The organism is Cronobacter muytjensii ATCC 51329 (genome assembly GCF_001277195.1).
Taxonomy (GTDB): Bacteria; Pseudomonadota; Gammaproteobacteria; order Enterobacterales; family Enterobacteriaceae; genus Cronobacter; species Cronobacter muytjensii.
Genome location: NZ_CP012268.1, coordinates 3601079 through 3658749, shown reverse-complemented (window position 1 = coordinate 3658749; position 57671 = coordinate 3601079). Strand labels below are relative to the sequence as shown.

Genomic DNA, 57671 nt, shown 5'->3' with positions numbered 1-57671 from the left:
CGTGAGGCTTAACCTTACAACGCCAAAGAAGTCTGGCGTGTTGAGAGAGATATTCAGCTTGTGACGGATAAACGTTCATGGCGGTACGCGGTGGACGGACAGAATTTGCCTGGCGGCTGTAGCGCGGTGGTCCCACCTGACCCCATGCCGAACTCAGAAGTGAAACGCCGTAGCGCCGATGGTAGTGTGGGGCCTCCCCATGCGAGAGTAGGGAACTGCCAGGCATCAAATTTAGTGTGCTGATATGGCTCAGTTGGTAGAGCGCACCCTTGGTAAGGGTGAGGTCCCCAGTTCGACTCTGGGTATCAGCACCAGTTTTTCGGTTAAAGTTCGGCATTTAAAATGAATTTGCCTGGCGGCTGTAGCGCGGTGGTCCCACCTGACCCCATGCCGAACTCAGAAGTGAAACGCCGTAGCGCCGATGGTAGTGTGGGGCCTCCCCATGCGAGAGTAGGGAACTGCCAGGCATCAAACAAACGGAAAAGCCTCATGCGAAAGCATGGGGCTTTTTTGTTTTCTCCCGCCAGCACTCCGCATCACTTCCCTCACCGGCGCTTTCTTTCATGCTGCCGCGCCCTGCTTTTCGTACTTAGCTGATTATTAAAAAACCCCGCTCAGACGAGCGGGGTGAATCAGTGAAAGGGTTATCTCAGTGAATAACCTGAGAGAGAAACGCACGGGTACGTTCTGAACGCGGGCTGGAAAAGAACTCCTGCGGCGGCGCCTCTTCCACAATCTCACCGCGATCCATAAAGATAACCCGGTCGGCAACCGTTCGCGCAAACCCCATTTCGTGCGTCACGCACAGCATAGTCATGCCGGATTCTGCCAGGCCAATCATCGTATCCAGCACTTCCTTTACCATCTCAGGATCAAGCGCTGAAGTCGGCTCATCAAACAGCATGATTTTAGGCTTCATACACAGAGAGCGGGCTATGGCTACGCGCTGCTGCTGCCCCCCCGAGATCTGCCCCGGAAATTTATGCGCATGTTCCGCAATGCGCACCCTTTCCAGATAATGCATCGCCAGCGCTTCGGCCTCTTTTTTAGGCAGCTTACGTACCCAGATTGGTGCCAGCGTACAGTTTTGCAACACAGTCAAATGCGGGAACAAATTGAAATGTTGAAATACCATGCCCACTTCAGTACGTACTTTCTCAATATTGCGCAGATCGTCATTAAGCTCAATGCCATCCACGACGATGCGGCCCTGCTGATGCTCTTCCAGATGGTTAATACAGCGGATCGTCGTTGATTTCCCGGAGCCCGATGGTCCGCAAAGTACAATGCGCTCCCCCTGTTTTACCTTCAGATTGATATCTTTCAGCACATGAAACTGGCCGTACCATTTATTGACGTTTTCCAGCGTAATCATCGCGTCGGCAGGCTGCAGTGTTATTTGACTCATGGTTATCCTCAGTGCGGTGTACGCCCGGTGTGAAAGCGCTTTTCCAGATGCTGGCTGTAGCGCGACATGCTAAAGCAGAAGATCCAGTAGATCAGCGCGGCGAAAACGTAGCCTTCCGTCGACATCCCGAGCCAGGCGGGATCGACCGTTGCCTGCTGCACGCTGCTGAACAGATCGAAAAGGCCGATAATAATGACCAGACTGGTGTCCTTAAAAAGGGCAATGATCGTATTCACGAGGCCCGGGATCACCAGTTTTAACGCCTGTGGCAGAATAACCAGCCCCTGCGTTTTCCAGTAACCCAGCGCCAGTGATTCCGCCGCTTCGTATTGCCCTTTAGGCAGCGCCTGTAACCCGCCGCGTACCACTTCCGCCACATAGGCGGACTGGAACAAAATTACCCCGACCAGGGCGCGGATGAGTTTGTCGATGCTGGTTCCTTCCGCCATAAACAGCGGCAGCATTACCGATGACATAAATAGCACCGTGATAAGCGGCACGCCGCGCCAGAACTCAATAAAGATAACCGACAGCACCCGCACGACCGGCATCCGGGAACGCCGCCCCAGCGCCAGCAAAATGCCGAGCGGCAGCGCACCGGCGATCCCCACAGAGGCGATAATCAGCGTCAGCGTCAGGCCGCCCCACTGGCGGGTTTCCACACGCTCAAGCCCAAGAAAACCGCCATACATCAACCACCACACCACTATGGGATACGCCACCGCCCAGCAGGCGATATAACGAGCGCGTCGCGGCAGCGCATTCCAGAACATCGGCACGATGGAAAGCAAACCGATAACCAGCGCGAGATTAATGCGCCAGCGCTCGTCATGCGGATACAGCCCATACATAAACTGGCCGAAGCGGGCGTGGATGAACACCCAACAGGCACCGTCTTTCGTGCAGTCCGCGCGCGTGCTTCCCACCCAGTTAGCCTGAAAAAGCGCCCAGTTAAGCAGCGGCGGAATCAGCTCCCATATCATCCAGAGACAGAACAGCGTCAGCAGGCTGTTTCCCCAACTGGAGAACAGGTTTTTACGCATCCATCCCAGCGCGCCGCGATTGACCGGGCGCGCTATTGCTGGCGATATCGCTTTTGTCGTCATGGTTTAGCGCTCCACCAGGGCTATACGCCGGTTATACAGGTTCATCAGCAGCGAGATCGTCAGACTGATAATGAGGTAAACGGACATGGTGATCGCGATCGTTTCAATAGCCTGGCCGGTCTGGTTCAGTACGGTGCCCGCAAACAGCGACACCATATCCGGGTAACCTATGGCGGCGGCAAGCGACGAGTTTTTCACGATATTCAGGTACTGGCTGGTCAGCGGTGGAATGATGACGCGCATCGCCTGCGGAATAATCACCTGGCGCAGCGTCACCGGGTTCGGCAGGCCCAGGGAACGTGCCGCCTCATGCTGTCCATGTGGGACCGATAAAATCCCGGCGCGAATAATCTCGGCGATAAAGGCCGAGGTGTAAACGGAAAGCGCCAGCGTCAGGGCTGCCAGCTCCGGGATAAGCGCCAGCCCGCCGCGGAAGTTAAATCCGCGCAGCGCAGGCACATCCCAGTGCAGCGCCGGGCCAAATACCAGATGCGCCAGCAACGGCAGCACGACGATAAGCAACAGCAGTGTCGGCCAGGTACGCCGTAGCTGTCCGGTCTTCATCTGGTGCTTTTTATTAAAGCGATAAAGCCCGGTGGAAAGCGCCAGCGCGATGATCACTGCGCCGACAAAGGCCAGCGCACCTTCACCCGCCTGCGGCGAGGGTAGATAGAGCCCGCGGTTGCTCAGAAACGCCAGTTCGAATGCGCTGACGGCCTGCCGTGGGCCTGGCAAATTGCGCAGCACCGCGAAATACCAGAAGAAGATCTGCAACAGTGGCGGAATATTGCGGAACGTTTCGATATAAATCGTGGAAAGCTTACGCAGTAGCCAGTTGTCGGACAGGCGTGCGAGCCCGACAAAAAAGCCGAGAAATGAGGCGAAAACGATACAGAGCGCGGAAACCAGCAGCGTATTCATCAGGCCGACCAGGAAAACGCGGCCATAGGTGTCGCCTTCCTGATAATCGATCAGATGCTGAACGATACCAAACCCGGCGCTGCGCTCGAGAAACGCAAACCCCGATGTGATACCCCGGTTATTCAGATTGGTAATGGTGTTGTGAATTAAATAGGCGGCGATACCAAGAACGACCACAATCGCCACAATCTGGTACAGCCATGCGCGAACCGCAGGGCTGGAAAGGGAGAGAGGTCCTTTCACGCCAGGGCGTCGATGGAACATAAGTAAACCTCAGGCAACCATAACTCTGGGCTGGGCGCCGCCGAAGCGACGCCCGTAACGGCATAATGCTTAACGCACCGGCGGCGCGTACTGGATCCCGCCTTTATTCCAGAGATTGTTCTGGCCGCGTTTGATCTTCAACGGGCTCTCCTGGCCGACGTTACGCTCGAAGATCTCGGCATAGTTGCCAACCTGCTTGATGATGTTATAAGCCCATTTGTTGTCGAGCTTCAGATCCTTGCCGTAGTCGCCTTCTTTACCTAACAGGTGCGCCATATCCGGTGTAGAGGGGTTAGCGGCTTTGGCATCCACATTTTTGGAATCGACGCCCATCTCTTCGGCGTTCAGCATGGCGAACAGCGTCCAGCGCACGATGGAGAACCATTCGTCATCGCCGCGGCGAACGACCGGGCCGAGCGGCTCTTTGGAAATCACTTCAGGCAGGACAATCCACTCTGCCGGATTGCTGAGCTTAATGCGCAGCGCGTAAAGCTGGGACTGGTCGGAAGCGAGGGTATCGCAGCGGCCCGATTCCAGGGCTTTTGCCGATTCATCAGAGCGGTCAAAGGTCACTGGCGTATATTTCATGTTGTTAGCTTTGAAGTAATCCGCCACGTTCAGCTCGGTATCTGTGCCCGCCTGGATGCACACCGTCGCGCCGTCCAGTTCTTTAGCGCTTTTCAGGCCCGCTTTGTTATGGGTCAGGAAACCGATACCGTCGTAATAGGTTACGCCGGTGAAAGACATGCCCATGCCCGCATCGCGTGATGAGGTCCAGGTGGTATTACGGGAAAGAACATCCACCTCCCCGGATTGAAGCGCGGTGAAACGTTCTTTCGCAGTCAGCGGGGTATATTTCACTTTAGACGCATCGCCAAAAACGGCGGCGGCTACGCCGCGACAGACATCAACGTCAATACCGGTAAATTTGCCGCTGGCCTCCGCATAGGAAAAGCCCGGCAAACCGTCACTGATGCCGCACTGTATAAAACCCTTCTTTTTCACACTGTCCAGCGTGGCGCCGGCATGGGCCTGATTAGCAACGGCGAACAGCGCGCCAGCGGCGGCCAGAGTGGCGATCATCATCTTCTTCATAATGCATCCTGTGTGGCGAGAATTATCGTTATAGATATAAGGCGACCGGGAGGCGCCAGTTTGCTGTCTGTGGCATAAGCCATAGGGGGTAAAGCAAAGGGAGTGCCAGGTTTACAACAGGCGCAAAACGCAGTGCGCGGATGTATTAAGCGAAGTGTATACATAAAAGAAAAAAATAAGCGCACTGAAAAAGTGCAAAAAGACAATGCGCGCCACATTTTGGAGCAAAATAAGCCGGGTTTTATTCACAAAGCAGGCGAGTGATTTCCTGCGTTAATATTTCAGCGACAAGCAACGGTAAGCCCTGTGAGATAACTCACAAGGAGAAATAAAACAGAATGGCGCAGGCGTTATAGAAAGGGAGGCGGTCCAGATGACTTTTTTATTATGCGCTAAAGCAATGCCAAAATTTTACCTTATGATGAAAAGCTGCACTATTTTAATGCAGCTTTAGTTTAATGCAGAGTAGTGCAGCGAGGCGGGCGCAGACACGGCCCGCCAGGCAATGCATTATTTGCTCAGCGCGATAATCCCCATCGTCAACCCGGCAAGCGCAGCGGCCCCTCCGGCGACGGCACCTGCGGTTTCCCAGTTATCCTGCGTCGTACCTTTCATACAGGTATTGGTATGCACCAGGCGGCCCTGATCGTCATACACCGGAACGCAGGGAGAATCATGCGCGCAACCAGCCAGTAAGGTACACAACAGCGCGGCGGGAATTAATTTTTTCATCGTTCACCTCTACAGAATAAATCACCTTCCCGAAACGATATGAACTGTTATATAAGTTATCGGGCGCGGACAATAAAAGAAGGTTATCACGTGTAAAGGCAGGCGTTGACTGGGCAATAATTGCAATTCATGTGGAATGTAAAAATGATGGAAGCGCACGCTGTAATTCAGGGGTAATGTGAAGGAATTATGGAGAATGAAGATTATCTACATCATGACAGGATCAAACGATGCGGAATAAGAATCTAATGTCCGTAATGGGTTACGTGAATTGTTATGATTACGACGCATGGCGAATGAGATAAATGCTGTAAAATAAAGGCGCCATAAAGGCGCCTTTTTTATCAGGATTTACGCATTGCCGTCTGGCTTTATAAAGCGTCGCCGGATCACCACGAAAAAGACCGGCACGAAGAAAATGGCGAGCAGCGTGGCACTCAGCATTCCTCCCATAACGCCGGTGCCAACCGCGTTCTGCGCGCCGCTACCCGCGCCGTTATTCAGCACCAGTGGCAGCACGCCGAGAATAAACGCCAGCGACGTCATCAGGATAGGGCGCAGGCGTAAGCGCACCGCCTCAAGCGTCGCTTCCGTCAGGCCCCGTCCTTCTTTTTCCATCAGGTCCTTCGCAAACTCCACAATCAGAATGGCGTTTTTCGCCGACAGGCCAATCGTCGTCAGCAGACCTACCTGGAAATAGACGTCATTGTTCAGTCCGCGCAGCGACGCCGCCAGCAGCGCGCCGATAATCCCCAGCGGCACCACCAGCATGACTGAAAATGGAATTGACCAGCTTTCATAAAGCGCCGCGAGGCACAGGAACACCACAATCAGCGAAATGGCATACAGGGCGGGCGCCTGGTTTCCGGAAAGCCGCTCCTGATAAGAGAGCCCCGTCCAGTCGTAGCCGATGCCCGCAGGCAGCTTACTGGCCAGGCTCTCCATCAGCGCCATCGCTTCACCGGTGCTTCGGCCTGGCGCCGCCTCGCCCAGGATCTCCATTGATGGCATCCCGTTATAGCGCTCCAGACGCGGCGAGCCGTAAATCCAGTGCGATGTCGTGAACGCCGAGAGCGGCACCATATCGCCGCCGCTGCCGCGCACATACAGAGTATTAATATCCGACGGCAGCATACGGAATGGCGCGTCGGCCTGAACGTAGACCTTCTTCACGCGGCCCCGGTCGATAAAATCGTTCACGTACGTGCCGCCCAGCGCCGTCATGATCGTCTGGTTAATATCGGGGATAGCGACGCCCAATGCCTGCGCTTTCTCCTGATCGACATCGAGTTTGAACTGCGGCGTATCCTCAAGGCCATTCGGGCGCACGCGCGTCAGCAGTTCCGGATGCTCGCGGACCATGCCCAGCAGCTGATTACGCGCCTGCGTCAGCGCGTTGTGCCCGAGGTTCGCCTGATCTTTAAGCTCAAAGTCAAAACCCGTCGCGGTGCCCAGCTCAAGAATGGCGGGCAGGTTAAACGGGAACACCAGCCCGTCCTGAATCTTACTGAACGCCTTACCGGAGCGGGCGACAATCGCGCCGACGCTGTTTTCGTGTCCGGGACGGGCCTCCCACGGTTTCAGGCTGATAAACGCAATCCCGGCGTTCTGACCCTGGCCGCTGAAGCTAAAGCCACTGACGGTAAATACCGAGTCGACATTCGCTTTCTCGTCATTGAGATAATAATGACTCACCTGGTCAAGCACCTGCTGCGTGCGCGCCTGCGTCGCGCCGGACGGCAACTGCACCATCGTCATAAACACGCCCTGGTCTTCTTCCGGCAGGAACGAGGTCGGCAGGCGGACAAACAGCACCGTCATTCCGGCAACAATCAGCAGATACAGCAGAAGATAGCGCCCGGTTTTGTGCAGAATGCCGCCCACGCTCTGTGTGTAGTGGTTAACACTCAGATCGAAACGCGCATTAAACCAGACAAAAAATTTCGCTTTTTGGGCATGGTGATCGTCGCTTACCGGCTTCAGTAGCGTAGCGCACAGGGCAGGGGTGAGGATCAGCGCCACCAGCACGGACAGCGCCATTGAGGAGACGATAGTCACGGAAAACTGCCGGTAGATAGCGCCTGTCGAGCCGCCAAAGAATGCCATCGGTACGAAGACCGCGGAAAGTACCATCGCAATCCCCACCAGCGCGCCCTGGATCTGCGACATGGAGAGCTGCGTTGCCTCTTTGGGCGGCAGCTTCTCTTCCACCATGACGCGCTCGACGTTTTCCACCACCACGATCGCGTCGTCCACCAGCAGCCCTATCGCCAGCACCATCCCGAACATCGTCAGGGTATTGATGGAATAGCCGAACGCCGCCAGAACCGCGAAGGTGCCTAACAGCACTACCGGCACGGCGATGGTCGGAATCAGCGTCGCGCGCAGGTTCTGGAGGAACAGGTACATCACCAGGAAAACCAGAATGATGGCCTCAAACAGGGTTTTTACCACCTCGTGAATGGAAATTTTCACAAACGGTGTGGTGTCGTAGGGGTAAACCACCTTCATGCCCTGCGGGAAATAGCGCTGCAAATCGGCGAGCGTGGTTTTGATAGCATTGGCGGTATCCAGCGCATTCGCGCCAGTGGCGAGCTTGATCCCAAGCCCCGTGGCGGGCTGACCGTTGATTTTGGTCAGCATATTGTAGTTTTCACCGCCAAGCTCAATGCGCGCCACATCGCGCAGGCGCACCTGCGAGCCGTCCGGATTCACCTTCAGCATCACACGGCCAAACTCCTGAGGATCTTTAAGGCGCGTCTGGGCAATGATCGAGGCGTTCAACTGCTGTCCAGGCAGGGCGGGCGTGCCGCCAAGCTGGCCCGCGGCTATCTGGTTATTCTGCGCTTTTAGCTGATTGATAACGTCCAGCGGCGTGAGCTGGTAGTTATTCATCGCGTGCGAATCGAGCCAGATACGCATAGCGTATTGCGCGCCAAACAGCTGCACGTCGCCCACGCCGTTGGTGCGGCTGATGGTATCTTTCACATCAGAAGAGACGTAGTCGGCGATATCCTCCTGCGTCAGCAACGGATTATCGCTGATAAAACCGGCGACCAGCAGGAAACTGCTACTGGCTTTCTCAACGCTCACACCCTGTTGCTGTACCTCTTGCGGCAGCAGCGGCATCGCCAGCTGCAGTTTATTCTGCACTTGCACCTGTGCGATATCTGGATCGGTACCGGAGGTAAACGTCAGCGTGACGGTCACGCCGCCCGCTGAATCGCTGGTGGAGGACATATACATCAGGTTATCGATACCGTTCATATTCTGCTCGATAACCTGCGTCACGGTGTCCTGCACCGTCTGAGCGTCAGCGCCTGGATAGGTCGCCGAGACCGCGATAGCGGGCGGCGCGATAGTCGGATACTGCGCGATGGGAAGCTGCAGGATCGCCAGCGCGCCCGCCATCATCATGATTATCGCCAGAACCCAGGCGAAAATAGGACGTTGAATAAAAAAGTTAGCCATGGCGTCACCTTATTTCGCAGGCGCGGTAACGGGCGTGACGACGGCGCCCGGATGCGCTTTCTGCAATCCGCTGACGATAACTTTCTCGCCGGTTTTCAGCCCCTGAGTGACCAGCCAGTTCGTTTTGATGGCCTGGCCGGTAGTGACGCTGCGGTTTTCCACCTGGTTTTTCTCATTCACCACCATCACCATTGCCTCGCCGCGCGGCGTACGCGTGACGCCCTGCTGCGGCACGAGGATCGCGTCAGGCTGCATACCTTCATGAATGCGGGCGCGAACAAACATTCCTGGCAGCAGGAAATGTTGCGGATTAGGGAAAATCGCGCGCAGCGTGATTGAGCCGGTGCTCTCATCCACGGTGACATCGGAGAATTGCAGTTTGCCTTTCAGCGGATAGGTGTCGCCGTTCTCCATCACCAGTTCGACGTTGCCGGCGCCGCTCTCTTTTTCAACCTGCCCTTGCGCCATCGCGTGTTTCAGATGCAGAAAATCGGTGCTGGACTGGGTAACATCCACATAGATAGGATCGAGCTGCTGCACTGTCGCCAGTTCATTCGCCTGGCTGCTGGTGACCAGCGCGCCTTCGGTAACGCTGGATTTTCCGATGCGTCCGCTAATCGGCGAAGTGACTTTCGTCCATGCGAGGTTAATGCGGGCGCTCTCCAGTGCGGCCTTTGCCGCCGCGACGCTCGCGTCGGCCTGATGGGCATTCGCTACCGCTTCGTCATATTCTTGCTTACTGATGTACTGCGTTCCTGTAAGCGCCGCGTAGCGACGCACCGTCAGCCGCGCCATCTCGGCTGCGGCCTGCGCTTTGGCGAGGCTGCCCTGGGCGTTCTGCCACGCAGCCTGGTACATCGCCGGATCTATCTGGTAGAGCGACTCGCCAGCCTGCACGTCTGCGCCCTCGGTGAAGTTTCGCTTAAGGATGATGCCGCTGACTTGCGGGCGCACCTGGGCGATGCGAAAAGCGCGGGTGCGGCCCGGCAGTTCGGTGACCACCTCAACAGACGTAGGCTGCACGACATGTACCGTCACCTGCGGCGCTGAGGCAGCAGGGACATTAGCGGTTTGATTATCACAACCTGTCATCCCTGACGCACAGAGGTACAGGCCAAGGGGCATAAGCAGAAGCCTGGCATAATTGGTCATTGCTGTTCCTTTATTAGCAGTAATACGATATCCACCGTCAGGCCGGTAGCAGGAATAAGGATGAGATGAAAATAACAGAGCGCTATCGTACAAATAATTGAGCGCCTGTGTCAGCAAACCTTATTTATTCGGACATCGTAAAAGCACCAGAAAGCAAAGGAAGGTCTTCTTTTGTTTTTAAATTTATGATTTCTGAAATTAAATTGTTTCTGGTTGCGTAAAAACTTTTCGTTAAGGAAATACATTTCCCGAATCTATTTTATTTATTAAATCATTCCTTGAATCTATATATAAAAATCACAGGCCAACAAAAATAAGCTGTGATAAAAACGCCGGAGAATAATATTAATTGAATCCCGCCAGGAAAAGGCAAGGTGAATTATGGCCCGGAAAACCAAACAGGAGGCGCTGAAAACGCGCCAGCAGTTAATCGACGCCGCTATCTATACATTTGCCGAGCGTGGCGTGGCGCATACCACGCTCTCTGATATCGCGCGCGCCGCGCAAGTGACTCGTGGCGCTGTCTACTGGCATTTCACTAGTAAAGCGGAGCTGTTTAATGAAATCTGGCAGCAGCAATTACCGGTGAGAGATATCATTCGCCCGCAACTGCCGGCGCAGGCGTGGGGCGACCCGTTACTTTTATTACGGGAAACGTTTATCGCCGTGCTGCAATATATCGCCAGCACGCCGCGCCAGCGGGCGCTATTACAGATTCTGTATCGTAAATGCGAATTTGATGAGGAGATGATGTCAGAGGCTGAGATTCGTGAGCGAATTGGATTTAGCCGGCATTATGTGGGGGGGTTACTGCGACAGGGCATCGCGGAAAATGCGATTTCGGGATCGCTTGATGTCGATATTATGTTAACGATTTTACACGGCTGCCTGAGTGGTATTCTTAAAAACTGGTTATTTCAGCCGGAGGCGTGCGATCTTTTCAGATTAGCGCCTGTGCTGGTGGACAATATGCTTCGGATGCTGCCACGCCCGGATAATAACAACCAGTCGGTATTACTGGCGCAATAAACGTGAGTGTCGCCAGCGGCGTGGGAGCGCTGCTGGCGTAACGGTCAGACCGGCTCGCGTTTTTCCGCTACGGGCGTCGTCTGCGGGTGTTCCAGATTATTGCCTTCGCGGGTGATAACGTCCGGTGCCAGCGGTCTGCCAAGCAGATAACCCTGTAGCGTATTGCAGCCCAGTTCGGTCAGGAACTGCTGCTGTTCTACCGTTTCCACGCCTTCGGCGACGACGCGCAGATTAAGGGTTTTCGCCAGCGCGACGATAGCTGATACGATGGTCGCGTCTTCGCCCTCGGCACGTAGTTCATTCACAAACGCGCGGTCGATTTTCAGCTCGCTGGCGGGCAACCGCTTCAGGTAAAGCAGGCTCGAATAACCGGTGCCGAAATCATCAATCGAGGCCTTCACCCCCAGCTCAGTGAGGCGGGTAAGCAGGCGCACGCTCTCATCCGGGTTGCTCATGGCCGTGGTTTCAGTCACTTCCAGAATCAGCTTATCAGGCGCTATCTGGTGGCGTTCGAGACAGCCCATCACCATTTCCACCAGATCCGGCTGTTCGAATTGCATGGTGGAAAGATTCACCGCGACCGACCAGTGGCGATGGCCCGCCTGGTGCCATTCGTTTAACTGGCGGCAGGCTTCGTCCAGCACCCATTCGCCGATGCTGATAATCATCCCGGTTTTTTCCGCGAGCGGCAGGAAGGCGTCAGGGGAAAGCAGCCCGTACTGCGGGTGCTGCCAGCGCAGTAGCGCCTCGAAACCGACCACCGGCCCGGAAGGCGCCTGGAATTTTGGCTGATACATCAGGCGGAGTTCTTTGCGCTCGCGCGCCATCCATAGATCGTTCATCAGCTGAAGCTGGGTCTGCGCCTGGGTATTCATCGACGGCTGGAAAAAGCTGTAGCCGTTACGGCCAATATGCTTGGTGTGGTACATCGCGGCATCAGCATTGAACATCAGCTCGCGACCGTTTTTGCCGTCGTGAGGATAGAAGGCGATCCCGACGCTGAGCGTCACCACCAGTTCATAAGGCTCAATAGCAAACGGGCTGTCGATCGCGCGCACCAGCGCGTTAGCAAGCGCCGCCGCGTCGTTAGGCTGGTCGGTTTCTGCCAGCAGCACGAACTCATCCCCACCGATGCGCGCCAGCGTAAACTGCCCTTTCAGTAGTTCTTTGAGGCGCTCGGTGACGGCAACCAGCAGCCGGTCGCCAGTGTTATGCCCGTAGGCGTCATTCACCGCTTTGAAGCCGTCAAGATCCATAAACATCAGTGCGAAACGGCTCCCTTCGCGATCGGCTTTGTGAATCGCCTGATCGAGACGATCTTCCAGCAAAATGCGGTTTGGCAGGCGGGTCAGGGTATCCTGTAGCGCCAGCTGGGCCAGCTCTTTGTTCGCTTCGGCAAGTGAGGAGGCAAGCAGCGAGGTGCGCGCCTGCAGGCGTGCGTCAAACATCGAGACCAGCAGCGTAATGCCAAGAATGGCGAGCGTCACCAGCGTCACGACCAGCGCCAGCCAGCGGGTATTCACACCCATGTGTGTGGCGTGCGTATGCCCCGGAAAATTCGCCGCCAGCATGCCGGTATAGTGCATACCTGCGATGGCTATCCCCATAATGATGGCGGCGCCGGCGCGCATCAACGCCACGCGCCCGACATCCTGGCGCAGCCGAAAGGTAAGCCACAGCGCAGCGGCGGAGGCCAGCAGGGCAATAATGACCGACAGCGCCACCCATCCCCAGGACCAGACGATACCGGGCTCTACCAGCAGTGCGGCCATACCGGTGTAGTGCATAGCTGCAATCCCGCAGCCCAGCACCAGCGAGCCGGGAATAAGGCGCGAGATGTTTAAATCCGCGCCGCAGACCAGTTGCAGAGCAAACAGCGACGAGCCGATGGCGATTAACAGCGATACCGCTGTGATGAGAGGATCATAGCTCAGCGTCACCGGCAGGCTCATCGCCAGCATGCCGATAAAATGCATGGCCCAGATGCCAATCCCCATTGCGACGCTGCCGCCAACCAGCCAGACGCGCGCCACATAGCCGCTGCTGGTGGTTACGCGACCGGCCATATTCAGCGCGGTGCTTGAAGCCAGAATGGCCACAATAAACGAGGTCACAACAAGGATATTGTCGTAATGACTAACCAGCATGGCGTCTCATCCAAAAAAGGTCGCTGCATCCGCAGGCCTTGCCTGGCGGGCCTGTGGGGAAAAAGGGAGCTGAACATTATCACCGCCGAAAACCAGGCGAAAGTGATTTAAGACCCCTGAATGACAATGGATTTGACAGGTATAACCGTGTTCAGCAATGTCGCTACGGCGCCGATATTTCTGGCACGATACTGTCATTAGTGTAGCGCGAGGGCGCTATTTGTCAGGCCAGGCGGGAGAACAACGGCGGGCTGAAGGCTAAAAACAAAAAAGGCGCTTCCCCATGCCGGTTCGCGCCTTTTTAATCAGCAAATTAACTAAGCGAATTTAGTTCATGCCGTATTTTTTCAGTTTCTTACGCAGCGTACCGCGGTTGATACCCATCATCAGCGCAGCGCGGGTCTGGTTGCCGCGGGTGTATTGCATCACCATGTCCAACAGGGGCTGTTCTACTTCAGCCAGTACCAGCTCATACAGGTCATTCACATCCTGACCGTTCAGTTGAGCAAAATAGTTCTTCAGTGCCTGTTTCACCGAGTCACGCAGGGGCTTTTGAGTCACCTGATCCTGAGAGTTAACGGTAGAAACGGTCAGTACGTCAGAATTTACGCGTTGTTCGAACATAGTTCTGTCAGCTCTTTATTTCTGTTTACGCAAAATTTTCGAAGTATGCCTCCAACGCCTCCAGCTGTTCGCTGGCATCCTCAATGGCGTTGAATGTGCGCCGAAACTGGTCATCTGGAGCATGTTCCTGGAGATACCAGGCCACATGTTTGCGCGCGATTCGGTACCCCTTTGCCTGGCCGTAAAAGTCATGCAATTCCCGAACGTGCGCGCATAGCAAGCGCTTAACCTCTGCCAGAGGCAGAGGAGGCAGCAGCTCCCCAGTGTCCAGATAGTGCTGGATTTCCCGGAAGATCCAGGGTCTTCCCTGAGCCGCGCGACCTATCATCAGAGCATCCGCCCCTGTATAGTCGAGCACAGCTCTGGCTTTATGCGGGGAAGTAATGTCGCCATTCGCAATAACCGGAATGGAGACCTTCTGCTTAACTGTCCGAATGCTGTCGTATTCTGCGTTGCCCTGAAACAAACAGGCGCGGGTGCGGCCATGAATCGTCAGCGCCTGAATACCACATTCTTCAGCCAATTGGGCAATTTCTACACAGTTACGGTTAGCCGGATCCCAGCCGGTGCGAATCTTCAACGTAACGGGAACGTCCACTGCGTTAACAACCGCGGTCAGGATAGACTTCACCAGTTCCGGGTATTGCAGAAGGGCTGAACCTGCCAGCTTGCGATTCACTTTTTTAGCCGGGCACCCCATATTGATATCAATAATCTGGGCGCCGTTTTCCACATTAATACGTGCGGCTTCCGCCATCTCTTCGGGCACGCTGCCGGCGATTTGCACGGTGCGAATACCGGGCTCATCCACATGCACCATCCGCAACCGGGATTTGTCGCTCGCCCAGACTTCCGGGTTAGAGGACATCATCTCAGAAACGGTTAATCCTGCTCCCATCTCGTAGCACAGCGTCCGAAAAGGTCTGTCTGTAATGCCAGCCATCGGTGCTGCGATCAGGCGATTTCTGAGCTGGTAGTGTCCGATACGCATGAGTGAAGAAATGACCATACTGTGCCTGCAAGGCGGCGTATATTACGCATTTTTTGCACGAGATGAAAGGCCAAACTTTGAACAATCCGATGCGACAGATCAATGAATCGGCGCCTGTACGGATTCCCCTAATAAATTAGGCTTAACAATCATTACGTTAAATGAAAGCGATGAAAAATCGCGCATTAAAAAAATCCCGGAAATCGTTCTTTTTTTAACGAAACGACCGGGCGGCAAGCGGGATAAACGGCGATAAAACAGGCAAAATTAGCGATAAAATGCGATCTGGCTCTCGTTATGCGGCCGGGGAATCTCCGGCTGAATGGCGTAAACGCTGGAGAAAAGACGGGCGGAGTTTTCCGCCCGTAGTGGATTATTCTACGACTACGCGCCCGTGGAGAGGCTGTACGGGCCGGTTGTTATCGTGATGCATAAGTTGTTTGAATTTGTTGAGCTGCCCGGCGGAGAGCGTCAGAGGCTGCTTAATGACAAGCCAGGCGATCCCTTCGCTGCACGGCGGCGTGGTCAGCGAACCACTGAAGCGGTAATAGGTTTTGTCCTGCGGCAACAGCTTATTGATATCAATCGCGGTATTGAGCGGCTGGCTGGCATCGGCGTGATCCGGAAGCGCCTGCCAGAGCTTCTCAAGCTCGGCGTTCGCCGCGCCGGTCTTAAACATTACCGCCACCACCGCGATGTCGCCCGCGGCATTTTTATGAACCAGATGCATTTCCAGATCGTAGTGCTTGCCGTGCAGGGTGTTTTCGCTTGGCGCGTGAAAGTGGAACTGTTGCAGACGATACGCAACGCCGTCGATCGTGACGCTATCCTGCGTGTTTTCAGGCAGTGTCGCTTGTACGGTGTGACCATTATTCAGGAGAGAGGACGGGCCATCCACATAGTGGGTTTTCAGCGGAACGACATGGGCTTTTAAAGTATTGTCGATATCAATAGGTGACTGATTCATGCCTTTCTGACACAGGCTGAAATCCGGATCCAGCTCCCCCCAGTGCTCGGGCGAACCTTCGCCTTCATAGCTCCACTGCGAGGCCATCGCCAGAGCAGGGAGCAGGCTCAGCGTGAGCAAAACCGAACGAGCAATTTTCGTAGCCATAAACAAATTCTCTGTGTGAATAATTAACGGTATTCTCATTCGTGAAATGAATTATTTCAAACAGTTATTATACGGTTATGGCGGCGAGTCCAGAAATTAAAAGGCTGTATAAAAAAATAAAAAGCGCGGTCAATTCCGCGCTTTTTTATCATGCTGGCGCTCCCAAAGGAGAAGACGAAGCCTTAACGCTTAACGCCGGTGATACGGCACCACTCTTCTTTTTCCACTACCGGGTCGAGCGTAAATAGCGGGTCATACGCTTCGCACACGCTTTGCGCCTGGCTTGCCAGAATGCCCGACAGCCCCAGCAGGCCACCCTGTACCGGCAGAACGCTAATCAGCGGCGCCAGCTCACGCAGCGGGCCCGCGAGAATATTAGCGACGACCACATCTGCCTGCATATCCGACGGCTGGTTTTCCGGCAGATACAGCTCCAGTCGGTCGGAGACGCCGTTACGCTGCGCGTTATCACGGCTCGCCTGAATCGCCTGCGGGTCGATATCAATACCAATCGCTTTAGCCGCGCCCAGTTTCAGCGCGGCGATGGCGAGGATGCCGGAGCCGCAACCGAAGTCGATTACGGTTTTACCCGCCAGATCCAGGCCATCCAGCCACTGCAGGCAAAGCGAAGTCGTCGGGTGCGTGCCGGTACCGAAGGCGAGGCCCGGATCGAGCATCACGTTAACGGCATTTTCATCCGGCACGTCGCGCCAGCTCGGACAGATCCACAGACGCTCGCCAAAGCGCATCGGGTGGAAATTATCCATCCATTCGCGCTCCCAGTCTTTGTCTTCCAGCTGTTCGATTTTATGGGCGAAGCCCACGCCGAGCCGCGGGGCGTTTTCCAGCATGGCGACCACGTCCTGCATATCAGTTTCCGCATCGAACAGGCCGATAACGTCGGTATCGCCCCACAGGCGGGTTTCGCCTGGCAGCGGCTCGAACACCGGCGTGTCGTGGGTGTCCTGGAAGGTGACGGAGACCGCGCCGCTTTCCATCAGCGCATCGCTAATCTCTTCGGCGTGAGCGCCGGTGGTGTTGATTTTCAGTTGTATCCAGGGCATGGCATTACTCATTCATTAACAGAAGAAACAGGCGCGGCCTGCGCAGCCGGGCGACCGAAACAGTTACCCACTACAAAAGCCAGCAAACTTAACAGCAGGGACGGCACAATCGGATGAAAGCCGAACAGCTGTATTTTAAACGTGGCCAGCAGCGCGTAAAGCACGCCGCCGACAATCATCGAAGAAAGCGCGCCTGCGGCGTTGGCGCGCTCCCAGTACAGCCCCAGCACCAGCGGCCAGAGGAATACGGCTTCCAGCCCGCCGAACGCCAGCAGGTTGAGCCAGATAATCATCTCAGGCGGCCGCCAGGCGGCGAGCAGCAGCAGTACGCTTAAGATTAACGTAATCAGCGACGACATCCGCTTCAGACGTTTTTCGTTGTGGATCTCCGCCGGACGCAGGTTCAACCACAGATCTTTGACGATCGTCGCGGAAGACTGTAACAGTTGCGCGTTAATGGTCGACATAATGGCCGCCATTGGCGCGGCGAGAAAAATTCCGGCGGCGAAAGGCGGCAGTACGGTCACCATTAACGTCGGGATAACCAGATCCGGCACGTGTAAATCTGGCAGCACCGCGCGGCCCAGGGCGCCGGCAAGATGCATGCCGAGCATCAGGATGGCCACCACAACTGTGCCGAGAATAATCCCGCGATGCACCGCTTTGCTGTCTTTATAAGAGATGCAGCGCACCGCCGTATGCGGCAGGCCGATCACGCCAAAACAGACCAGCACCCAGAACGAGGTCATAAAAGATGGCGACAAAATATCTTCCGCGCCCTGCGGCGCGACCAGTTGCGGATCGATATGCTGAAGTTTATCCACCGCGCTGTGCAGCCCGCCCGCGGCGTGCACCACGCCGACCAGCAGCACAATCGTGCCGATCAGCATCACCAGGCCTTGCAGCGTGTCATTAAGCACGCTGGCCCGAAAGCCGCCGAATGCCGTGTAAAGCGCAATGCTGACGCCGAAAATCAGCAGGCCGGTCTCATAAGGGATGCCCGCTGCGGTTTCCAGCAGACGCGCGCCGCCGATAAACTGCACCGTCATGGCGCCGATAAACGCCACCAGCAGGCTCAGGCTCGCGAGCCAGACCAGCAGGCGGCTTTGAAAGCGCGCGTAGAGCATATCGTTGAGCGTGACGGCGTTATAACGTCGCGCCAGGATGGCGAACTTCTTGCCGAGCACGCCGAGCGACAGCCAGACGGCAGGAAGCTGAATCATCGCCAGCAGCACCCAGCCGAGACCATATTTATATGCCGCCCCCGGTCCGCCGATAAATGAACTGGCGCTGATATAGGTGGCGGTTAACGTCATCGCCAGCACCACACCGCCCATCGAGCGGCTGCCGAGGAAATATTCATTCAGGAAATTACCGCTGCCGCGCCGCCGCATCGCGTACAGCGACAGGCCGAACACCACCAGCAGATAGGCTACGAGCGGCAAAATGACATCACGCTGCATCGTTATCCTCCAGAGGAATGTCGCGGAAAATCACGCGCACCATGAGCCAGCAAAGCAGGATAAACAGCAGCGGCACCAGCAGACAGGCCATTTCAAACCAGTGCGGAAGGCCGGTGATGCCTTGCTGCGAATCAGGTAAGTAAGCAGCGACTAACCAGGCTGCGAGATAGAGGAGGGTCAGCCACAGCGCCCATCGCGCTTCTTTATGGGCCTGAACAAAACGTTTGTCCATTGTCATACCCTGTCAGTGAAGAAAGCGGCGATTGTACCCTGGCCTTTCAGGGGAGCCACAAAAAATAAAGGCCAGCGACGCTGGCCTTGAGCAGGGAAACGGGGCTTATTTCTCTTGCAGGCCCAGTTTCTTCTCCAGGTAGTGGATGTTCGTTCCACCATGCTGGAAGTTTTCGTCGTTCATGATGCGGGTCTGCAGATCAACGTTGGTCTTGATGCCGTCGATGATAAGCTCCTGCAGGGCGTTACGCATACGGGCCAGCGCTACATCGCGGTTTTCACCGTAGCAGATGAGCTTGCCTATCATGGAATCGTAATACGGCGGTACGGTATAACCGGCGTAAATATGCGATTCCCAGCGAACGCCAAAGCCGCCCGGCGCGTGGAAGCGCGTGATTTTACCCGGGCTTGGCAGGAACGTATTCGGGTCTTCGGCGTTGATACGGCATTCCACCGCATGGCCTTTGACCACGACTTCTTCCTGTTTGATGGAGAGCGGCTGACCGGCAGCGATACGCAGCTGCTCTTTAATCAGGTCAACGCCGGTAATCATCTCGGTAACCGGATGCTCTACCTGAATACGGGTGTTCATTTCGATGAAGTAGAACTCGCCGTTTTCAAACAGGAACTCAAACGTACCTGCGCCGCGATAGCCGATGTCTACACAGGCTTTCGCGCAGCGCTCGCCGATATAGCGGCGCAGTTCCGGAGTAATGCCCGGCGCTGGCGCTTCTTCGACGACTTTCTGGTGACGACGCTGCATAGAACAGTCGCGCTCTGCCAGATAGATAGCGTTGCCCTGACCGTCCGCCAGCACCTGAATTTCGATGTGGCGTGGGTTTTCCAGGTATTTCTCCATGTAGACCATGTCGTTGTTGAAAGCGGCTTTCGCTTCCGCACGGGTCATGGAGATGGACTGCGCGAGATCGGCGTCGCTACGCACAACGCGCATACCGCGACCGCCGCCGCCGCCGGACGCTTTGATAATGACCGGATAGCCGATGCGTTTTGCATGGGCGCGGTTCTTATCCATATCGTCGCCCAGCGGGCCGTCGGAGCCTGGTACGGTCGGTACGCCAGCTTTCTTCATCGCAGTGATCGCCGAGACTTTATCGCCCATCAGACGAATGGTGTCGGCTTTCGGGCCGATGAAGATAAAGCCGGAGCGCTCAACCTGCTCGGCAAAGTTGGCGTTCTCGGACAGGAAGCCGTAACCCGGGTGGATGGCGACCGCGCCAGTAATTTCAGCGGCGGCGATAATCGCCGGGATGTTCAGATAGCTTTTGACTGACGGCGCCGGACCGATGCACACGGTCTCGTCTGCCAGCAGTACGTGTTTCAGATCGCGGTCCGCGGTCGAATGCACCGCGACGGTCTTGATGCCCAGCTCTTTACAGGCACGAAGAATACGCAGTGCGATTTCGCCACGGTTAGCGATGACAATTTTATCCAGCATGTTCGCCTCGTTATTCGATGACAACCAGCGGCTCGTCAAATTCTACTGGCTGACCGCTTTCGACCAGGATCGCTTTCACAACGCCGGCTTTATCGGCTTCGATCTGGTTCATCATTTTCATCGCTTCAACGATGCACAGGGTGTCGCCCACGTTGACTTTCTGGCCCACTTCCACAAACGCTTTCGCGTCCGGGCTCGGGGTACGATAGAAGGTACCAACCATCGGGGAACGTACGATGTGACCACTGACTTCTGCGGCGGCCGGAGCTTCCATTGCCGGAGCGGCAGCCGGAGCAACAGCGTTAGACAGGGCCGGCTGCGGCTGCATCATCGGCGCGGCATAGGCCTGCTGCATCATCGGGAAGCCCGAATTAGCCGGTGCGCGGCTGATACGTACAGACTCTTCGCCTTCAGAAATTTCCAGTTCAGCGATGCCTGATTCTTCAACCAGCTCGATCAGTTTTTTAATCTTACGAATATCCATGAGTGGGTTCCGTACTCTTTGTTTAGTGTGATTGTGACAGGCGTTTGACCGCCGTCTGTAAAGCATAGGTATAGCCGTCGGCGCCTAAACCGCAGATGACGCCGGCTGCGATATCAGAAAGGTATGAATGATGCCGGAAGGGCTCGCGGGCATGCACGTTGCTCAGGTGGATCTCGATAAACGGGATGCTCACCGACAGCAGCGCGTCGCGCAGCGCCACGCTGGTATGCGTAAACGCGGCCGGATTGATCAGGATATAGTCAATCTGGTCTTTAGCCTGATGAATTCGGTCGATAAGCGCATACTCGGCGTTAGATTGCAGGTGATCGAGCGACACATTCAGCCGTTGCGCTTCGGCGGCAAGTTCGTTAACGATTTGTTCCAGCGTTTGCGTGCCGTATTTCTCCGGCTCGCGGGTGCCGAGCATGTTAAGGTTCGGGCCGTTCAAAAGCAAAATGTGAAATTTCTCGGTCATCCTGGCGCTATCTCCTGCCATTTTCCGGTAAATGTCAAAATATACCTTCATCGTCTGGTTGTCACCCGCCGACGTGTAAAAAGCGGCGGCTGAAAAACCAAAGTCGCACATTATAACGATTTCGTAGCATTTGGCAGCTAAATACTGGTCTTATCAGGGAAGATTATCAACCACCCTCAGGAAAACGTTATCGGGGAATAACAGAAGTGCGGGAAAACGCACATAAACGCACATAAACGCATCATGTTCGCCACCATTGGCGTAGCTTTTTATAACGCCATGCCAGCAGGACAATTGCGCCCAGCGCGTAAAAGAGCGGTTGCGGCGACAGGATCTTCACCGACCAGAGATAGTGTATCGGTGCGAGTATCGCGACAAGATAGACGAAGTTATGTAACGTTTGCCAGCGACGCCCCAGTTTACGCTGCGCCGCCTGGAAAGAGGTGAGCGCCAGCGCCAGCAGAATAAGCCAGCTTATCACCCCGAGCGTCAGATAAGGACGCGACACCAGTTCACTGCCAAGCAGCGACAGGTTGCTCAGCCCGAGTTCCAGGAGGGAATAGCTCACCAGATGCAGCGTCGCCCACGCAAAACACCACAGTCCCAGCAAGCGGCGGGTGCGAATCAACAAGGGCTGTTTCAGCAACCGGGTCAGCGGCGTGACGAGCAGAGTAGCGAGCAGCAATTTAAGCGCCATTCTGCCGGTAAAATGCTGGATATCTTTCGCCGGATCGGCGCTGAACAAACCCTGACTGGCGGCATAGAAAAGCCACAGCAGCGGCAAAAAAGCGGCGAGATGCAGCGCCACTTTCAGCCAGACAATCTGTTTTGCCGTTAAACGCACTCAGAAATTCTCCCGCAGATCGAGCCCTTTATAGAGCGACGCCACTTCATCGGCGTAGCCATTAAACAGCAGCGTCGGCTGGCGCTTAACATCCAGCACGCCGCCTGAGCCAATCACGCGCTCGCTGGCCTGCGACCAGCGGGGGTGGTCGACATGCGGATTCACATTGGCGTAAAAACCGTATTCATCCGGTGCGGCCTGGTTCCACGTCGTCGGCGGACGCTCGCGGGTCAATTTGATGCTGACGATCGATTTAATGCCTTTAAAGCCATATTTCCACGGTACCGTCAGGCGCACCGGCGCGCCATTTTGCGGCGGCAGCGCTTTGCCGTAGACGCCGGTTGTCAGCATGGTGAGCGGATGCATCGCCTCATCAAGACGCAACGCTTCAACATACGGATACTCCAGCCCGCCGCCGATAAAGCGGTCTTTCTGGCCAGGCATGATATCGGGCGCATACAGCGTTTCGAAGGCGACATATTTCGCGTTGCTGGTGGGCTCCACCAGAGCGAGCAGCTTATGAAGCGGGAACCCTATCCACGGCACTACCATCGACCACGCTTCGACGCAGCGCATCCGATAAATGCGCTCTTCCAGCGGAAATTTTTTGGTGAGGTCATCGTGATCGAGCGTCAGCGGCTTTGCCACTTCGCCGCTGATTTTCAACGTCCACGGTGATGTTTTCAGAATGCCGGCGTTAGCGGCAGGATCGGCCTTATCCAGACCAAACTCATAGAAATTGTTATAACCGGTGACTTTATCTTCCGGCGTCAGATCAAGCTTCGCCTGATATTGCGCAGGTCGCGTAAAATCAAGCGGCGCACCGGCCGGCGCTTTAGGCCGATCGTGGCCTTTGAACCAGGAGAGCACATCGGCCTGCGCGACGCCTGACAGGGAGAACGCCGCCGTGGTAATGCCCAGGGCTTTGAGCACCTGGCGACGCTTCATGAAGAAAGCCGACTCGGCAGTGACATCGGCTTCGGTTAAACGACTGACTTTTTTCATGACCCGCTCCGGAATAACGATACGTAACGCTACGCCTTAATCATGACAGGGCACAAGTCAGCCTGCGAGTGAAGAGGTTAATTATCTGTAAATAAATTTAAGCATTAGCGAATTTTTACCAGCGTACGCCCCTGCGCTCGGTTGCTGATGATGGCCTCGGCGAAAGCGGGGGCCTGAGCCAGCGTTATCTCAGTCGCGCTCTGCTGATAAAACGACGCGGGCAGGTCACGCACCAGACGCTGCCAGGCTTCAAGACGACGCGGCGCAGGCGTCATCACCGAATCCACGCCCTGTAAACGTACGTTGCGCAGAATAAAAGGCATGACCGTGGTTGACAGTGCGAAACCGCCCGCCAGACCGCAGGCCGCCACGCAGCCGCCGTAGTTGATCTGCGCCAGCACTTTGGCCAGCACGTTATTGCCGACGGTGTCCACGGCGCCCGCCCACAGCTGTTTTTCCAGCGGGCGGCTTTCGGCGAACTCGTCACGGCTGAGAATACGGCTCGCGCCGAGGCTTTTCAGGTATTCATGCGTGCTTTCACGACCGCTCACCGCCGCGACCTGGTAACCCAGATGATGCAGCAGCGCCACCGCCGTGCTGCCCACGCCGCCGCTTGCGCCGGTCACCAGCACTTCGCCGCTCTCAGGGCGCACGCCCGCCTCTTCCAGCGCCATCACGCACAGCATCGCGGTAAAACCCGCCGTGCCGATGATCATCGCCTGACGCCCGTCCAACCCTTGCGGCAGCGGCACCAGCCAGTCGCCTTTCACGCGTGCCGTTTCGGCAAGCCCGCCCCAGTGGTTTTCGCCGACGCCCCAGCCGGTCAGTAGTACCGGTTGGCCCGGCTGAAAGCGCGCGTCAGCGCTTTCACGCACCACGCCCGCGAAATCAATGCCCGGCACCATCGGAAACTCGCGAATGATTTTGCCTTTGCCGGTGATCGCCAGCGCGTCTTTGTAGTTAAGGCTCGACCAGTCGATATCGACCGTCACCTCCGCCTGCGGCAGCAGCGTCTCCTCAACCGGTTTTACCGAGGCCAGGGTTTTGCCGTCCTGCTGTTCGAGAAGTAAAGCCTGCATGTTAATGCTCCTTAAAAACGACTTAAGTTGGAAAATCACTTCTGAGGACTATACTCGCATAGTGAAACGTTATGCCGATTTGCCGCAATAAAACTGCATAGCCGCGCCCCCATTTCTGGTAGTATGCGCGGTTCGATATTTAAAGTTAGCACTCACTTCCACCCGTTCATTAGCGTGAAGAACCGAAAGGCGGTTCCCCCGCGTGACGCCCAACTACGGAGTTAACACAAGGATGCGCTTAACGACGAAATTCTCCGCCTTTGTCACGCTGCTGGTCGGTCTGGCGATGCTGGTGACATTACTGGGCTGTTCGCTAAGCTTCTTCAACGCTATTCAGCATAAAGTGACGCAGCGCGTCGCGTCGGTCGCCGCCGTGGTGGATAACGAACTGGTTTTTCAGTCACCGCAAGCGATGCAGCACCGGCTTGATGAGATCATGGTGCCGCTGGATATCGTGCTGGTTGAGTTCGAACTGGGCGGCAAAGTGGTGTTCAGCCACGCGAGACCCGAGAGCTACCGGGAATCGACGATTCAGACCCGCGATCGCAAACTCGCCGTACCGCTTATCAAACACCCCGGCATGACGCTGCGTTTAACGTGGCAGGATCCGCTGGTGACCTATTATCGCTCTCTGCTGACTACGGCGCCGCTCACGCTGGCTTTCGGGCTGATGGTCGTGATGATTTATCTCTCGGTGCGCTGGATCAAGCGCCAGTTGGCGGGGCAGGAGCTGCTGGAAGGCCGGGCGGTGCGCATTCTTAATGGCGAACGCGGCGCCAACGCGCGCGGCAATATTCATGAATGGCCAACCCATGCCAGCAGCGCGCTGGATGTGTTGCTCTCTGAACTTCAGCTTGCCGGCGAACAGCGCAGCCGGATGGATACGCTCATTCGCGCCTATGCCGCTCAGGACGCCAAAACCGGGCTCAGCAACCGCATTTTCTTTGACAACCAGCTGGCGACGCTGCTTGAAGACCAGGAGAAAGTGGGCACTCACGGCGTGGTGATGATGATCCGCCTGCCGGATTTCGACATGCTGCGCGACAGCTGGGGAAAAACCACCGTTGAAGAGTACCTTTTCACGCTTATCAACATGCTTTCTACTTTTATCATGCGTTATCCCGGCGCGCTGCTGGCCCGCTATTTTCGCAGCGATTTCGCCGTCCTGTTGCCGCACCGTACGCTCAAAGAAGCTGACAGCATCGCCAGCCAGTTACTGAAAGCCGTGGGCGCTCTGCCACCCACCCGGATGCTCGACAGCAGCGATATGCTGCATATCGGTATTTGCGCCTGGCGCAGCGGGCAGACCACCGAGCAGGTGATGGAACATGCCGAAGTGGCGGCGCGCAACGCGGTGTTGCAGGGCGGCAACGGCTGGGCGGTTTACGACAGTTCGCTGCCGGATAAAGGGCGCGGCAACGTGCGCTGGCGCACGCTGATTGAAAATGCGCTACAGCGCGGCGGCCCGCGTTTCTACCAGAAACCGGCGGTACTGCGCGACGGCTATGTCCATCATCGTGAACTGATGTGCCGTATCTTTGACGGCGATGAAGAAGTGCTGGCGGCGGAGTATATGCCGATGGTGCAGCAGTTTGGCCTCGCCGAACAATACGATCGCCAGTTAATTGGCCGGGTCCTGCCTTTTCTGCGCTTCTGGCCTGACGAAACCCTGGCGCTGCCAGTCACGGTGGAGTCGCTGATCCGCCCGCCGTTTCAGCGCTGGCTGCGCGATACGCTGATGCAATGCGAAAAATCGCATCGAAAACGCATTCTTTTTGAACTTGCCGAGGCAGATGTTTGTCAACATCTCAGCCGTTTACAACCGGTTGTGCGTTTAATCAGGGCGCTTGGGCTTCGCATCGCGGTAGTTCAGGCGGGATTAACGGTGGTCAGCACAGCCTGGATAAAAGCGCTGGATGTCGAAATCATCAAGCTGCATCCGGGACTGGTGCGGGATATCAACAAGCGCACCGAAAACCAGCTTTTTGTACAGAGTCTGGTGGAGGCGTGCAACGGAGGGCAGACGCGGGTTTTTGCCGCCGGCGTCAGGACCAAAAGTGAATGGCAGACGCTGGTCGAGCGTGGCGTGACGGGAGGTCAGGGCGATTTTTTTGCCGCCTCGCAACCTCTCGATACTAATGTGAAAAAATATTCGCAAAGATATTCGGTTTGACCTGCCGTTTAACTTGTTTTCACGTAGAATAACGCGCGCTGCATCTTAAGGGGGCGCACGCCTGCCGGCCAGAGTGTCGCAGCATATTGAAGCAGGCTTTTACTCTTAGCGCATAAGGCGTCGTCGGGTCAGCAACGCTCGCGACATCGCCAGCCGGAAAGGCCGGGGCGACGACGGTTTAGCAGGAGAAAAAGCCGCACTATTTTTCACCGATGCAGAACATTTTTTGCGCCTTGTCGCTGCTTCGTGTGGTTGGTAAAGTAAGCGGATTTTGTTTTCCGCCCCAGCTTTCAGGATTATCCCTTAGTATGTTTAAAAAATTTCGTGGCATGTTTTCCAATGACCTGTCCATTGACTTGGGTACCGCGAATACCCTTATCTATGTAAAAGGGCAAGGCATCGTACTGAATGAGCCTTCCGTGGTCGCCATTCGCCAGGATCGTGCCGGCTCGCCAAAGAGCGTTGCGGCCGTAGGTCATGAAGCGAAGCAGATGCTGGGCCGTACGCCGGGCAATATCGCTGCTATCCGCCCGATGAAAGATGGCGTGATCGCCGACTTCTTTGTCACGGAAAAAATGCTCCAGCACTTCATCAAGCAAGTGCACAGCAACAGCTTCATGCGTCCGAGCCCGCGAGTGCTGGTGTGCGTGCCGGTCGGCGCGACCCAGGTTGAACGCCGCGCGATTCGCGAATCCGCACAGGGCGCAGGCGCCCGCGAAGTTTTCCTGATTGAAGAGCCGATGGCGGCCGCGATTGGCGCGGGTCTGCCGGTGTCTGAAGCGACCGGCTCCATGGTGGTGGATATCGGTGGCGGTACTACCGAAGTGGCGGTTATCTCCCTGAACGGCGTAGTGTACTCCTCCTTCGTGCGTATCGGCGGCGACCGCTTTGACGAAGCCATCATTAATTATGTGCGCCGTAACTACGGCTCGCTTATCGGTGAAGCCACCGCTGAGCGCATCAAACATGAAATCGGCTCCGCCTACCCAGGCGACGAAGTCCGCGAAATCGAAGTACGCGGCCGCAACCTGGCAGAGGGCGTACCACGCGGTTTCACCCTGAACTCCAACGAAATTCTCGAAGCGCTGCAGGAACCGCTGACCGGCATCGTGAGCGCGGTCATGGTCGCACTGGAACAGTGCCCGCCGGAACTGGCTTCCGACATCTCCGAGCGCGGTATGGTACTGACCGGCGGCGGCGCGCTGCTGCGTAACCTTGACCGTTTGCTGATGGAAGAGACCGGCATTCCGGTCGTGGTGGCGGAAGATCCGCTCACTTGCGTAGCCCGAGGCGGCGGCAAGGCGCTGGAAATGATCGACATGCACGGCGGCGACCTGTTCAGCGAAGAGTAACAGCCGCAGGAAAGGGCAACTCAGGTTGCCCTTCTTGTTGGTTTGGGAATACGCATAGCCTATGAAGCCAATTTTTAGCCGTGGCCCGTCGTTACAGATTCGCCTTATTCTGGCGGTGCTGGTGGCGCTTGGTGTCATCATCGCCGACAGCCGCCTCGGTACGTTCAGTCAGATCCGAACGTACATGGATACCGCCGTCAGTCCTTTCTACTTTATCTCCAACGGTCCACGTGAATTACTCGACAGCGTCTCGCAAACGCTGGCGTCCCGCGATCAGCTTGAGCTGGAAAACCGGGCGCTGCGCCAGGAGCTGCTGCTGAAGAACAGCGAAATTCTGATGCTTGGCCAATACAAGCAGGAAAACGCGCGTCTGCGCGAACTGCTCGGCTCGCCGCTGCGTCAGGATGAACAGAAAATGGTCACGCAGGTGATCTCGACGGTAAACGATCCCTATAGCGATCAGGTCGTGATTGATAAAGGCAGCGTTAACGGCGTTTATGAAGGCCAGCCGGTGATCAGCGATAAAGGCGTGGTCGGTCAGGTCGTCGCCGTGGCGAAACTCACCAGCCGCGTGCTGCTGATTTGCGACGCCACCCATGCGCTGCCCATCCAGGTGCTGCGTAACGATATCCGCGTGATTGCGGCCGGTAGCGGCTGCACCGACGATCTGCAGCTGGAGCATCTGCCCGCCAACACCGATATTCGCGTAGGCGACGTGCTGGTCACCTCCGGCCTCGGCGGCCGCTTCCCGGAAGGGTATCCGGTGGGCGTAGTCTCGTCCGTGAAGCTCGACACCCAGCGCGCGTATACCGTTATCCAGGCGCGCCCGACGGCGGGCCTGCAACGTCTGCGCTATCTGCTGCTGCTCTGGGGCGCCGATCGCGAAGGCGCCAACCCGATGACGCCGGAAGAAGTGCATCGCGTGGCGAATGAGCGACTGATGCAGATGATGCCGCAGGTTCTGCCTTCGCCGGATGCCATGGGGCCGCCTGCGCCAACTAACGCCGCGCCGAACGCCGCGTCAACGACCGCGCCGCCGTCTGGCGGCACGCCTCCCGCACAGGGAGGGCAGTAGTGGCGAGCTATCGTAGTCAGGGGCGCTGGGTTATCTGGCTCTCCTTTTTAATCGCGCTGCTGTTGCAGATCATGCCCTGGCCGGATGCGATTATTGTGTTCCGGCCTAACTGGGTACTGCTGATTTTGCTGTACTGGATCCTCGCCCTGCCGCATCGCGTAAATGTCGGCACGGGTTTTGTGATGGGTGCCATACTGGATCTTATCAGCGGCTCCACGCTGGGGGTTCGCGCCCTTTCACTGAGTATCATCGCCTATCTGGTCGCGCTGAAATTTCAGCTATTCCGCAACCTGGCGCTCTGGCAACAGGCGTTGGTCGTGATGCTGTTGTCGCTGGCTGCGGATATTATCGTCTTCTGGGCGGAATTCCTGGTTATCGACGTCGCTTTCCGGCCGGAAGTGTTCTGGAGCAGCGTGGTGAACGGTGTGCTCTGGCCGTGGATATTCCTGCTGATGCGCAAAGTGCGTCAGCAGTTTGCTGTACAATAAAGGACAGTTATGACAGATCTTTATCTCGCCTCGGGCTCGCCGCGACGTCTGGAGCTGCTGGGCATGCTGGGCGTCACCTTTGAACGTCTGGTGCCGGGTGTGGAAGAGCAGCGCGCCGAAGAGGAAGCGCCGCAGGATTATGTCACCCGTCTGGCCCGCGACAAAGCCCGCGCTGGCGTGGCGCTGGCCGCGCGCGATCTCCCTGTGCTCGGCGCGGACACCATTGTGGTGCTGGACGGCGACGTGCTGGAAAAACCGCGCGATGCCGCCCATGCCGCAGAGATGCTGGGCAGGCTTTCCGGGCAAACGCATCAGGTGATGACCGCCGTGGCGCTTGCGGACAGACAGCGCGTGCGCGAGCGGCTGGTTATTACCCGCGTGACGTTCAGGACGCTGACGGCGCAGGATATCGCGGCGTATGTTGGCAGCGGCGAGCCGATGGATAAAGCGGGCGCCTACGGCATACAGGGGCTGGGCGGCTGTTTTGTCAGAAGCATTGAAGGAAGCTACCACGCGGTGGTGGGCCTTCCGCTGGTAGAAACCTGGGAATTGCTGAGCGAATTCAACTCACTGCGTGAGGGATAAACAACATGACGGCTGAATTGTTGGTTAACGTTACCCCGTCGGAAACCCGGGTGGCGTATATAGATGGCGGTATTTTGCAGGAAATCCATATTGAGCGCGAAGCCCGCCGCGGGATAGTAGGCAATATCTACAAAGGTCGGGTCAGTCGCGTCCTTCCTGGGATGCAGGCGGCATTTGTAGATATTGGCCTCGATAAAGCCGCGTTTCTTCACGCCTCCGACATCATGCCGCACACTGAATGCGTGGCGGGCGATGAACAAAAGAATTTCACCGTCCGCGATATCTCCGAACTGGTGCGTCAGGGGCAAGACCTCATGGTGCAGGTGGTAAAAGATCCGCTCGGCACTAAAGGCGCGCGTCTTACGACCGACATCACGCTGCCGTCGCGCTATCTGGTGTTTATGCCGGGCGCGTCGCACGTGGGCGTTTCTCAGCGCATTGAGAGCGAAACCGAGCGCGAGCGCCTGAAACGTATTGTGGCGGATTACTGCGACGAGCAGGGCGGATTTATCATCCGTACCGCCGCTGAAGGCGTATGCGAGGCGGATTTATCGTCCGACGCCGCCTACCTTAAACGCGTCTGGACCAAAGTGATGGAGCGTAAAAAGCGCCATCAGACGCGCTATCAACTCTACGGCGAGCTGGCGCTGGCCCAGCGCGTGCTGCGCGATTTCGCCGTCGCCCAGCTTGATCGCATCCGCGTCGATTCCCGTCTCACTTATGAAATGCTGCTGGAGTTCACGGCGGAGTATATGCCGGAGATGAACAGCAAGCTGGAGCATTACAGCGGTCGTCAGCCGATTTTCGATCTCTATGACGTCGAAAATGAAATCCAGCGGGCGCTGGAGCGTAAAGTCGAGCTGAAATCCGGCGGGTATCTGATTATCGATCAGACCGAGGCGATGACGACTATCGACATTAACACCGGCGCGTTTGTCGGCCATCGCAATCTCGACGACACCATCTTCAACACCAATATCGAAGCGACGCAGGCAATCGCCCGCCAGCTACGGCTGCGTAACCTCGGCGGCATTATCATCATCGACTTTATCGATATGAGTAATGAAGATCACCGCCGCCGCGTGCTGCACTCGCTGGAACAGGCGCTGAGTAAAGATCGCGTGAAGACCAGCATCAACGGTTTTTCGCAGCTCGGCCTGGTGGAGATGACCCGTAAGCGGACCCGCGAAAGCATTGAACATGTGCTGTGTAACGACTGTCCCACCTGTCATGGCCGCGGCACCGTGAAAACGGTCGAAACCGTCTGCTATGAAATCATGCGCGAGATCGTACGCGTGCATCATGCTTATGACTCTGACCGATTCCTGGTCTATGCCTCGCCTGCCGTAGCGGAAGCGCTGAAAAGCGATGAATCCCATGCGCTGGCCGAAGTAGAGATTTTTGTCGGTAAGCAGGTTAAGGTGCAAATCGAACCGCTCTATAACCAGGAGCAGTTCGACGTGGTCATGATGTAGCGCACAGCGGTCAACTGTGTGAGTGAAGGTACCGCCGCGGCGGCTGACAAGGAGAGAAGGGTGAGGCGACTGCCGGGCATTTTGCTACTCACAGGCGCAACGCTGATTGTTATCGTCGCACTGATGGTGAGTGGATTGCGGCTCGTGCTGCCTCATCTCAACACCTGGCGCCCGGCTCTGCTGGAAAAAATCTCATCAGCCACCGGCGTGCCGGTACAGGCGAGCCGTGTCGAAGCCTCCTGGCAAACGTTCGGGCCGACGCTCGACGTACGCGATATCCATGCGCAGCTCAGCGACGGCGGCCACTTCTCGGTCAGGCGCGTCACCGTCGCGCTGGACGTCTGGCAGAGCCTGCTGCATGCGCGCTGGCAGTTTCGCGATCTCACCTTTTATCAGCTTCAGGTGCGTACCAACACGCCTATCAGGCAGAGCGAAGGCGGCAATCCGCTCGAAGGCAACAAACTTAGCGATCTGTTCTTCCGCCAGTTCGATCACTTCGATCTGCGCGACAGTACGCTCAGCTTTATTACCCTCTCCGGCCAGCGCGCCGAACTCGCCGTTCCTCAATTAACCTGGCTTAACGGGAAAAACCGTCACCGCGCCGAGGGCCAGGTGAGCCTTTCCAGTCTGACGGGTCAGCACGGCGTGATGCAGGTGCGCATGGATCTGCGTGACGACAACGGCCTGCTGAATCGCGGTACGGTCTGGATGCAGGCCGACGATGTGGACGTCAAACCCTGGCTGGGCCAGTGGATGAAAGACAATGTTGACCTCACCAGCGCGCAGTTCAGCCTTGAAGCCTGGATGACGCTGCGCGACGGCGAAATCGCAGGCGGGGATATCTGGCTGAAACAGGGCGGTACGACATGGCGCGGCGACGAGCGCAGCCACCGGCTCTCTGTGGATAATCTCACCGCGCATATCAGCCGCGCCGACGATGCCTGGCAGGTCGCTATTCCGCAAACGCGGATCACCGTCGACGATAAGCCCTGGCCCGCAGGCTCGCTGAATCTGGCCTGGCTTGCCAACCAGCCGGTAGCGGGCGACAAAGTGCGGCGCAGCAGCGAACTGCGCGTGCGCGCCAGCAATCTTGAGCTGAGCGGGCTGGAAGGTTTTCTGCCGCTGGCGACCCGGCTGGCGCCTTCGCTTGGCGACGTCTGGGGCAGCACGCGCCCGCAGGGGAAAATCGACGCGCTGGCGCTCGATATTCCGCTACAGGCCACTGACAAAACCCGCTTCATGGCCAAATGGCACGACCTCTCCTGGCAGCAGTGGAAACTTCTGCCGGGGGCCGAGCATTTTTCCGGCACGGTCGTCGGTAGCCTTGAGCATGGCCGTTCAACGATCAGCATGAACGACGCCCGGATGCCGTATAAGAGTGTTTTCCGCGCGCCGCTTGAGATAGCCCGAGGCGCGGCGACCTTCGACTGGCGTAAAAATGTTGATGGTTTCACGCTGGACGGTAAAAACCTGGACGTGCAGGCCAACGCGCTGTGGGCGCGGGGCGATTTCCGCTATCAGCAGCCGAAGCACGGGCAGCCCTGGCTTGAGATCCTGGCGGGTATTCAGACGAGTGACGCGAAGCAGGCCTGGCGCTATTTCCCGGAGAATCTGATGGGCAAGGATCTGGTGGATTACCTGAGCGGTGCCATTCAGGGCGGACAGGTGGACAACGCCACGCTGGTGTATGTCGGCAATCCGCAACATTTTCCCTATAAGCAAAACGACGGGCAGTTTGAGGTTTATGTGCCGCTGCGTAACGCCACCTACGCGTTTCAGCCGGACTGGCCTGCGCTGAAAGATGTCGCTATCGATCTCGATTTCCGCAACGACGGCCTGTGGATGGCGGCGCCGCAGGTGCAGCTTGGCGGCGTCACCGGGAAAAACCTGACGGCTGTTATCCCTGATTACTCCCAGGAAAAGCTGTTTATCGATGCGGATATCGCAGGGCCCGGCAAGGCGGTCGGGCCATACTTCAACGATACGCCGCTTGCGGATTCGCTGGGAACGACCCTCGAAGAACTCCAGCTCGACGGCGATGTGAATGCTCGCTTACATCTCGATATTCCACTCGACGGCACTATGACGACCGCCGAGGGCGACGTGTGGCTGCGTAACAACGCGCTGTACGTGAAACCGCTGAACAGTACGCTGCATAATCTGAACGGCAAATTCAGCTTCGTGAATGGCAATCTCAAAAGCGAACCCTTACAGGCCACCTGGTTTAATCAGCCGCTGAATATCGACTTCTCCACCCGAGAGGAAGAAAAAGCCTACCAGGTCGAGGTGAATATGAACGGCGACTGGCAGCCCACCCGAACCGGGCTGCTGCCGAAACCGCTTAATGACGCGCTCAGCGGCTCGATTCCCTGGAACGGCAAAGTGGCGATTTCGCTGCCGTACCACGCTGGTGTTAATTATCAGGTCGATATCACCGGCGATCTGAAGAATGTAAGCAGTCACTTACCGGAGCCGGTAGACAAAGCGGCGGGTAAAGCGTTGCCGTTCAGGGTGCGCGCTAAAGGCGATGTGAAAAGCTTCGATGTGACCGGCAACGCCGGGTCTGAAAACCATTTCAACAGCCGCTGGCTGCTGGGCCGCAAACTGACGCTCGATCGCGCCATCTGGGCGACCGACAGCCGCACCACGCCGCCGCTGCCGGAAAACCGCGGAGTAGAGCTGAACCTGCCCGCAATGGACGGCGCGCAGTGGCTGGCGCTCTTTAACCAGGGCGCGGCGCAGAAAGTAAGCAGTACGACACTGTTCCCGGAAGAAGTGACGCTGCGCACCCCCGCGCTCACCTTTGGCGGCCAGCGCTGGAATAATTTAAGCGTGATGGCGAAACCGCAAGCTGGCGGCACGGAAGTTTCCGCGCAGGGGCGTGAAATCAACGGACGTCTGGTGATGCGCGACGGCGCGCCGTGGCAGGCGATTATCGATTATCTCTATTACAACCCGGCGCATGAAAACGAAGCGGCCTCGGTGTTTAGCGGCGGGGCCGGGCAAAAAACGCAGGCCGTTGATTTCAGCGGCTGGCCGAACCTGGCGCTGCGCTGCGCGGAGTGCTGGCTGTGGGGACAGAAATATGGCCGCATCAACGGCGATTTCACGATTAATGGCGATACGCTGTCGCTCGCGAACGGTCTGCTGGATACCGGCTTTGCGCGTCTCACCATGCAGGGCGAATGGGTTAACCGCGCCGATGCGATGCGCACGTCGCTTAAAGGCGTGCTCAAGGGCAAACAGCTCGATGCGGCGACCAGTTTCTTTGGCGTGAAAACGCCGCTGCAGGGGTCGTCCTTTAATGTCGATTACGATCTTCACTGGCGCGACGCGCCGTGGAAACCGGACGACGCCTCGCTCAACGGCGTGCTGCATACCCGGCTCGGTAAAGGGCAAATCGCCGACCTCGGCACCGGTCATGCCGGGCAGCTTCTGCGTCTGCTGAGCTTCGACGCGCTGCTGCGCAAGCTGCGCTTTGACTTCAGCGATACCTTCGGCGAAGGTTTTTATTACGATTCGATTCGCAGCACCGCGTGGATCAAAGACGGCGTGTTGCATACTGACGACACGCTGGTGGATGGCCTTGAAGCCGATATCGCCATGAAAGGCTCCGTTAACCTGCCGGCGCGGACGCTGGATATGGAAGCGGTCGTCGCGCCGGAAATTTCGGCGACGGTCGGGGTGGCGGCGGCCTTCGCCGTGAACCCTATCGTCGGCGCGGCGGTATTCGCGGCCAGTAAAGTACTCGGCCCGCTGTGGAATAAAATCTCGGTGCTGCGCTATCACCTCACCGGGCCTGTCGATAAGCCGCAAATCAACGAAGTGATGCGCCAGCCGCGCGCGGAAGTGGCGCAATGATTTGACGCCGCGGCTGAATTACCGCAAGCTCGCCTGATAACCTATTTCATTGCCCGTGCGGGCAGGACCATGAGAGTAGCAAACAATGAGTCTGAACCTGGTAAGTGAGCAGCTACTGTCTGCAAATGGCCTGAGCCATCAGGATCTCTTCTCCATTCTGGGCCAGCTTTATGAGCGTCGCCTGGATTACGGCGATCTCTATTTTCAGTCCAGTTATCACGAATCCTGGGTTTTAGAAGACCGCATTATTAAAGACGGTTCTTACAATATTGACCAGGGTGTGGGCGTGCGCGCCGTCAGCGGCGAGAAAACCGGCTTCGCTTATGCCGACCAGATTAGCCTTGCCTCGCTGACGCAAAGCGCGCAGGCCGCGCGCAGCATCGTGCGTGAGCAGGGCGAAGGGCGCGTCAAGACCCTGAGCGCGGTGGAATATTCTCCGCTCTACACCACGCTCGATCCGCTGCAAAGCCTGAGCCGCGAAGAAAAGCTCGATATTTTACGCCGCGTCGATAACGCCGCGCGCGCGGCGGATAAGCGCGTGCAGGAAGTGAGCGCGAGCCTGACCGGCGTCTATGAACTGATCCTGGTCGCCGCGACCGACGGGACGCTGGCGGCGGATGTCCGTCCGCTGGTGCGCCTCTCCGTGAGCGTGCAGGTGGAAGAAGACGGCAAGCGCGAGCGCGGATCCAGCGGCGGCGGCGGACGTTTCGGCTACGAGTGGTTTATGGAAAATACCGATGGCGAGGTGCGTGCCGAGGCCTGGGCGCGTGAGGCGGTGCGGATGGCGCTGGTGAACCTGAGCGCCATCGCGGCGCCCGCCGGTACGCTGCCGGTGGTGCTGGGCGCAGGCTGGCCTGGCGTGCTGCTGCACGAGGCGGTCGGTCACGGTCTGGAGGGCGATTTTAATCGCCGCGGTACGTCGGTGTTCAGCGGCCAGATGGGCAAGCTGGTCGCTTCCGAGCTCTGCACCGTCGTGGATGACGGCACGCTTGCCAACCGTCGCGGCTCGCTGGCGATTGATGACGAAGGCGTTCCGGGCCAGTACAACGTGCTTATCGAGAACGGCATCCTGAAAGGCTACATGCAGGATAAACTCAACGCGCGCCTGATGGGCGTCGCGCCGACCGGTAATGGCCGCCGCGAATCTTACGCGCACCTGCCGATGCCGCGTATGACCAACACCTATATGCTCGCCGGGAAATCGACGCCGCAGGAAATTATCGAGTCGGTAGACTACGGAATTTTCGCGCCGAATTTCGGCGGCGGCCAGGTGGATATCACCTCCGGCAAGTTCGTTTTTTCGACCTCTGAAGCCTACCTGATTGAAAAAGGGAAAGTGACGAAGCCGGTGAAAGGCGCGACGCTTATCGGCTCCGGTATTGAGGCGATGCAGCAGATCTCAATGGTCGGCAACGACGTGAAGCTGGATAACGGCGTCGGCGTCTGCGGCAAAGAGGGCCAGAGCCTGCCGGTGGGCGTCGGTCAGCCGACGCTGAAAGTGGATAACCTGACGGTCGGCGGCACCGCATAATCGTCTGTGTCGCCCCTCCGCTGCGAGGGGCGACATTATGCGCGGCTCTCTTTCCCTTTCACATTTCTCCCCCGCATCTCCTGATAGACCTGCGCCACCTTCACGAAATAATCAGTCAGCGCGTTAATGCAGACCTGCACCTTGAGCGGCAGCTTGTCCTTTTCGGTATAGAGTGCATAGACTGGCCGCGGGTCGGACTGATAGCGCGGAAAGAGGATCTCCAGCTCGCCGCTGTTGATCTCGTCGATCACCCACATCAGCGGCACATAGGCGATGCCCGCGCCCGCTTTTAACCAGCGGGAGAGCGTCATTGGATCATTGGTGACAAAGCGGCCCTGCGGCAGCAGGCGCGTCGAAATGCCTTCCGGGGCGATAAGCTCGAATTCGTTGTCAGGGCGCACGCTATATTCAAGCCATGAATGGTTGGCGAGATCGGCTGGTTTTTCCGGCGTGCCCGCCTGGGCGAGATAGCTCTTCGCCGCGCAGACCACCATCGGCATAGAGCCGAGGCGTTTTGAGAACAGGCTGGAATCCTGGAGCGCGCCGACCCGGATAACGACATCCAGCCCGTCGGCAATCAGATCCGGCGCGGGAATGCCGGTGACAAGGTTGACCGACAGGCCTGGATAATCGCGCAGCATGTTTGCCGTCAGGCTGGCCAGTACATTTTGCGCCATAGTTGAAGAACAGCCGATACGCAGCGTACCGATGGGACTGTTGTTAAAAGCGTACAATTGCTCATGGACTTCCTGCACCTCATGCAGCATGCGTCGGCAGCCCTGATAGTAGATCCGGCCAGCTTCGGTTAAGCCAATACTGCGGGTACTGCGGTTTAACAGCTTGACCTGTAACTCGTCTTCCAGTTTCGAGACCGTCTGACTGATAGAGGAGACGCTCATCTCAAGCTGCCTTGCGGCGCTGGTAAATGAGCCCAGCTCTACCACTTTGGCAAACACCGACATTCTTTTTAGTCGTTCCATTATTCACTCTGGCTTAAAAGTGATTTAGATCACATATCATAGATAACTTACTATCAGTTACGCTAATATATTATTTCCAACATAACTAACACCGCACTCTCGCCCGGCCATTCCAGGCCACTCGTTGCGGAATATAGTTTAAAAATCAATAGCCTGCACGCAAATCAAGGTCAACATGAGTCTTTTTCCGGTCATAGTGATATTCGGTCTTTCGTTTCCGCCGATCTTTTTTGAGCTTCTGCTGTCGCTGGCGATTTTCTGGCTGGTGCGCCGTGCGCTGATCCCGACCGGGATCTACGATTTTGTCTGGCATCCGGCGTTATTTAATACGGCGCTCTATTGCTGTCTGTTCTATCTGCTGTCGCGCTTGTTTGTCTGAGGTTGATGTGAAATTACTAACAACAAAAATAACCCGCACAGCCATCACCGTGGTGCTGGTCGTGCTTGCCTTCATCGCCATTTTTCGCGCCTGGAGTTTTTATACTGAGTCGCCCTGGACGCGTGACGCGCGCTTTAGCGCCGATGTCGTCGCCATCGCGCCCGACGTCGCCGGGCTTATCACGTCAGTCGACGTGCATGACAACCAACTGGTGAAGAAAGATCAGGTGCTCTTCACTATAGACCAGCCGCGTTACCAGAAGGCGCTGGAAGAAGCGGAAGCTGATGTCGCTTACTATCAGGCGCTGGCGAACGAGAAACGCCGCGAGGCGGGACGCCGCAATAAGCTCGGCATTCAGGCGATGTCGCGTGAAGAGATTGACCAGGCGAATAACGTCCTGCAAACCGTGCTGCACCAGCTGGCGAAAGCCGAGGCGACGCGCGACCTGGCGAAACTCGATCTCCAGCGCACCGTTATCCGCGCGCCCGCGGATGGCTGGGTCACCAACCTTAACGTATATGCCGGCGAATTTATTACGCGCGGCTCTACCGCTGTGGCGCTGGTGAAACAGAACAGTTTCTACGTTCAGGCTTATATGGAAGAGACCAAGCTTGAAGGCGTTCGCCCTGGCTTTCGCGTCGAGATAACGCCGCTTGGCAGCAATAATGTGCTGCACGGCACCGTGGATAGCGTCTCGGCGGGCGTCACCAACGCCAGCAGCACCCGTGATGATAAAGGCATGGCGACGGTCGACTCCAACCTCGAATGGGTGCGCCTGGCCCAGCGCGTGCCGGTGCGCATTCGCCTCGATAAACAGCCTGGCAACCTGTACCCGTCCGGCACTACGGCGACCGTGGTGGTGACCGGCGAGCGCGACCGCGACCGTAGCCACGAATCGGCCTTTAACAAGCTGATGCACCGCCTGCGCGAATTCGGTTAAACGCTATGGGATTCCTGTCTATCGATCCCCGGCATCTGCGCTTTGCGATAAAACTCGCCACCGCGATTGTGCTGGCGCTGTTTGTCGGGTTTCACTTTCAGCTTGAAACGCCGCGCTGGGCGGTGCTGACCGCCGCTATCGTGGCGGCGGGTCCGGCGTTCGCGGCGGGCGGCGAGCCCTGGTCCGGCGCTATCCGTTATCGCGGTATGCTGCGCATTATCGGCACCTTTATCGGCTGTCTCGCTGCGCTGGTGATTATCATCGGCACGATACGCGCGCCGGTAGTGATGCTGACCGTCTGCTGCATCTGGGCCGGTTTCTGCACCTGGGTCTCCTCGCTGGTGAAAGTGGAGAACTCCTACGCCTGGGGACTCGCGGGTTACACGGCGCTGATTATCGTCATCACCATTCAGACCGAGCCGCTGCTGGCGCCGCAGTTCGCGCTGGAGCGCTGCAGTGAAATCGTGCTCGGGATTTTCTGCGCCATTATCGCCGACCTGTTATTTTCGCCGCGCTCGATTAAAAAAGAGATCGACCGCGAGCTCGACGCGCTGCTGGTGGAGCAGTTTCGCCTGATGCAGCTCTGCATGGCTCACGGCGACAGCGAAGAGATGGATAAAGCCTGGGGCGCGCTGGTGCGGCGCACCGCGGCGCTCGACGGCATGCGCGTGAACCTTAATATGGAATCGTCGCGCTGGGGACGCGCAAACCGGCGACTGAAAGCGCTGAATACGCTTTCGCTAACGCTGATTACCCAGGCCTGCGAAACGTATCTCATCCAGAATACCCGGCCGGAGTCGATTGCCCCGGAATATCGCGAACTGTTTGTCGAGCCGGTGGAAACCGCCGCTGATGTACATCGCCGCCTGAAGTTTATCCGTCGCGTCCTCTCCTGGACCGGCGAGCACGACACCCCGGTGACGATTTACACGTGGGTCGGCGCCGCCACGCGCTATCTGCTGCTGAAACGCGGCGTGATCACTAACGCGAAAATCAGCGCGGTGGAAGAAGACGTATTGACCGATGAGGTGGTGGTCAAAGCCCCCTCGGCGGAGCGCCATCACGCGATGATTAACTTCTGGCGCACCACCGTCTCCTGCCTGCTGGGCACGCTGTTCTGGCTCTGGACCGGCTGGACCTCCGGCAGCGGGGCGATGATCATGATAGCCGTGGTGACGGCGCTCGCGATGCGTCTGCCGAACCCGCGCATGGTATCGCTCGATTTCCTCTACGGCATGCTGACGGCGCTGCCACTCGGGGCGTTCTATTTCCTGGTCGTGTTGCCATCGACCCAGCAGAGTATGTTGTTGCTCTGTATCAGCCTGGCGCTGCTCGGCTTTTTTATCGGTATCGAGGTACAGAAGCGGCGGCTTGGCTCGATGGGCGCGCTGGCGGGCACCATTAATATTCTGGTGCTGGATAACCCGATGACGTTTCATTTCAGCCAGTTTCTCGACAGCGCGCTGGGGCAGCTGGTGGGCTGTGTGCTGGCGACGATGGTGATTGTCGTCATTCGCGATAATTCGCAGGCGCAGACCGGACGCATGCTGCTGAATCAGTTTGTTTCGGCGGCGGTGTCATCGCTCACCACGAACAAGGCGCGGCGCAAAGAGAACCATCTGCCCGCGCTCTATCAACAACTCTTTCTGTTGCTGAGCAAATTCCCAGGCGACGTGGCGAAGTTCCGCCTGGCGCTGAACCTGATTATTGCGCATCAGCGGCTGCGCGAAGCGCCGGTACCGGTGAATGACGATCTTTCGGCGTTTCATCGCCAGCTGCGGCGTACGGCGGATCGGGTAATTTCCGCGTCCAGCGACGAAAAGCGGCGCGCCACATTCCGCCAGCTGCTGGATGAGCTGGCGATTTATCAGGAGAAGCTGCATGTCTGGGCGGCGCCGCAATCGGTTATCGATTCCGTGAAGCGGCTGACCGATATGCTGCATAAATATCAGCATGCCCTGACCAACAGTTAAGCCTCAAACCGACGCCCAAAGCGTCGGTTTTTTTCTGACTATACTTACCTCCATCCACGGAATTTCACGTGCAGGAGGGGACAATGACCGCACAACCATTTGCAGGACATGCGTTTTTTAAGACCGGCTACTTTGTTGACGGGAAATGGCATAACGCGCAGGAAACCTTTGATGTACTGAATCCGGCAACGGGCGAGGTGATAGCCCAGGTGGCGAAAGCCGGAAAAAAAGAGACCGAGGCCGCCATCGCCGCGGCCAGCCGTGCCTTCCCTGCCTGGCGCGCAAAAACTGCGAAAGAACGTTCTGAAATCCTCTATCGCTGGTATCAGCTGATGATCGAAAACAAGCGCTGGCTTGGCGAGCTGATGACGAGCGAACAAGGCAAACCGCTGAAAGAAGCCGAAGGCGAAGTCGAATACGCGGCGAGTTTTATTCAGTGGTTCGCTGAACAGGCCAAACGCGCCAACGGTGAAATCATTCCGCCCGCGAAGCCTGGCGCACGCATTCTGGCGACCCGCGAACCGGTCGGCGTGGTGGCGGCGATCACCCCCTGGAACTTCCCGATGGCGATGCTGACCCGCAAACTCGGCCCGGCGCTCGCCGCGGGCTGCACCGGCGTCATTAAACCGGCGAACAACACGCCGCTCAGCGCCTTCGCGCTGCTGGCGCTGGCGCAGGAAGCCGGCGTGCCAGACGGCGTGCTTAATGCGGTCGCGGGCAATACGTCAGAGATAAGCGATGCCATTATGGCAAGTTCTGAAGTGCGTAAAATTTCGTTTACCGGCTCCACGGCTGTAGGTAAGACGCTGATGCGCAATGCCGCCGAAACGATGAAAAAAGTCTCGATGGAGCTTGGCGGTAACGCGCCGTATATCGTCTTTGACGACGCTGACATTGACGCGGCGGTGAAAGGCGCCATCGCCAATAAATTCCGTAACGCAGGCCAGGTGTGCGTCAGCGTTAACCGCTTCTACATCCAGGAAGGCGTCTATGACCGTTTCGTTAACCAGCTGGCGGAGGCGGTAAAAGCGCTGAAAGTGGGTAACGGCATGGAAGAGGGCGTGGTTGTCGGGCCGCTGATTGAACAATCAGCAGTCGCGAAAGTGCGCGAGCATGTCGAAGACGCGGTGGCGAAGGGCGCGAAAGTGCTGACAGGCGGTAAACCGCACGCGGCTGGCGGCAATTTCTGGCAACCAACGGTGCTGATTGACGCGAACGACGACATGAAGCTCGCTCAGGAAGAGACGTTCGGCCCGCTCGCTGCCTGTTTCAGCTTCAAAACGGAAGAAGAAGTTATCGCGCGTGCGAACAATACGCCTTACGGGCTGGCAGCGTACTTCTATACGCAGAATTTACAGCGCGTATTCCGCGTCTCGCAGGCGCTGGAAAGCGGCATGATAGGCGTTAACGAATGTGCGGTCTCGACCGAGCTTGCGCCGTTTGGCGGCGTGAAAGAGTCTGGCCTTGGGCGCGAGGGTTCTGTGCTGGGGCTGGAGGAGTTTATGGAAGTGAAAACGCTGCATCTTGGCGGGTTATAAGCGTGAGGGCGGCGCCATGGCCGCCCGATGAACGTGGTGGCGACAATGAAAAGCTATAGTTTCGATTTCAGTACCATTGCCGATCAGAATGATTTCTGTCAGGCGTTTGCCGCGACGTTTGGCGTTACGCCAGAGCGTGTCGGGGATCTGGATAGTCTCTGGAAGGTCGTGACGGAAGGTGAGTTGCCGTTGCCGCTGGAGATCGTCTTCCTGCACGTGACGGCGGAGATCAAGCGGCGCTTCGGCGCGCTGATTTTGCTGTTTGATGAAGCAGAAGAGGAGCTGGAAGGTCAGCTCCTCTTCAATATCCGGCAATAACCATACTTTAAACCCTTAAAAAGGCCCCCGCGAAGCAGGGGCAAAAGTCGTCGGAGAAGACGACGAGGGTTTATTTGTACAGTTCTGCCGTGGCGTGCCAGTGATCGCCCTGAGTCAGTTCAGTGATGCGATAGCTGCTGGCGCCTTCTTTTTCGGCTTTCTCAGCCAGCTGCTGGCGAACATCCATCGGCGAGCCGGTCAGCTGCGTCACAGAGACGGAGCCCATCGGCTGGAGATTTTGCGCCTGCTGCGCGTTAACTTGTTGTACTGCGGCACTCGCGCCGAAAGAGAGTACGGATGCAAGGCCCAGAGCAGCGATGGTAAAAGTCGTTTTCATTATTTATTCCTCATGCAGGTGTGTTCAGCGGCCTTAATGGTTAGCGTACGGTTTTTATCGGGCCGCTGAGAGGTATTACGGGATTCGGCGCGTTAGCGCGTCTGACGGTAATAACGCTTATTTATAAAGCTCGGCAGTCGCGTGCCAGTGATCGCCGGTACGGGCTTCGATAACGCGGTAAGCCGTCGCGCCTTTCGCTTCTGCTTTTTCATTCAGCATCTGACGCAGATCCATCGGCGCGCCGCTAATAGCGTCAACGGAGACGGTACCGATAGACTGGCGGTTCTGCGCTTGCTCTGCGTTGATGGAGTCGGCTGCGAAAGCACCGAAGGAGAGCATCGAGAGAAGTGTCAGGGCTGTTACAGTAGATTTGGTTTTCATGTTCTTTTCCTCGTCGTAATTGTTATCGGTGGGGTCTTATTGTGTGACCCTCATCACAAAAACAAGTATACACTAATCACCCAAAAAATTAATACGATCCTAATGATTTCCTATGAAACTTTGTGCGTTCACGGCGTTTTTTTATTACCGATCATTATAAAAATAGTCATTAAAAGACCAGTTTTCGATTAATTTGTTTAGAAATCATTCGGTTAATTGAATTTGATAATTTGTGCGGTTTTTAAGCCGAACTACAAGGGGCATCGTAAAAAAACCGGCGGATTACGCTGCAGGCGTAATAAAAGGAAGAAGAAAAGCGGGGTCAAACAAGCAACCGCCGGGAGAACCGGCGGTATCTCAGGCGTTACAGTTCCTGCTCGAACAGCACCAGAATGGCTTCGTAAAGATCTTTCACCGTAAAGCCGCGCGCGGGCGTGGTAAAAATAGTGTCATCACCGGCGATAGTGCCGAGGATCCCTTCAGCTTTACCGAGAGAATCCAGCAGACGCGCGATGAGCTGCGCGGCGCCGGGGCTGGTATGAATGACCACGACGGCGTCGTTGTAGTCGATATCGAGCACCAGGTTTTTCAGCGGGCTGGAGGTAGTCGGTACGCCAAGCTCAACCGGCAGGCAATACACCATTTCCATTTTGGCGTTGCGCGTACGCACGGCGCCAAACTTCGTTAACATGCGGGAGACTTTGGACTGGTTGATGTTTTCGAAACCCTGATCCTGGAGCGCCTGGACGATTTCGCCCTGGGAGCTGAACTTCTCTTCTTTTAGTAACGCTTTGAAGGCTTTGACTAATTCTTCTTGTTTTGCGGAGCTACGCATATATCACCCGTATACAGGCCAATAAACAACATTATTATGCATTGTGATGAATTGTTATGCAAATGGTCTGCCTTGCGGCGGGCTGAAATAATGTTATGAAAGAGACGAATTTTATCAAATTACGTTATCAAGGAACATGCCTGCGTCACGACTCGTAAATAAGCCTTTAAGTAAATCAAATGTTATCAAAATGATGTTGTTTTGATGCTTAAAGAGGGTGTAATGTAACCGCCTGTTGAGATGTTGCTTCGGTAGTGACCCGGCGGCAACCGCGTCGTCTGCACCCGGCGAGAAGGCCGCATCGCTTTCAGTTAAACGCGCTACGATCGCAAACTGCGGGCGAAAACAGTGCTATAACTTCCTCCCAGGATGATTATGGTCGCCACCTCATGGAGTAACGGCACACAATTGCTAACCATAATAAGGAGTTTAGGATGAAAGTTGCAGTCCTCGGCGCGGCGGGCGGTATCGGCCAGGCGCTTGCCCTTCTACTCAAGACCCAACTGCCTTCAGGTTCAGAACTCTCTCTGTATGACATCGCACCGGTGACCCCAGGGGTAGCGGTAGATTTAAGTCATATCCCGACCGACGTGAAAATCAAAGGTTTCTCCGGCGAAGACGCCACCCCGGCGCTGGAAGGCGCAGACGTGGTGCTGATCTCCGCAGGCGTTGCCCGTAAACCGGGTATGGACCGTTCCGATCTGTTCAACGTGAACGCCGGGATCGTGAAAAACCTGATCCAGCAGGTCGCCACGACCTGCCCGAAAGCGTGCATCGGCATCATCACTAACCCGGTCAACACCACCGTGGCTATCGCGGCGGAAGTGCTGAAAAAAGCGGGCGTGTACGATAAGAACAAACTGTTCGGCGTGACCACGCTGGATATCATCCGCTCCAACACCTTTGTGGCGGAACTGAAAGGTAAAAAACCAGCTGAGCTGGACGTGCCGGTTATCGGCGGCCACTCTGGCGTGACTATTCTGCCGCTGCTCTCCCAGATCCCGGGCGTGAGCTTTACCGAGCAGGAAGTGGCCGATCTGACCAAACGCATCCAGAACGCGGGCACCGAAGTGGTGGAAGCGAAAGCGGGCGGAGGCTCTGCGACCCTGTCTATGGGCCAGGCGGCCGCGCGTTTCGGTCTCTCGCTGGTGCGTGCGTTGCAGGGCGAGCAGGGCGTGGTGGAATGCGCCTATGTGGAAGGCGACGGCGAATACGCGCGTTTCTTCTCACAGCCGCTGCTGCTGGGTAAAAACGGTATCGAAGAGCGTAAATCTATTGGCACCCTGAGCGCTTATGAACAGCAGTCGCTGGAAGGCATGCTGGATACGCTGAAAAAAGATATCGCCCTGGGCGAAGAGTTCGTTAACAAGTAAGCGCTGACGAACAAAAAAAACCGGAACTTAGGTTCCGGTTTTTTTATGCCTGCGCTTGCGCTATTCCGGCGTCGCCGGATATTCCTGAATCGTCACCTGGATGGTGAGCTTGCGATCGTTACGCATCACTTCTACCGGGATCACCGACCCTGGACGGATTTCCGCCACCTGGTCCATGGTTTCCAGCGCAGAGATAGCCGGCTTTTTGTTTACCGACACAATGACATCGTTCACCTGAATGCCTGCGCGCGCGGCCGGACCATCCTGCGCCACATCATTGACCACAATTCCCTGAATCTGATCGATACCCGCCGCAGGCGTGTGCATAGGCGTGATTTCACGGCCGCTGATGCCGATGTAGCCGCGAATGACGCGCCCGTCGCGGATCAATTTTTCCATAATGCGCGTGGCGAGTTGGGTCGGGATGGCGAATCCGATGCCTTCCGGCGTTTCGCCGTCGTTGCTCTTATCAAAAGAGAGCGTGTTAATGCCCATCAGTTCGCCCAGCGAATTCACCAGCGCGCCGCCGGAGTTGCCGTGATTGATAGAGGCGTCGGTTTGCAGGAAGTTCTGACGCCCCGAGGGGTTGAGACCAATGCGCCCGGTGGCGCTGATAATCCCCTGCGTGATGGTCTGCCCGAGGTTATAGGGGTTGCCTATTGCCATCACCACATCGCCGATGTGCGGCATACGCTGCGGATTGATAGGGATAACCGGCAGGGCGGTGGCGTTGATTTTCAGCACCGCGAGATCGGTCAGGCTGTCGGAGCCGACCAGCAGCGCCTCGAACACGCGGCCATCCTGCAACGCCACGATTATCTGGTCGGCGTCGTTGATCACATGTTTGTTGGTCAGAATATAGCCGCGTTGGTCCATGATAACGCCGGAGCCGAGCGTGCGGATTTCGAGCTGGCTGCGATTGCTGCCGCCAAGGCTGCGATTATAGACATTCACTACCGCAGGCGCAGCGCGACGCACCGCCCGGTTATAGCTCACGGGGGTCTCATCGTTACTGTCGAGCCGCGGCTGCAACAGCGGATTGTACGGACGCAGGGAAGGCACGAGCGTCAGCAGCAGCGCTGCTACGATCAACCCCGCAATCACCGAGCGTAAAAGCTTCAGAAACATGTGTATGAGATAAGTAGTCAGGGGACGGGCGCAGCATATCATGAGTTAAACGGACATCACACGCGGCGTGATGTCCGTTACCTCAGTTTATTAACGCAGCAGTAAATAGAGGCTGTCGTTGCCGCGCACGATGTGCAGGGCGATGATCGCAGGCTTGCTAGCCAGCAGCTTGCGCATTTCCGCAATCGTACTAACGCGCTCGCGGTTGACGCCGACAATCACGTCATCTTTATGCAGGCCCGCCTGCGCGGCCGCGCTGCCTTTTTCGACGTTATCAATCGTGATGCCTTTGGTGCCGTCTTTAAGCTGACCGTCGCTCAGCGTCGCGCCTTGCAGGGCCGGGGCGATGATATCGGCGCTGGCGGAAGACGACGTGCTCTTATCAAGCGTCACTTCGACTTCCTGCGCTTTGCCATTACGCAGCAGGCCAAGCTTCACTTTGGTGCCCGGCTCGGTGGTGGCGATGCGCGAGCGCAACTCCGCGAAGCTGTTCAGTGGACGGCCATTCAGGCTGACAATGACATCGCCGGCTTTAATGCCTGCTTTGGCGGAGCCGGAGTTTGGCAGCACTTCACTGACAAACGCGCCGCGCTGCGTGTTCAGATTGAACGCTTTGGCGATATCGGCGCTCATCTCGGTGCCTTTAATGCCGAGGAGGCCGCGTTTCACTTCGCCGGACTGCATCAGCTGTTTCGCAAGCGTCTGAGCCATATTCGCGGGGATCGCGAAGCCGATACCCACGCTGCCGCCGCCCGGCGCGAGAATGGCGGTGTTAATGCCGATAAGTTCGCCGTTGAGGTTTAACAGCGCGCCGCCGGAGTTGCCGCGGTTGATGGAGGCGTCGGTCTGGATGAAGTTTTCAAAGCCCTCAAGATTCAGTCCGCTGCGCCCGAGCGCCGACACAATGCCAGAGGTGGCAGTCTGGCCGAGCCCGAACGGATTACCGACGGCGACCACGAAATCACCGACGCGCAGTTTGTCGGAATCCGCTACCTGGATTTGCGTCAGGTTGCTGGCGTTTTGCAACTGGAGTAGTGCGATATCGCTCTGGTCGTCACCGCCGATGAGTCTGGCGTCGAACTCGCGTCCATCATTAAGCTGTACGCTGATTTTCTCGGCGTGGTTAATCACATGGTTGTTGGTGAGCACATAGCCTTTCGCGGCGTCGATAATGACGCCGGAGCCGAGCCCCTCAAACGGCTGTGCCTGCTGGTCAGGCATGGATTCGCCGAAAAACTTTTTCAGCTCTTCCGGTACGCGCTGCTCCTGCACGGCGGTGCCTTCTACCTGGACGCTGACCACGGCAGGCAGCACTTTTTCCAGCATCGGCGCAAGGCTTGGGGTCACAGGCTGGCCCGGCACCTGCGAGGGCAGGGCGGCGAACACCGGAGCGGGTGCCGCGAAAGAGAGACCGAGACTTAACGCTAATGCACTCAACAGCAGGGTTTGTTTTTTCATGAACGCAGCTCTCGCAACCTGGTTATAAACCGTAACCTGAAAAGACGGATATTATTGAATTCTCAATGTCGTAACAATGCTGTCATCGGGACGGCAGCGCTCAGAATAAGCATAGTCAGCGCCCAAAGAAAAGCGGGCGCAATATGCGCCCGACGGTAAGGATAGTCAGCTGAATCAGTTGCGCTTCGCGCCGGTGCGAAGCAGGCCGGACGCGCCGTCAGAGTAGTCGCGCGGCATCTGTACCGGCGCCTGATCGTTGCTGGCTTCCGATTCCGCAAGGCGATTGCGGAACGGATTGGTCTCAGCGGACATTTCCGGCAGCAGGCTGCTTGAGCTTTTCGCCATGTGCTGATAAAGCTGACGATAGTCATGCGCCATGTTATCCAGCAGTTCGGCGCTGCGGGCGAAGTGGCTGACCAGTTCTTCGCGGTAGTCGTCAAGCTCCGCCTTGTTTTTCTCAAGCTCATATTGCAGAGCCTGCTGTTGACGTAATTTGCGGTTACCGAAACGCATAGCGACGGCGCCGATAATGATGCCGACGACTAACCCAATAAGCGCATATTCCCAGGTCATGAACATCTCCCGTTGTCTTGTGATTCCGTAGGGTGGTAACGGCGAGGCTTGGTTTCTCGTCTGCGTGCCGTCGACCGGTAAACCCACTATAACCGCTAATTCAGGAGAAGTGGAATCCTGGAGCGGCATGGCGTAGTGTAGAGCGGCCTTTTTTTGGCCAAATCACGCTGCGGCGAACCGTTTTCAGGAAGTAAGAATAATATATGCAGAGCATCTCTCCGACATCGCGCTACCAACAGGCCCTGAACGAGGGCACCCATCAGCCGGACGACGTCCAGCAAGAAGCGGTAAATCGTCTGAATCTTATCTGGCAGGCGCTTTCACAGAAATCCGCCGAACCTGCGCCTGCCCGCGGCGGTCTGCTGACCAAAGTCGGCAAGCTGTTCGGTAAACGCGACGAAAGCCCCCAGGAAGCGCCGGTACGCGGCTTATATATGTGGGGCGGCGTCGGGCGCGGCAAAACCTGGCTGATGGACCTTTTTTTTCACAGCCTGCCGGGCGAGCGTAAGCTCAGGCTGCACTTTCACCGCTTTATGTTACGCGTGCATGAAGAACTCGCCGCGCTGCAGGGGCAAACCGATCCGCTGGAGATCGTCGCCGACGGCTTTAAAGCGCAGGCCGACGTTATCTGCTTCGATGAGTTTTTTGTTTCCGACATTACCGACGCCATGCTGCTGGGCGGCCTGATGCAGGCGCTGTTCGCGCGCGGCATTACGCTGGTAGCGACCTCCAACATTCCGCCGGATGAGCTTTACCGTAACGGCTTGCAACGTACGCGCTTTCTGCCTGCTATTGACGCGATTAAGACGCATTGCGACGTCATGAACGTCGATGCGGGAATTGATTACCGTCTGCGCACGCTAACGCAGGCGCACCTGTGGCTGTCGCCTCGCGATGAAGCGACGGCGCGCCAGATGGATAAACTCTGGCAGGCGTTGGCTGGCGCGCCGCGTCGTGAGGCACCGTCGCTTGAGATTAACCATCGCCCGCTGCCTACGCTTGGCGTGGAAAACCAGACGCTCGCGGCATCGTTCGCTACCCTGTGCGTGGATGCTCGTAGCCAGCACGATTACATCGCGCTGTCGCGCCAGTTCCACACGGTATTGCTGTTTGATGTGCCGGTGATGACCACATCCACCGAGAACGCGGCGCGGCGTTTTATCGCGCTGGTGGATGAGTTTTATGAACGCCAGGTGAAGCTGGTGGTATCGGCGGATGCGCCGCCAGAGCGCATCTATCAGGGCGAACAGCTGGCGTTTGAATTTCAGCGTTGCCTGTCGCGTTTGCAGGAGATGCAGAGCGAGGAATACCTCAAGCGTCCCCACCTGGCCTGAGGCCTGGCCGCTCCTCTGCACGCAGGGGAGCAAATCCTGTGACTTTACGCATAAAAGGGGTCGATCTTTGTACTCGACTTCTCTATAATCTTGCGACCCCACGTTACAAGAAAGTTTTTTTCCCGAAACTTTTGTGTGCCGAAAACATATCCGAGGGGGTAGGTTTGCGGACTTTGTCGTGTGAACCTCAACTCAATTTAAGCGTTTGGGTGTTCGCCAACGTGTAACTCTATATTTGGGTAAGCTTTTAATGAAAACTTTTACAGCTAAACCAGAAACCGTAAAACGCGACTGGTATGTTGTTGACGCGACCGGTAAAACTCTGGGCCGTCTGGCTACCGAACTGGCTCGTCGCCTGCGCGGTAAGCACAAAGCGGAATACACTCCGCACGTTGATACCGGTGATTACATCATCGTTCTGAACGCAGAAAAAGTTGCTGTAACCGGCAACAAGCGTTCTGACAAAATGTACTACCACCACACTGGCCACATCGGTGGTATCAAAGAAGCGACCTTTGAAGAGATGATTGCCCGCCGTCCTGAGCGCGTAATTGAAATCGCGGTTAAAGGCATGCTGCCGAAAGGCCCTCTGGGCCGTGCTATGTACCGTAAACTGAAAGTTTACGCGGGCAACGAGCACAACCACGCGGCGCAGCAACCGCAAGTTCTGGACATCTAATCGGGATTATGGCAATGGCTGAAAATCAATACTACGGCACTGGTCGCCGCAAAAGCTCCGCCGCTCGTGTGTTTATCAAACCGGGCAACGGTAAAATCGTTATCAACCAGCGTTCTCTGGAACAGTACTTCGGTCGCGAAACTGCCCGCATGGTAGTTCGCCAGCCGCTGGAACTGGTCGACATGGTTGAGAAACTGGATCTGTACATCACTGTTAAAGGTGGTGGTATCTCTGGTCAGGCTGGTGCGATCCGTCACGGTATCACCCGCGCTCTGATGGAGTACGATGAGTCTCTGCGTTCTGAACTGCGTAAAGCTGGCTTCGTTACTCGTGACGCTCGTCAGGTTGAACGTAAGAAAGTCGGTCTGCGTAAAGCACGTCGTCGTCCGCAGTTCTCCAAACGTTAATATTTTTCTGCTCTTGCAGAATCGTATTGGCGAAAACCCGGCATACAGCCGGGTTTTTTTATGCCCGGAATTTTTATCTGTCCCTAATCTACTGAAATCCCGTCCATTTACGGCAATCGGATAAAACCTCTCACCACAAGCTGCGCAAAATCTGGTAAACTATCATCCAATTTTGTGCCCAAATGCTGGTAACTGTTCACGTTTTGTTCGTTTTGCAGACGGAAGTAAGTTCGGCACGGAAGGGTAATCGATAAGGCCAGTCGTGTTTGCGGCTGGTAGCAGTAACTTTCTGAATATACCTGGAGGTTTTCATGGCTGTCGCTGCCAACAAACGTTCGGTAATGACGCTGTTTTCTGGTCCTACTGATATCTACAGCCATCAGGTCCGCATTGTGCTGGCTGAAAAGGGTGTCAGCTTTGAAATTGAGCATGTGGAAACGGATAACCTGCCGCAGGATCTGATTGACCTCAACCCAAATCAAAGCGTGCCGACGCTGGTAGACCGTGAACTGACTCTGTGGGAGTCGCGCATCATTATGGAATATCTCGATGAGCGTTTCCCGCACCCGCCGTTAATGCCGGTTTATCCGGTCGCTCGCGGTGAAAGCCGCCTGTATATGCACCGTATCGAGAAAGACTGGTACTCACTGATGAACGTGATCGTCAGTGGTTCCGCACAGGAAGCCGATGCGGCACGTAAACAGCTGCGCGAAGAGCTGCTGGCTATCGCGCCGGTATTTGGTCAGAAGCCGTACTTCCTGAGCGACGAATTCAGCCTGGTAGACTGCTACCTGGCGCCGTTGCTGTGGCGTTTGCCTCTGCTGGGCGTTGAGTTCAGCGGCGCGGGCGCTAAAGAGCTTAAAGGCTACATGACTCGCGTGTTTGAACGTGATTCGTTCCTGGCGTCGCTGACCGAAGCCGAGCGCGAAATCCGTTTGCAAACCCGGGGTTAAACCTTATGGATATGTCTCAGCTCTCTCCACGTCGTCCTTATCTGCTGCGTGCCTTTTATGAATGGCTGCTGGATAACCAGCTGACGCCGCACCTGGTCGTGGATGTGACGCTGCCGGGCGTGCTGGTGCCGCTGGAGTATGCGCGTGATGGGCAAATCGTTCTGAACATCGCGCCGCGTGCGGTGGGCAATCTCGAACTGGCGAATGACGAAGTGCGCTTTAATGCCCGTTTCGGCGGCGTACCGCGTCAGGTCACCGTACCGCTGGCTGCTGTGCTGGCTATCTACGCCCGCGAAAACGGCGCCGGTACGATGTTCGAGCCAGAAGCCGCTTATGATGAAGAGATGGCGAGCCTGAATGACGAGAACAGCGCTGAAGAGCCGGAAACGGTGATGTCCGTGATTGATGGCGACAAGCCTGATGACGCGGATGGTAACGATCCGGATGACGAGCCGCCGCCGCGTGGCGGACGTCCTGCGTTGCGCGTTGTGAAGTAATCACGTCTCCACATAATGAAAAGCCGGTATGTTTGCGCATACCGGCTTTTTTATTGTAAACCGCCCCGAGAGGCGGTTGTGCTTTTATGCGCGCCCGATTACCAGCGGTAGTTCACCAGCATATGGCCGGAGTACGCATTGTAGGAGTTGTCGCCCCATTCGCTGCTAACGCGGAAGGATACGGTTGTTGCGTCGTTCATTTTGCCGCTCACGCCGGTTTCCAGCTGGAAGCGATTAGACGGCACGTTTGAATCGAGCGTCTCGTCATTAAAGTTCAGATCGCTCATGCCGTTACCGATAAGCCAGTTCACCGCGCCGTAAGGCTGCCAGGCTTCCACCGATTTCTGATCGACATAGCTCGCTTTAAGACCGACACGGCCCAGCACAGCATCATCATCCGGCGTACCGACGCGGGTGCCGTTATATTCGACGTGATAATCCTGATCCAGATGGCTGTAAATCACCTGACCCTGCGGTTCAAATTTCATGGTGCGCGCCTTTTCGGACGGTACCAGCCAGGCGTGGCCCAGCTCCAGCGAGGCGGCATAGCCCTGGCTGTCATACTTCTCGCCCGGCATGTCATCGCCGTTCACCTGGCTGTTATACCAGCTGTAAGATGCCCAGCTGTCGATATAGCTGCCGAGGCGCAGTTTTTCGTCTTCCTGCCAGGTGGCATAGAGACCAAGGTTGTAGCCGTTAACGCGGCCATCAGCCGAGCGCGTGTTGTGGCGCGCATCGGCCGTTGTGTCGCTATAGCCTGCGCCGAGCATGAAGCCGGTGTGCAGTGTACCGGTTGAGAGATTTTTGCTCAGCACGTCGCTACCCAGTTGCACCACGGCGGAGCGAATTTTGTATTTGAGGTTGCTGTCGGCGAAGTGGCCGTCGTTATACTCGCCTTTGACATACATCCAGGTGTTCAGATCGTCGGCGTCGCGCAGCATCAGCTGATCGCGGTCATCGCGTTTATGCATAAACATCTGCTGCGCCGCCAGGTAGTTGGCCATGTAGACACCAGCTTCCGGACGGTAGACTTCCGGCGCCGGAGGCGTATTGCCGCCATCGTCCCCGCCGTTATCGTTGCCGCCATTATCGTCCGGATCAGGTGTCGGATCGGGCGTTGGTTCCGGGGTATCGCTGGCTTTTGATTCCAGATACCAGTTGCCGTCATCGTGCTGATAGAGGTCATATTCCCACATCCCTGCGACAACCGGTTTATCCAGCGTGAAGGACGCATCAGAAGCGCCGCCGACGCTAATAAGCTCAATGCCGTTGATGGTCTGCGCGCCCTGACCGCCGATATTAGTGACTTCCAGCGAAGAACTGCCCGCGCTGTTGCCGGTAATAGCCAGATGATCGGTCGGGGAGTCGTCTGCTCCCGCCTCGGTGTTCATCACGATAAGGCTGCCGGTGTCGCCAGTGTAATTGCCATCAATAGTAAACGCGTTACCAACGCTGTCCTCGCCCGCAATTTGCAGCGTGCCCTGGTTGGTGACATCGCCGGTGATTGTGTTGCCGGACGCAGGCGTCGTGGCGTTTTCATTGCCGCTTACCGCATTCCAGGACGCCAGCACGCCGCCTGCGGCGATAACCACGTTACTGTTTACCGTGCCCGCAGAAGCAAATGTGGCGCCATCGTTGATATTGATATTCCCTGTGCCGCCGTTCGGCCCTATCGTGCCGTTTTCGGCAAGCAGCGTCGTGCCGCCGTTGAGCGTGGTATCGCCGCTATAAATGTTATTGCCGCTCAGCGTCAGGGTGCTGGCATTTTCTTTCACCAGATTACCGGTTCCGGAGATATCGCCCGCGAAAGTATAGTCCGCCGCCTGGTCGAAAATCAGCGTCCCGTTATTGGTGACGTTGCCCTGGAGCGCCGCGTTATCGCCGCTGCCGGTACCGATTTGCAGCGTGGCGTCAGCGTCGATAAGCGACGCGCCGGTATTTTTTACCTCGCCGCCAAGCGTCAGCTTGCCGGTTTTTACGATAAGGCTGTCGCCGTCGCCAGTCAGATCGATATCACCGGTCAGCGTCCAGTCGCTGCCGTCCATCGTCAGCGATGTAAATCCTTCACCGGTATTTGCGCCAGTAAAATTGCTGTCTTCGTTGCCGCTGTCGTTGAGGGTAATTGTACTGTTCGCTGAGCCTGTCGTGATCACATCGCCTTGCAGCACCGAGCCTTCTTTCAGGATTAGCGCATTATTGCCGTCGTTTTCAAAAGAGATCGCATAATCACTGCCGGAGATTGTACCGGTATTGACGATGTTGAGGGTTTTGGCATCAATGACACTAATTCCCGTATTGACGCTACTGATCGTGCCATTATTTTGTAACGTGAACATAGAAGAGCTTTGCCCGTCTATTTCCACCTGCATGGCATTGCCAAAATCATTTTTAATAGTGCCATTATTGGTAAAGGTGACGATATCTTCGCCCTGAACAGAGACGGCAGGTTTGGATTTTGACGAGGACATCGTTACATCCGCGTTAACGATGTAATCAGTATCACCGCTAACGATATAGCTGCTGTTGGTATCTTTGGAAATAATAGTTTCTGCATTCACCATCATTGGTGAGGATAGAAAGACAACAGGAAAAACATTGTACATCAGCCTGGTGACAATGTTCATTCTGAATGTTTTATCTTTATTCATAATTACGTCCAATATAATAATGTGTTGAATAAGAGTCGGCGTCGCCGCAGATTATTTCATTGCTCACGTAAATAACATGCCTTCCGAAAAGATGCAGAATTTATAAATATAAAATATGAATGTATTTAGCAGTCTGATTTCAGGCAGGCCGTTTATTTATTGATTCTGTAAATGAACGGCGTCAGGTCAGGGGAGCGGCAAAGCGGCTAAAATAAAGGTTATCCGGTAAAGAGTGAAAAATAGTACGATGAGAGAAATATTTTGTCTGGTGAATAGTCTCTTTTCGGAAACAAAAAAAGATTGATTTATTAATAGTGGAAATAAAAAAGGGAAGCGCGAGGCTTCCCTTTGAGAGCGTGTGAACGGCGAGGCTCAGACCTCGAGATAGTTCATGATGCCGTCCGCCGCTTTACGTCCCTCAGCGATAGCCGTCACCACCAGATCCGAGCCGCGCACGATATCGCCGCCAGCAAAGATTTTCGGGTTGCTGGTCTGGAAGGCATTGTCGTTGCCTTCCGGCGCAATCACCCGGCCCTGTGAATCAAGCTCAACGCTGTGCTGCGCCAGCCACTCCATGCTATGCGGACGGAAACCGAACGCCATGACCACGGCATCAGCGGGCAGTACATGTTCAGAGCCCGGCACGATTTCCGCGCGACGACGGCCTTTCTCATCCGGTTCGCCCATCTGCGTGCGCGCCATCTTCACGCCGCATACTTTGCCATTAGCGTTGATCTCAACGCCGAGCGGCTGCACGTTGAACTGGAACTCCACGCCTTCTTCACGCGCGTTTTTCACTTCACGACGCGAGCCCGGCATGTTCTCTTCATCACGACGGTACGCGCAGATAACGTGGGTCGCGCCCTGGCGCACCGAGGTACGCACGCAGTCCATCGCGGTATCGCCACCGCCCAGTACCACTACGCGCTTGCCTTCCATGCTGATGAAAGGCTGCTGCGCGTCTTCCTCAAAGCCCATAATCTGACGGGTGTTGGCGATGAGGAACGGCAGCGCTTCATACACGCCCGGCGCGTCTTCGTTCTCAAGCCCGCCGCGCATCGACTGATAGGTGCCGACGCCGAGGAACACCGCGTCATACTCCTGTAGCAGCGCGTCCATCTGAATGTCGCGGCCCACTTCAGTGTTGAGCTGGAACTCAATGCCCATGCCGGTAAAAATTTCGCGGCGGCGGGTCATCACCTCTTTTTCCAGCTTGAACGCGGGAATGCCGAAGGTCAGCAGGCCGCCGATTTCCGGGTTGCGATCGAATACGACGGCTTTCACGCCGTTGCGCGTCAGCACATCGGCGCACGCGAGGCCCGCCGGGCCCGCGCCGATGATCGCAACGCGTTTGCCGGTCGGTTTCACGCCGGAGAGATCGGGCCGCCAGCCCATTTCGAACGCCTTATCGTTGATATAGCGCTCAATATTGCCGATGGTCACTGCGCCGAATTCATCATTCAGCGTGCAGGAGCCTTCGCACAGCCTGTCCTGCGGGCAGACGCGACCGCAGACTTCCGGCAGCGTGTTGGTCTGGTGAGAAAGCTCGGCGGCTTCGAAAATGCGCCCCTCGTTGGCAAGCTTCAGCCAGTTGGGGATATAGTTATGGACCGGACATTTCCATTCACAGTAAGGGTTGCCGCACGACAGGCAGCGGTCTGCCTGTGCTTTGGCCTGGCCTTCTGAGAAGGGCTCATAAATTTCCACAAACTCAATTTTACGGATCTTAAGCGGCTTTTTTGGCGGATCAACGCGCTGTAAGTCGATAAATTGGTAAACGTTCTGACTCATCAATCGTGACCTCTTACTGCGCCTGCACCCGCAGCTCGGCTGCGGAACGACTACGGTGACCCAACAATGCTTTGACATCACTGGACTTCGGTTTAACGAGCGCGAACTTCGAGGAGAACGCCGGCCAGTTTGCCAGAATCTCTTCGCCGCGATGCGAACCGGTCTGCTGAACATGCTCGGTGATAAGCCCGCGCAGATGTTCTTCGTGAATCGCGAGATCGTCTACATTCAGCACTTCTACCAGCTCCGGGTTCACGCGCTTGCGGAATTCACCATCTTCATCCAGGACATAGGCGAAACCGCCCGTCATGCCCGCGCCAAAGTTGACGCCGGTTTTGCCAAGAATGCAGACAATGCCGCCGGTCATGTATTCACAACCGTTATCGCCGATGCCTTCCACGACCGTAATAGCGCCGGAGTTACGCACCGCGAAGCGCTCGCCCGCGCGGCCTGC

At 56.6% G+C, this 57671-nt stretch carries 51 protein-coding genes, 1 tRNA gene and 3 rRNA genes (2 of these 55 running past the window's edge); 25 read left to right on the top strand and 30 right to left on the bottom strand.

The genetic code is table 11. From position 1 onward, the window contains the following. The 4 genes from AFK63_RS16825 to rrf (AFK63_RS16810) form a co-directional block, all read left to right on the top strand. A 23S ribosomal RNA gene (locus AFK63_RS16825) occupies nucleotides 1-16 on the top strand; it begins 2889 nt to the left of the window's first position. Between the two features lie 92 nt (nucleotides 17-108). Further along, a 5S ribosomal RNA gene (gene rrf, locus AFK63_RS16820) occupies nucleotides 109-224 on the top strand. A gap of 14 nt (nucleotides 225-238) precedes the next feature. Continuing rightward, nucleotides 239-314: transfer RNA gene (locus AFK63_RS16815), tRNA-Thr, on the top strand. 37 nt (nucleotides 315-351) lie between these two features. Next, nucleotides 352-467: ribosomal RNA gene (rrf, locus tag AFK63_RS16810) — 5S ribosomal RNA — on the top strand. Between the two features lie 182 nt (nucleotides 468-649). On the opposite strand, the gene AFK63_RS16805 is transcribed toward rrf (AFK63_RS16810), so the two are convergent. The 7 genes from AFK63_RS16805 to AFK63_RS16775 form a co-directional block, all read right to left on the bottom strand. After that, nucleotides 650-1408, bottom strand: coding sequence for an amino acid ABC transporter ATP-binding protein (locus AFK63_RS16805; protein ID WP_053531586.1), 759 nt, complete (start codon nucleotides 1406-1408; stop codon nucleotides 650-652). A gap of 8 nt (nucleotides 1409-1416) precedes the next feature. After that, a complete protein-coding gene (locus AFK63_RS16800) occupies nucleotides 1417-2514 on the bottom strand; it encodes an amino acid ABC transporter permease (RefSeq protein WP_038865633.1) in 1098 nt (365 codons plus the stop codon). A gap of 3 nt (nucleotides 2515-2517) precedes the next feature. Next, nucleotides 2518-3699, bottom strand: coding sequence for an amino acid ABC transporter permease (locus AFK63_RS16795; RefSeq protein WP_038865631.1), 1182 nt, complete (start codon nucleotides 3697-3699; stop codon nucleotides 2518-2520). A 69-nt stretch (nucleotides 3700-3768) separates the two neighbouring features. Further along, on the bottom strand, nucleotides 3769-4794 hold the full coding sequence (locus AFK63_RS16790; RefSeq protein WP_038865629.1) for an amino acid ABC transporter substrate-binding protein: 1026 nt from the start codon (nucleotides 4792-4794) through the stop codon (nucleotides 3769-3771). A gap of 510 nt (nucleotides 4795-5304) precedes the next feature. After that, entirely contained in the window at nucleotides 5305-5526 is a 222-nt protein-coding gene (locus tag AFK63_RS16785) for a putative periplasmic lipoprotein (RefSeq protein ID WP_007704760.1), read from the bottom strand. Nucleotides 5527-5877: 351 nt separating this feature from the next. Next, nucleotides 5878-8997: an efflux RND transporter permease subunit gene (locus tag AFK63_RS16780; protein ID WP_038865628.1), complete on the bottom strand. Its 3120-nt coding sequence runs from the start codon at nucleotides 8995-8997 to the stop codon at nucleotides 5878-5880. 9 nt (nucleotides 8998-9006) lie between these two features. Next, nucleotides 9007-10149: an efflux RND transporter periplasmic adaptor subunit gene (locus tag AFK63_RS16775; RefSeq protein WP_038865626.1), complete on the bottom strand. Its 1143-nt coding sequence runs from the start codon at nucleotides 10147-10149 to the stop codon at nucleotides 9007-9009. A 381-nt stretch (nucleotides 10150-10530) separates the two neighbouring features. On the opposite strand from AFK63_RS16775, the gene envR reads away from it, so the two are divergent. Next, nucleotides 10531-11178 carry an acrEF/envCD operon transcriptional regulator gene (gene envR, locus AFK63_RS16770; RefSeq protein WP_038865624.1) on the top strand — a complete coding sequence of 216 codons (648 nt, stop codon included), beginning with the start codon at nucleotides 10531-10533 and terminating at the stop codon, nucleotides 11176-11178. Between the two features lie 44 nt (nucleotides 11179-11222). On the opposite strand, the gene AFK63_RS16765 is transcribed toward envR, so the two are convergent. Next, nucleotides 11223-13325 (bottom strand): putative bifunctional diguanylate cyclase/phosphodiesterase, encoded by a 2103-nt coding sequence (locus tag AFK63_RS16765; protein WP_038865622.1) that lies wholly within the window; start codon nucleotides 13323-13325, stop codon nucleotides 11223-11225. On the opposite strand from AFK63_RS16765, the gene AFK63_RS21740 reads away from it, so the two are divergent. Next, nucleotides 13311-13436 carry a hypothetical protein gene (locus AFK63_RS21740; protein ID WP_263656811.1) on the top strand — a complete coding sequence of 42 codons (126 nt, stop codon included), beginning with the start codon at nucleotides 13311-13313 and terminating at the stop codon, nucleotides 13434-13436. The two genes, AFK63_RS16765 and AFK63_RS21740, sit on opposite strands and share 15 nt — an antisense overlap. A 216-nt stretch (nucleotides 13437-13652) precedes the next feature. Here AFK63_RS21740 and fis read toward each other — a convergent pair whose 3' ends face one another. The 12 genes from fis to acuI all read right to left on the bottom strand — a co-directional run bounded on the left by fis (nucleotide 13653) and on the right by acuI (nucleotide 24155). Then, on the bottom strand, nucleotides 13653-13949 hold the full coding sequence (fis, locus tag AFK63_RS16760; protein ID WP_000462905.1) for a DNA-binding transcriptional regulator Fis: 297 nt from the start codon (nucleotides 13947-13949) through the stop codon (nucleotides 13653-13655). A gap of 25 nt (nucleotides 13950-13974) precedes the next feature. After that, nucleotides 13975-14940 carry a tRNA dihydrouridine synthase DusB gene (dusB, locus tag AFK63_RS16755; protein ID WP_038865651.1) on the bottom strand — a complete coding sequence of 322 codons (966 nt, stop codon included), beginning with the start codon at nucleotides 14938-14940 and terminating at the stop codon, nucleotides 13975-13977. Between the two features lie 373 nt (nucleotides 14941-15313). Continuing rightward, nucleotides 15314-16054 (bottom strand): carbonic anhydrase, encoded by a 741-nt coding sequence (locus AFK63_RS16750; RefSeq protein WP_038865620.1) that lies wholly within the window; start codon nucleotides 16052-16054, stop codon nucleotides 15314-15316. 182 nt (nucleotides 16055-16236) lie between these two features. Further along, on the bottom strand, nucleotides 16237-17118 hold the full coding sequence (gene prmA, locus AFK63_RS16745; RefSeq protein ID WP_038865618.1) for a 50S ribosomal protein L11 methyltransferase: 882 nt from the start codon (nucleotides 17116-17118) through the stop codon (nucleotides 16237-16239). Nucleotides 17119-17126: 8 nt separating this feature from the next. After that, on the bottom strand, nucleotides 17127-18581 hold the full coding sequence (gene panF, locus AFK63_RS16740) for a sodium/pantothenate symporter (protein ID WP_038865616.1): 1455 nt from the start codon (nucleotides 18579-18581) through the stop codon (nucleotides 17127-17129). Further along, a complete protein-coding gene (locus AFK63_RS16735) occupies nucleotides 18571-18813 on the bottom strand; it encodes a YhdT family protein (protein ID WP_007766620.1) in 243 nt (80 codons plus the stop codon). Before AFK63_RS16735 ends, panF begins: the two co-directional genes overlap by 11 nt. Nucleotides 18814-18918: 105 nt before the next feature. Then, nucleotides 18919-20268 (bottom strand): acetyl-CoA carboxylase biotin carboxylase subunit, encoded by a 1350-nt coding sequence (accC, locus tag AFK63_RS16730; protein WP_038865614.1) that lies wholly within the window; start codon nucleotides 20266-20268, stop codon nucleotides 18919-18921. 10 nt (nucleotides 20269-20278) lie between these two features. Next, on the bottom strand, nucleotides 20279-20752 hold the full coding sequence (accB, locus tag AFK63_RS16725) for an acetyl-CoA carboxylase biotin carboxyl carrier protein (protein WP_038865612.1): 474 nt from the start codon (nucleotides 20750-20752) through the stop codon (nucleotides 20279-20281). Between the two features lie 22 nt (nucleotides 20753-20774). After that, a complete protein-coding gene (aroQ, locus tag AFK63_RS16720) occupies nucleotides 20775-21227 on the bottom strand; it encodes a type II 3-dehydroquinate dehydratase (RefSeq protein WP_038865610.1) in 453 nt (150 codons plus the stop codon). 241 nt (nucleotides 21228-21468) lie between these two features. After that, nucleotides 21469-22071 (bottom strand): protein-methionine-sulfoxide reductase heme-binding subunit MsrQ, encoded by a 603-nt coding sequence (gene msrQ / locus AFK63_RS16715; RefSeq protein WP_038865608.1) that lies wholly within the window; start codon nucleotides 22069-22071, stop codon nucleotides 21469-21471. Beyond that, nucleotides 22072-23076, bottom strand: a complete 1005-nt coding sequence (gene msrP / locus AFK63_RS16710; RefSeq protein ID WP_038865606.1) for a protein-methionine-sulfoxide reductase catalytic subunit MsrP — start codon at nucleotides 23074-23076, stop codon at nucleotides 22072-22074. A 104-nt stretch (nucleotides 23077-23180) separates the two neighbouring features. After that, nucleotides 23181-24155 (bottom strand): acrylyl-CoA reductase (NADPH), encoded by a 975-nt coding sequence (gene acuI, locus AFK63_RS16705; RefSeq protein WP_038865604.1) that lies wholly within the window; start codon nucleotides 24153-24155, stop codon nucleotides 23181-23183. A gap of 232 nt (nucleotides 24156-24387) precedes the next feature. Between acuI and csrD the strand changes: the two genes are divergently transcribed. From csrD to tldD, 8 genes are all read left to right on the top strand, one after another. Continuing rightward, nucleotides 24388-26328, top strand: coding sequence for an RNase E specificity factor CsrD (csrD, locus tag AFK63_RS16700; protein WP_038865602.1), 1941 nt, complete (start codon nucleotides 24388-24390; stop codon nucleotides 26326-26328). 308 nt (nucleotides 26329-26636) lie between these two features. Continuing rightward, nucleotides 26637-27680, top strand: coding sequence for a rod shape-determining protein MreB (gene mreB / locus AFK63_RS16695; RefSeq protein WP_038865600.1), 1044 nt, complete (start codon nucleotides 26637-26639; stop codon nucleotides 27678-27680). Between the two features lie 61 nt (nucleotides 27681-27741). Continuing rightward, nucleotides 27742-28755 carry a rod shape-determining protein MreC gene (mreC, locus tag AFK63_RS16690; RefSeq protein WP_038865598.1) on the top strand — a complete coding sequence of 338 codons (1014 nt, stop codon included), beginning with the start codon at nucleotides 27742-27744 and terminating at the stop codon, nucleotides 28753-28755. Then, nucleotides 28755-29243, top strand: a complete 489-nt coding sequence (gene mreD, locus AFK63_RS16685) for a rod shape-determining protein MreD (protein WP_004385134.1) — start codon at nucleotides 28755-28757, stop codon at nucleotides 29241-29243. The genes mreC and mreD overlap by 1 nt, the downstream gene beginning before the upstream one ends. Nucleotides 29244-29252: 9 nt before the next feature. Then, nucleotides 29253-29828, top strand: coding sequence for a Maf family protein (locus AFK63_RS16680; RefSeq protein WP_038865597.1), 576 nt, complete (start codon nucleotides 29253-29255; stop codon nucleotides 29826-29828). Nucleotides 29829-29833: 5 nt separating this feature from the next. After that, the gene (gene rng, locus AFK63_RS16675) at nucleotides 29834-31303 is read left to right on the top strand and encodes a ribonuclease G (protein WP_038865594.1); all 1470 of its coding nucleotides are present in this window, start codon (nucleotides 29834-29836) and stop codon (nucleotides 31301-31303) included. 60 nt (nucleotides 31304-31363) lie between these two features. Further along, nucleotides 31364-35164, top strand: coding sequence for an AsmA2 domain-containing protein YhdP (gene yhdP, locus AFK63_RS16670; RefSeq protein WP_038865592.1), 3801 nt, complete (start codon nucleotides 31364-31366; stop codon nucleotides 35162-35164). An 85-nt stretch (nucleotides 35165-35249) separates the two neighbouring features. Beyond that, nucleotides 35250-36695: a metalloprotease TldD gene (gene tldD / locus AFK63_RS16665; protein ID WP_038865590.1), complete on the top strand. Its 1446-nt coding sequence runs from the start codon at nucleotides 35250-35252 to the stop codon at nucleotides 36693-36695. Nucleotides 36696-36730: 35 nt separating this feature from the next. Here tldD and aaeR read toward each other — a convergent pair whose 3' ends face one another. Further along, nucleotides 36731-37675 (bottom strand): HTH-type transcriptional activator AaeR, encoded by a 945-nt coding sequence (gene aaeR, locus AFK63_RS16660; protein ID WP_038865589.1) that lies wholly within the window; start codon nucleotides 37673-37675, stop codon nucleotides 36731-36733. A 175-nt stretch (nucleotides 37676-37850) separates the two neighbouring features. On the opposite strand from aaeR, the gene aaeX reads away from it, so the two are divergent. From aaeX to AFK63_RS16635, 5 genes are all read left to right on the top strand, one after another. Then, the gene (gene aaeX / locus AFK63_RS16655) at nucleotides 37851-38054 is read left to right on the top strand and encodes a p-hydroxybenzoic acid efflux pump operon protein AaeX (RefSeq protein WP_004385128.1); all 204 of its coding nucleotides are present in this window, start codon (nucleotides 37851-37853) and stop codon (nucleotides 38052-38054) included. A gap of 7 nt (nucleotides 38055-38061) precedes the next feature. After that, nucleotides 38062-38994: a p-hydroxybenzoic acid efflux pump subunit AaeA gene (gene aaeA / locus AFK63_RS16650; protein WP_038865587.1), complete on the top strand. Its 933-nt coding sequence runs from the start codon at nucleotides 38062-38064 to the stop codon at nucleotides 38992-38994. A 5-nt stretch (nucleotides 38995-38999) separates the two neighbouring features. Further along, complete coding sequence (gene aaeB, locus AFK63_RS16645; protein WP_038865585.1) at nucleotides 39000-40967, top strand: p-hydroxybenzoic acid efflux pump subunit AaeB; 1968 nt, start codon at nucleotides 39000-39002, stop codon at nucleotides 40965-40967. A gap of 83 nt (nucleotides 40968-41050) precedes the next feature. After that, complete coding sequence (locus tag AFK63_RS16640; RefSeq protein WP_038865583.1) at nucleotides 41051-42505, top strand: NAD-dependent succinate-semialdehyde dehydrogenase; 1455 nt, start codon at nucleotides 41051-41053, stop codon at nucleotides 42503-42505. A 45-nt stretch (nucleotides 42506-42550) separates the two neighbouring features. Continuing rightward, a complete protein-coding gene (locus AFK63_RS16635; protein WP_038865649.1) occupies nucleotides 42551-42823 on the top strand; it encodes a barstar family protein in 273 nt (90 codons plus the stop codon). Between the two features lie 70 nt (nucleotides 42824-42893). Here AFK63_RS16635 and yhcN (AFK63_RS16630) read toward each other — a convergent pair whose 3' ends face one another. The 3 genes from yhcN (AFK63_RS16630) to argR form a co-directional block, all read right to left on the bottom strand. Continuing rightward, nucleotides 42894-43160, bottom strand: coding sequence for a peroxide/acid stress response protein YhcN (yhcN, locus tag AFK63_RS16630; RefSeq protein WP_038865581.1), 267 nt, complete (start codon nucleotides 43158-43160; stop codon nucleotides 42894-42896). Nucleotides 43161-43277: 117 nt separating this feature from the next. Beyond that, entirely contained in the window at nucleotides 43278-43541 is a 264-nt protein-coding gene (yhcN, locus tag AFK63_RS16625) for a peroxide/acid stress response protein YhcN (protein ID WP_038865571.1), read from the bottom strand. A gap of 364 nt (nucleotides 43542-43905) precedes the next feature. Continuing rightward, a complete protein-coding gene (gene argR, locus AFK63_RS16620; RefSeq protein ID WP_004385120.1) occupies nucleotides 43906-44376 on the bottom strand; it encodes a transcriptional regulator ArgR in 471 nt (156 codons plus the stop codon). 434 nt (nucleotides 44377-44810) lie between these two features. On the opposite strand from argR, the gene mdh reads away from it, so the two are divergent. After that, nucleotides 44811-45749, top strand: a complete 939-nt coding sequence (gene mdh, locus AFK63_RS16615) for a malate dehydrogenase (RefSeq protein WP_038865569.1) — start codon at nucleotides 44811-44813, stop codon at nucleotides 45747-45749. A gap of 60 nt (nucleotides 45750-45809) precedes the next feature. On the opposite strand, the gene degS is transcribed toward mdh, so the two are convergent. The 3 genes from degS to zapG form a co-directional block, all read right to left on the bottom strand. Next, nucleotides 45810-46877, bottom strand: coding sequence for an outer membrane-stress sensor serine endopeptidase DegS (gene degS, locus AFK63_RS16610; RefSeq protein WP_038865568.1), 1068 nt, complete (start codon nucleotides 46875-46877; stop codon nucleotides 45810-45812). A 90-nt stretch (nucleotides 46878-46967) separates the two neighbouring features. After that, complete coding sequence (degQ, locus tag AFK63_RS16605; RefSeq protein WP_038865566.1) at nucleotides 46968-48335, bottom strand: serine endoprotease DegQ; 1368 nt, start codon at nucleotides 48333-48335, stop codon at nucleotides 46968-46970. Between the two features lie 174 nt (nucleotides 48336-48509). Further along, nucleotides 48510-48908, bottom strand: a complete 399-nt coding sequence (gene zapG, locus AFK63_RS16600; RefSeq protein ID WP_007753372.1) for a Z-ring associated protein ZapG — start codon at nucleotides 48906-48908, stop codon at nucleotides 48510-48512. A gap of 203 nt (nucleotides 48909-49111) precedes the next feature. On the opposite strand from zapG, the gene zapE reads away from it, so the two are divergent. From zapE to sspB, 5 genes are all read left to right on the top strand, one after another. Beyond that, a complete protein-coding gene (gene zapE, locus AFK63_RS16595) occupies nucleotides 49112-50242 on the top strand; it encodes a cell division protein ZapE (RefSeq protein ID WP_038865564.1) in 1131 nt (376 codons plus the stop codon). A 250-nt stretch (nucleotides 50243-50492) separates the two neighbouring features. Beyond that, on the top strand, nucleotides 50493-50921 hold the full coding sequence (rplM, locus tag AFK63_RS16590; protein WP_002437467.1) for a 50S ribosomal protein L13: 429 nt from the start codon (nucleotides 50493-50495) through the stop codon (nucleotides 50919-50921). 14 nt (nucleotides 50922-50935) lie between these two features. Continuing rightward, on the top strand, nucleotides 50936-51328 hold the full coding sequence (gene rpsI / locus AFK63_RS16585; protein WP_000829818.1) for a 30S ribosomal protein S9: 393 nt from the start codon (nucleotides 50936-50938) through the stop codon (nucleotides 51326-51328). 311 nt (nucleotides 51329-51639) lie between these two features. Beyond that, a complete protein-coding gene (gene sspA, locus AFK63_RS16580; protein WP_038865561.1) occupies nucleotides 51640-52281 on the top strand; it encodes a stringent starvation protein SspA in 642 nt (213 codons plus the stop codon). Nucleotides 52282-52286: 5 nt separating this feature from the next. Continuing rightward, nucleotides 52287-52778, top strand: coding sequence for a ClpXP protease specificity-enhancing factor (gene sspB / locus AFK63_RS16575; RefSeq protein WP_038865560.1), 492 nt, complete (start codon nucleotides 52287-52289; stop codon nucleotides 52776-52778). A gap of 98 nt (nucleotides 52779-52876) precedes the next feature. Here sspB and AFK63_RS16570 read toward each other — a convergent pair whose 3' ends face one another. From AFK63_RS16570 to gltB, 3 genes are all read right to left on the bottom strand, one after another. Further along, a complete protein-coding gene (locus AFK63_RS16570; RefSeq protein WP_071603746.1) occupies nucleotides 52877-55426 on the bottom strand; it encodes an autotransporter family protein in 2550 nt (849 codons plus the stop codon). 372 nt (nucleotides 55427-55798) lie between these two features. Further along, the gene (locus tag AFK63_RS16565) at nucleotides 55799-57217 is read right to left on the bottom strand and encodes a glutamate synthase small subunit (RefSeq protein ID WP_038865558.1); all 1419 of its coding nucleotides are present in this window, start codon (nucleotides 57215-57217) and stop codon (nucleotides 55799-55801) included. A gap of 13 nt (nucleotides 57218-57230) precedes the next feature. Next, nucleotides 57231-57671, bottom strand: partial view of a glutamate synthase large subunit gene (gene gltB / locus AFK63_RS16560; protein WP_144420912.1) — the final stretch only. It continues 4020 nt past the right edge of the window; only the last 441 of its 4461 coding nucleotides appear in the window; its start codon lies beyond the right edge, outside the window; the stop codon is at nucleotides 57231-57233.

What these genes read in the sequence shown, in the direction of transcription:
- AFK63_RS16805 (WP_053531586.1), bottom strand. Translation starts at nt 1,408, where the DNA reads ATGAGTCAAATAACACTGCAGCCTGCCGACGCGATGATTACGCTGGAA.
- AFK63_RS16800 (WP_038865633.1), bottom strand. Translation starts at nt 2,514, where the DNA reads ATGACGACAAAAGCGATATCGCCAGCAATAGCGCGCCCGGTCAATCGC.
- AFK63_RS16795 (WP_038865631.1), bottom strand. Translation starts at nt 3,699, where the DNA reads ATGTTCCATCGACGCCCTGGCGTGAAAGGACCTCTCTCCCTTTCCAGC.
- AFK63_RS16790 (WP_038865629.1), bottom strand. Translation starts at nt 4,794, where the DNA reads ATGAAGAAGATGATGATCGCCACTCTGGCCGCCGCTGGCGCGCTGTTC.
- AFK63_RS16785 (WP_007704760.1), bottom strand. Translation starts at nt 5,526, where the DNA reads ATGAAAAAATTAATTCCCGCCGCGCTGTTGTGTACCTTACTGGCTGGT.
- AFK63_RS16780 (WP_038865628.1), bottom strand. Translation starts at nt 8,997, where the DNA reads ATGGCTAACTTTTTTATTCAACGTCCTATTTTCGCCTGGGTTCTGGCG.
- AFK63_RS16775 (WP_038865626.1), bottom strand. Translation starts at nt 10,149, where the DNA reads ATGACCAATTATGCCAGGCTTCTGCTTATGCCCCTTGGCCTGTACCTC.
- envR (WP_038865624.1), top strand. Translation starts at nt 10,531, where the DNA reads ATGGCCCGGAAAACCAAACAGGAGGCGCTGAAAACGCGCCAGCAGTTA.
- AFK63_RS21740 (WP_263656811.1), top strand. Translation starts at nt 13,311, where the DNA reads ATGACTAACCAGCATGGCGTCTCATCCAAAAAAGGTCGCTGCATCCGC.
- AFK63_RS16765 (WP_038865622.1), bottom strand. Translation starts at nt 13,325, where the DNA reads ATGCTGGTTAGTCATTACGACAATATCCTTGTTGTGACCTCGTTTATT.
- fis (WP_000462905.1), bottom strand. Translation starts at nt 13,949, where the DNA reads ATGTTCGAACAACGCGTAAATTCTGACGTACTGACCGTTTCTACCGTT.
- dusB (WP_038865651.1), bottom strand. Translation starts at nt 14,940, where the DNA reads ATGCGTATCGGACACTACCAGCTCAGAAATCGCCTGATCGCAGCACCG.
- AFK63_RS16750 (WP_038865620.1), bottom strand. Translation starts at nt 16,054, where the DNA reads ATGGCTACGAAAATTGCTCGTTCGGTTTTGCTCACGCTGAGCCTGCTC.
- prmA (WP_038865618.1), bottom strand. Translation starts at nt 17,118, where the DNA reads ATGCCCTGGATACAACTGAAAATCAACACCACCGGCGCTCACGCCGAA.
- panF (WP_038865616.1), bottom strand. Translation starts at nt 18,581, where the DNA reads ATGCAGCGTGATGTCATTTTGCCGCTCGTAGCCTATCTGCTGGTGGTG.
- AFK63_RS16735 (WP_007766620.1), bottom strand. Translation starts at nt 18,813, where the DNA reads ATGGACAAACGTTTTGTTCAGGCCCATAAAGAAGCGCGATGGGCGCTG.
- accC (WP_038865614.1), bottom strand. Translation starts at nt 20,268, where the DNA reads ATGCTGGATAAAATTGTCATCGCTAACCGTGGCGAAATCGCACTGCGT.
- accB (WP_038865612.1), bottom strand. Translation starts at nt 20,752, where the DNA reads ATGGATATTCGTAAGATTAAAAAACTGATCGAGCTGGTTGAAGAATCA.
- aroQ (WP_038865610.1), bottom strand. Translation starts at nt 21,227, where the DNA reads ATGACCGAGAAATTTCACATTTTGCTTTTGAACGGCCCGAACCTTAAC.
- msrP (WP_038865606.1), bottom strand. Translation starts at nt 23,076, where the DNA reads ATGAAAAAAGTCAGTCGTTTAACCGAAGCCGATGTCACTGCCGAGTCG.
- acuI (WP_038865604.1), bottom strand. Translation starts at nt 24,155, where the DNA reads ATGCAGGCTTTACTTCTCGAACAGCAGGACGGCAAAACCCTGGCCTCG.
- csrD (WP_038865602.1), top strand. Translation starts at nt 24,388, where the DNA reads ATGCGCTTAACGACGAAATTCTCCGCCTTTGTCACGCTGCTGGTCGGT.
- mreB (WP_038865600.1), top strand. Translation starts at nt 26,637, where the DNA reads ATGTTTAAAAAATTTCGTGGCATGTTTTCCAATGACCTGTCCATTGAC.
- mreC (WP_038865598.1), top strand. Translation starts at nt 27,742, where the DNA reads ATGAAGCCAATTTTTAGCCGTGGCCCGTCGTTACAGATTCGCCTTATT.
- AFK63_RS16680 (WP_038865597.1), top strand. Translation starts at nt 29,253, where the DNA reads ATGACAGATCTTTATCTCGCCTCGGGCTCGCCGCGACGTCTGGAGCTG.
- rng (WP_038865594.1), top strand. Translation starts at nt 29,834, where the DNA reads ATGACGGCTGAATTGTTGGTTAACGTTACCCCGTCGGAAACCCGGGTG.
- tldD (WP_038865590.1), top strand. Translation starts at nt 35,250, where the DNA reads ATGAGTCTGAACCTGGTAAGTGAGCAGCTACTGTCTGCAAATGGCCTG.
- aaeR (WP_038865589.1), bottom strand. Translation starts at nt 37,675, where the DNA reads ATGGAACGACTAAAAAGAATGTCGGTGTTTGCCAAAGTGGTAGAGCTG.
- aaeX (WP_004385128.1), top strand. Translation starts at nt 37,851, where the DNA reads ATGAGTCTTTTTCCGGTCATAGTGATATTCGGTCTTTCGTTTCCGCCG.
- aaeB (WP_038865585.1), top strand. Translation starts at nt 39,000, where the DNA reads ATGGGATTCCTGTCTATCGATCCCCGGCATCTGCGCTTTGCGATAAAA.
- AFK63_RS16640 (WP_038865583.1), top strand. Translation starts at nt 41,051, where the DNA reads ATGACCGCACAACCATTTGCAGGACATGCGTTTTTTAAGACCGGCTAC.
- AFK63_RS16635 (WP_038865649.1), top strand. Translation starts at nt 42,551, where the DNA reads ATGAAAAGCTATAGTTTCGATTTCAGTACCATTGCCGATCAGAATGAT.
- yhcN (WP_038865581.1), bottom strand. Translation starts at nt 43,160, where the DNA reads ATGAAAACGACTTTTACCATCGCTGCTCTGGGCCTTGCATCCGTACTC.
- yhcN (WP_038865571.1), bottom strand. Translation starts at nt 43,541, where the DNA reads ATGAAAACCAAATCTACTGTAACAGCCCTGACACTTCTCTCGATGCTC.
- argR (WP_004385120.1), bottom strand. Translation starts at nt 44,376, where the DNA reads ATGCGTAGCTCCGCAAAACAAGAAGAATTAGTCAAAGCCTTCAAAGCG.
- mdh (WP_038865569.1), top strand. Translation starts at nt 44,811, where the DNA reads ATGAAAGTTGCAGTCCTCGGCGCGGCGGGCGGTATCGGCCAGGCGCTT.
- degS (WP_038865568.1), bottom strand. Translation starts at nt 46,877, where the DNA reads ATGTTTCTGAAGCTTTTACGCTCGGTGATTGCGGGGTTGATCGTAGCA.
- degQ (WP_038865566.1), bottom strand. Translation starts at nt 48,335, where the DNA reads ATGAAAAAACAAACCCTGCTGTTGAGTGCATTAGCGTTAAGTCTCGGT.
- zapG (WP_007753372.1), bottom strand. Translation starts at nt 48,908, where the DNA reads ATGACCTGGGAATATGCGCTTATTGGGTTAGTCGTCGGCATCATTATC.
- zapE (WP_038865564.1), top strand. Translation starts at nt 49,112, where the DNA reads ATGCAGAGCATCTCTCCGACATCGCGCTACCAACAGGCCCTGAACGAG.
- rplM (WP_002437467.1), top strand. Translation starts at nt 50,493, where the DNA reads ATGAAAACTTTTACAGCTAAACCAGAAACCGTAAAACGCGACTGGTAT.
- rpsI (WP_000829818.1), top strand. Translation starts at nt 50,936, where the DNA reads ATGGCTGAAAATCAATACTACGGCACTGGTCGCCGCAAAAGCTCCGCC.
- sspA (WP_038865561.1), top strand. Translation starts at nt 51,640, where the DNA reads ATGGCTGTCGCTGCCAACAAACGTTCGGTAATGACGCTGTTTTCTGGT.
- sspB (WP_038865560.1), top strand. Translation starts at nt 52,287, where the DNA reads ATGGATATGTCTCAGCTCTCTCCACGTCGTCCTTATCTGCTGCGTGCC.
- AFK63_RS16570 (WP_071603746.1), bottom strand. Translation starts at nt 55,426, where the DNA reads ATGAATAAAGATAAAACATTCAGAATGAACATTGTCACCAGGCTGATG.
- AFK63_RS16565 (WP_038865558.1), bottom strand. Translation starts at nt 57,217, where the DNA reads ATGAGTCAGAACGTTTACCAATTTATCGACTTACAGCGCGTTGATCCG.